Source organism: Acidovorax kalamii, assembly GCF_002245625.1.
Taxonomy (GTDB): Bacteria; Pseudomonadota; Gammaproteobacteria; order Burkholderiales; family Burkholderiaceae_C; genus Acidovorax; species Acidovorax kalamii.
Genome location: NZ_NOIG01000005.1, coordinates 107,729 through 162,329, shown reverse-complemented (window position 1 = coordinate 162,329; position 54,601 = coordinate 107,729). Strand labels below are relative to the sequence as shown.

60 protein-coding genes and 1 tRNA gene (2 of these 61 cut by a window edge) are annotated in these 54,601 nt (G+C 64.7%); 18 read left to right on the top strand and 43 right to left on the bottom strand.

Features of this window, described 5'->3' with window-relative positions; translation table 11 throughout:
* The 5 genes from CBY09_RS08465 to flhC form a co-directional block, all read left to right on the top strand.
* Nucleotides 1-509, top strand: the 3' portion of a protein-coding gene (locus CBY09_RS08465) for an aromatic ring-hydroxylating oxygenase subunit alpha (protein WP_094288431.1). It extends 646 nt beyond the left edge of the window; only the last 509 of its 1,155 coding nucleotides appear in the window; its start codon lies beyond the left edge, outside the window; it ends in the stop codon at nt 507-509.
* Nucleotides 510-649: 140 nt separating this feature from the next.
* Entirely contained in the window at nt 650-1,561 is a 912-nt protein-coding gene (locus CBY09_RS08460) for a DMT family transporter (protein WP_094288429.1), read from the top strand.
* A gap of 74 nt (nt 1,562-1,635) precedes the next feature.
* The gene (locus CBY09_RS08455; protein ID WP_094288427.1) at nt 1,636-2,535 is read left to right on the top strand and encodes a sulfurtransferase; all 900 of its coding nucleotides are present in this window, start codon (nt 1,636-1,638) and stop codon (nt 2,533-2,535) included.
* A 328-nt stretch (nt 2,536-2,863) separates the two neighbouring features.
* Nucleotides 2,864-3,190 (top strand): flagellar transcriptional regulator FlhD, encoded by a 327-nt coding sequence (flhD, locus tag CBY09_RS08450; RefSeq protein WP_008902803.1) that lies wholly within the window; start codon nt 2,864-2,866, stop codon nt 3,188-3,190.
* A gap of 35 nt (nt 3,191-3,225) precedes the next feature.
* Nucleotides 3,226-3,777: a flagellar transcriptional regulator FlhC gene (flhC, locus tag CBY09_RS08445; RefSeq protein WP_094288425.1), complete on the top strand. Its 552-nt coding sequence runs from the start codon at nt 3,226-3,228 to the stop codon at nt 3,775-3,777.
* Between the two features lie 134 nt (nt 3,778-3,911).
* Here flhC and CBY09_RS08440 read toward each other — a convergent pair whose 3' ends face one another.
* Nucleotides 3,912-4,478, bottom strand: coding sequence for a FlgO family outer membrane protein (locus CBY09_RS08440; RefSeq protein WP_165773885.1), 567 nt, complete (start codon nt 4,476-4,478; stop codon nt 3,912-3,914).
* Nucleotides 4,475-5,212: a hypothetical protein gene (locus CBY09_RS08435; protein WP_420807442.1), complete on the bottom strand. Its 738-nt coding sequence runs from the start codon at nt 5,210-5,212 to the stop codon at nt 4,475-4,477. The genes CBY09_RS08440 and CBY09_RS08435 overlap by 4 nt, the downstream gene beginning before the upstream one ends.
* A gap of 229 nt (nt 5,213-5,441) precedes the next feature.
* On the opposite strand from CBY09_RS08435, the gene CBY09_RS08430 reads away from it, so the two are divergent.
* Complete coding sequence (locus tag CBY09_RS08430) at nt 5,442-6,725, top strand: AI-2E family transporter (protein WP_094288420.1); 1,284 nt, start codon at nt 5,442-5,444, stop codon at nt 6,723-6,725.
* Here CBY09_RS08430 and CBY09_RS08425 read toward each other — a convergent pair.
* Both CBY09_RS08425 and ppc read right to left on the bottom strand, forming a co-directional pair.
* Nucleotides 6,694-8,823, bottom strand: a complete 2,130-nt coding sequence (locus CBY09_RS08425) for an EAL domain-containing protein (RefSeq protein ID WP_094288418.1) — start codon at nt 8,821-8,823, stop codon at nt 6,694-6,696. The genes CBY09_RS08430 and CBY09_RS08425 overlap by 32 nt on opposite strands.
* A 189-nt stretch (nt 8,824-9,012) precedes the next feature.
* Nucleotides 9,013-11,802: a phosphoenolpyruvate carboxylase gene (gene ppc / locus CBY09_RS08420; protein WP_094288416.1), complete on the bottom strand. Its 2,790-nt coding sequence runs from the start codon at nt 11,800-11,802 to the stop codon at nt 9,013-9,015.
* A 131-nt stretch (nt 11,803-11,933) separates the two neighbouring features.
* On the opposite strand from ppc, the gene hemC reads away from it, so the two are divergent.
* The 7 genes from hemC to CBY09_RS08385 all read left to right on the top strand — a co-directional run bounded on the left by hemC (nt 11,934) and on the right by CBY09_RS08385 (nt 18,357).
* Nucleotides 11,934-12,872 (top strand): hydroxymethylbilane synthase, encoded by a 939-nt coding sequence (gene hemC / locus CBY09_RS08415; protein ID WP_094288414.1) that lies wholly within the window; start codon nt 11,934-11,936, stop codon nt 12,870-12,872.
* A gap of 11 nt (nt 12,873-12,883) precedes the next feature.
* On the top strand, nt 12,884-13,690 hold the full coding sequence (locus CBY09_RS08410) for a uroporphyrinogen-III synthase (RefSeq protein ID WP_094288412.1): 807 nt from the start codon (nt 12,884-12,886) through the stop codon (nt 13,688-13,690).
* Entirely contained in the window at nt 13,687-14,823 is a 1,137-nt protein-coding gene (locus tag CBY09_RS08405) for a uroporphyrinogen-III C-methyltransferase (RefSeq protein WP_165773884.1), read from the top strand. Before CBY09_RS08410 ends, CBY09_RS08405 begins: the two co-directional genes overlap by 4 nt.
* 12 nt (nt 14,824-14,835) lie before the next feature.
* Entirely contained in the window at nt 14,836-16,113 is a 1,278-nt protein-coding gene (locus CBY09_RS08400; protein WP_094288410.1) for a heme biosynthesis protein HemY, read from the top strand.
* Between the two features lie 375 nt (nt 16,114-16,488).
* On the top strand, nt 16,489-17,058 hold the full coding sequence (locus CBY09_RS08395) for a cytochrome b (protein WP_094288408.1): 570 nt from the start codon (nt 16,489-16,491) through the stop codon (nt 17,056-17,058).
* A gap of 59 nt (nt 17,059-17,117) precedes the next feature.
* Nucleotides 17,118-17,693 (top strand): YceI family protein, encoded by a 576-nt coding sequence (locus tag CBY09_RS08390; protein WP_094288406.1) that lies wholly within the window; start codon nt 17,118-17,120, stop codon nt 17,691-17,693.
* Between the two features lie 85 nt (nt 17,694-17,778).
* Nucleotides 17,779-18,357, top strand: coding sequence for a YceI family protein (locus CBY09_RS08385; protein WP_094288404.1), 579 nt, complete (start codon nt 17,779-17,781; stop codon nt 18,355-18,357).
* Nucleotides 18,358-18,483: 126 nt separating this feature from the next.
* On the opposite strand, the gene CBY09_RS24230 is transcribed toward CBY09_RS08385, so the two are convergent.
* Nucleotides 18,484-20,244, bottom strand: coding sequence for an ABC-F family ATP-binding cassette domain-containing protein (locus CBY09_RS24230; RefSeq protein WP_094288402.1), 1,761 nt, complete (start codon nt 20,242-20,244; stop codon nt 18,484-18,486).
* A gap of 214 nt (nt 20,245-20,458) precedes the next feature.
* On the opposite strand from CBY09_RS24230, the gene CBY09_RS08375 reads away from it, so the two are divergent.
* Nucleotides 20,459-21,082, top strand: a complete 624-nt coding sequence (locus tag CBY09_RS08375) for a VOC family protein (protein ID WP_094288400.1) — start codon at nt 20,459-20,461, stop codon at nt 21,080-21,082.
* A 175-nt stretch (nt 21,083-21,257) separates the two neighbouring features.
* Here CBY09_RS08375 and CBY09_RS08370 read toward each other — a convergent pair whose 3' ends face one another.
* Nucleotides 21,258-23,120, bottom strand: coding sequence for a M48 family metallopeptidase (locus tag CBY09_RS08370; RefSeq protein WP_094288398.1), 1,863 nt, complete (start codon nt 23,118-23,120; stop codon nt 21,258-21,260).
* A gap of 290 nt (nt 23,121-23,410) precedes the next feature.
* On the opposite strand from CBY09_RS08370, the gene CBY09_RS08365 reads away from it, so the two are divergent.
* Together CBY09_RS08365 and galU are read left to right on the top strand one after the other, a co-directional pair.
* Nucleotides 23,411-26,308 (top strand): valine--tRNA ligase, encoded by a 2,898-nt coding sequence (locus CBY09_RS08365; protein ID WP_094288396.1) that lies wholly within the window; start codon nt 23,411-23,413, stop codon nt 26,306-26,308.
* 88 nt (nt 26,309-26,396) lie between these two features.
* Nucleotides 26,397-27,284 carry a UTP--glucose-1-phosphate uridylyltransferase GalU gene (gene galU / locus CBY09_RS08360; protein ID WP_094288394.1) on the top strand — a complete coding sequence of 296 codons (888 nt, stop codon included), beginning with the start codon at nt 26,397-26,399 and terminating at the stop codon, nt 27,282-27,284.
* A gap of 118 nt (nt 27,285-27,402) precedes the next feature.
* Here the strand turns inward: galU and CBY09_RS08355 are convergent, their stop codons facing one another.
* The 3 genes from CBY09_RS08355 to cysM all read right to left on the bottom strand — a co-directional run bounded on the left by CBY09_RS08355 (nt 27,403) and on the right by cysM (nt 29,217).
* Nucleotides 27,403-27,630, bottom strand: a complete 228-nt coding sequence (locus CBY09_RS08355; RefSeq protein WP_094288392.1) for a sulfurtransferase TusA family protein — start codon at nt 27,628-27,630, stop codon at nt 27,403-27,405.
* A gap of 14 nt (nt 27,631-27,644) precedes the next feature.
* Nucleotides 27,645-28,211: an NUDIX domain-containing protein gene (locus CBY09_RS08350; RefSeq protein ID WP_094288390.1), complete on the bottom strand. Its 567-nt coding sequence runs from the start codon at nt 28,209-28,211 to the stop codon at nt 27,645-27,647.
* A 103-nt stretch (nt 28,212-28,314) separates the two neighbouring features.
* Nucleotides 28,315-29,217, bottom strand: a complete 903-nt coding sequence (gene cysM / locus CBY09_RS08345; protein ID WP_094288388.1) for a cysteine synthase CysM — start codon at nt 29,215-29,217, stop codon at nt 28,315-28,317.
* Between the two features lie 40 nt (nt 29,218-29,257).
* Between cysM and CBY09_RS08340 the strand changes: the two genes are divergently transcribed.
* Both CBY09_RS08340 and CBY09_RS08335 read left to right on the top strand, forming a co-directional pair.
* Nucleotides 29,258-29,342 (top strand) — tRNA-Leu (locus tag CBY09_RS08340).
* 171 nt (nt 29,343-29,513) lie between these two features.
* Nucleotides 29,514-29,792 carry a hypothetical protein gene (locus CBY09_RS08335; RefSeq protein WP_094288386.1) on the top strand — a complete coding sequence of 93 codons (279 nt, stop codon included), beginning with the start codon at nt 29,514-29,516 and terminating at the stop codon, nt 29,790-29,792.
* A gap of 118 nt (nt 29,793-29,910) precedes the next feature.
* On the opposite strand, the gene CBY09_RS08330 is transcribed toward CBY09_RS08335, so the two are convergent.
* From CBY09_RS08330 to CBY09_RS08170, 34 genes are all read right to left on the bottom strand, one after another.
* Nucleotides 29,911-30,264 carry an ATP synthase subunit B family protein gene (locus CBY09_RS08330; protein ID WP_094288384.1) on the bottom strand — a complete coding sequence of 118 codons (354 nt, stop codon included), beginning with the start codon at nt 30,262-30,264 and terminating at the stop codon, nt 29,911-29,913.
* Entirely contained in the window at nt 30,264-30,470 is a 207-nt protein-coding gene (locus CBY09_RS08325; RefSeq protein ID WP_094288382.1) for a hypothetical protein, read from the bottom strand. Before CBY09_RS08325 ends, CBY09_RS08330 begins: the two co-directional genes overlap by 1 nt.
* Nucleotides 30,467-30,937, bottom strand: coding sequence for a lysozyme (locus tag CBY09_RS08320; protein ID WP_094288380.1), 471 nt, complete (start codon nt 30,935-30,937; stop codon nt 30,467-30,469). The genes CBY09_RS08325 and CBY09_RS08320 overlap by 4 nt, the downstream gene beginning before the upstream one ends.
* Nucleotides 30,934-31,254 carry a hypothetical protein gene (locus CBY09_RS08315; protein ID WP_094288378.1) on the bottom strand — a complete coding sequence of 107 codons (321 nt, stop codon included), beginning with the start codon at nt 31,252-31,254 and terminating at the stop codon, nt 30,934-30,936. Before CBY09_RS08315 ends, CBY09_RS08320 begins: the two co-directional genes overlap by 4 nt.
* Nucleotides 31,254-31,931, bottom strand: coding sequence for a hypothetical protein (locus CBY09_RS08310; RefSeq protein ID WP_094288376.1), 678 nt, complete (start codon nt 31,929-31,931; stop codon nt 31,254-31,256). Before CBY09_RS08310 ends, CBY09_RS08315 begins: the two co-directional genes overlap by 1 nt.
* Nucleotides 31,928-32,398, bottom strand: coding sequence for a hypothetical protein (locus tag CBY09_RS08305; protein ID WP_133066263.1), 471 nt, complete (start codon nt 32,396-32,398; stop codon nt 31,928-31,930). Before CBY09_RS08305 ends, CBY09_RS08310 begins: the two co-directional genes overlap by 4 nt.
* Entirely contained in the window at nt 32,395-32,772 is a 378-nt protein-coding gene (locus CBY09_RS08300) for a hypothetical protein (RefSeq protein ID WP_133066262.1), read from the bottom strand. The genes CBY09_RS08305 and CBY09_RS08300 overlap by 4 nt, the downstream gene beginning before the upstream one ends.
* 2 nt (nt 32,773-32,774) lie before the next feature.
* A complete protein-coding gene (locus CBY09_RS24225) occupies nt 32,775-33,017 on the bottom strand; it encodes a hypothetical protein (RefSeq protein ID WP_133066261.1) in 243 nt (80 codons plus the stop codon).
* Between the two features lie 662 nt (nt 33,018-33,679).
* Nucleotides 33,680-34,354 (bottom strand): hypothetical protein, encoded by a 675-nt coding sequence (locus CBY09_RS08295; protein WP_133066260.1) that lies wholly within the window; start codon nt 34,352-34,354, stop codon nt 33,680-33,682.
* Nucleotides 34,354-35,289 (bottom strand): hypothetical protein, encoded by a 936-nt coding sequence (locus CBY09_RS08290; protein WP_094288368.1) that lies wholly within the window; start codon nt 35,287-35,289, stop codon nt 34,354-34,356. Before CBY09_RS08290 ends, CBY09_RS08295 begins: the two co-directional genes overlap by 1 nt.
* Nucleotides 35,286-40,430, bottom strand: coding sequence for a phage tail length tape measure family protein (locus tag CBY09_RS08285; protein WP_094288366.1), 5,145 nt, complete (start codon nt 40,428-40,430; stop codon nt 35,286-35,288). Before CBY09_RS08285 ends, CBY09_RS08290 begins: the two co-directional genes overlap by 4 nt.
* Before the next feature lie 64 nt (nt 40,431-40,494).
* Nucleotides 40,495-40,779, bottom strand: coding sequence for a DUF1799 domain-containing protein (locus tag CBY09_RS08280; protein ID WP_094288364.1), 285 nt, complete (start codon nt 40,777-40,779; stop codon nt 40,495-40,497).
* Nucleotides 40,780-40,823: 44 nt separating this feature from the next.
* Nucleotides 40,824-41,234, bottom strand: a complete 411-nt coding sequence (locus tag CBY09_RS08275) for a phage tail assembly chaperone (RefSeq protein ID WP_094288362.1) — start codon at nt 41,232-41,234, stop codon at nt 40,824-40,826.
* Nucleotides 41,235-41,338: 104 nt separating this feature from the next.
* On the bottom strand, nt 41,339-41,992 hold the full coding sequence (locus CBY09_RS08270; protein WP_094288360.1) for a phage tail tube protein: 654 nt from the start codon (nt 41,990-41,992) through the stop codon (nt 41,339-41,341).
* A 133-nt stretch (nt 41,993-42,125) separates the two neighbouring features.
* Nucleotides 42,126-42,479: a tail completion protein gp17 gene (gene gp17, locus CBY09_RS08265; protein WP_094288358.1), complete on the bottom strand. Its 354-nt coding sequence runs from the start codon at nt 42,477-42,479 to the stop codon at nt 42,126-42,128.
* Entirely contained in the window at nt 42,476-42,889 is a 414-nt protein-coding gene (locus CBY09_RS08260; RefSeq protein WP_165773883.1) for an HK97-gp10 family putative phage morphogenesis protein, read from the bottom strand. Before CBY09_RS08260 ends, gp17 begins: the two co-directional genes overlap by 4 nt.
* A 19-nt stretch (nt 42,890-42,908) precedes the next feature.
* Nucleotides 42,909-43,226: a phage head closure protein gene (locus tag CBY09_RS08255; RefSeq protein ID WP_094288354.1), complete on the bottom strand. Its 318-nt coding sequence runs from the start codon at nt 43,224-43,226 to the stop codon at nt 42,909-42,911.
* Nucleotides 43,226-43,798: a head-tail connector protein gene (locus CBY09_RS08250; protein WP_094288352.1), complete on the bottom strand. Its 573-nt coding sequence runs from the start codon at nt 43,796-43,798 to the stop codon at nt 43,226-43,228. Before CBY09_RS08250 ends, CBY09_RS08255 begins: the two co-directional genes overlap by 1 nt.
* 49 nt (nt 43,799-43,847) lie before the next feature.
* Complete coding sequence (locus tag CBY09_RS08245) at nt 43,848-44,291, bottom strand: hypothetical protein (RefSeq protein WP_133066259.1); 444 nt, start codon at nt 44,289-44,291, stop codon at nt 43,848-43,850.
* 56 nt (nt 44,292-44,347) lie between these two features.
* On the bottom strand, nt 44,348-45,808 hold the full coding sequence (locus CBY09_RS08240) for a phage major capsid protein (protein WP_094288348.1): 1,461 nt from the start codon (nt 45,806-45,808) through the stop codon (nt 44,348-44,350).
* Between the two features lie 66 nt (nt 45,809-45,874).
* Nucleotides 45,875-46,525, bottom strand: coding sequence for an HK97 family phage prohead protease (locus tag CBY09_RS08235; RefSeq protein ID WP_094288346.1), 651 nt, complete (start codon nt 46,523-46,525; stop codon nt 45,875-45,877).
* A gap of 9 nt (nt 46,526-46,534) precedes the next feature.
* On the bottom strand, nt 46,535-47,755 hold the full coding sequence (locus tag CBY09_RS08230; protein WP_094288344.1) for a phage portal protein: 1,221 nt from the start codon (nt 47,753-47,755) through the stop codon (nt 46,535-46,537).
* A complete protein-coding gene (locus tag CBY09_RS08225; RefSeq protein WP_094288342.1) occupies nt 47,755-47,943 on the bottom strand; it encodes a hypothetical protein in 189 nt (62 codons plus the stop codon). The genes CBY09_RS08230 and CBY09_RS08225 overlap by 1 nt, the downstream gene beginning before the upstream one ends.
* On the bottom strand, nt 47,940-49,598 hold the full coding sequence (locus tag CBY09_RS08220) for a terminase large subunit (RefSeq protein ID WP_205734116.1): 1,659 nt from the start codon (nt 49,596-49,598) through the stop codon (nt 47,940-47,942). Before CBY09_RS08220 ends, CBY09_RS08225 begins: the two co-directional genes overlap by 4 nt.
* A complete protein-coding gene (locus CBY09_RS08215) occupies nt 49,598-49,813 on the bottom strand; it encodes a hypothetical protein (protein ID WP_094288338.1) in 216 nt (71 codons plus the stop codon). The genes CBY09_RS08220 and CBY09_RS08215 overlap by 1 nt, the downstream gene beginning before the upstream one ends.
* A 311-nt stretch (nt 49,814-50,124) precedes the next feature.
* A complete protein-coding gene (locus tag CBY09_RS08210) occupies nt 50,125-50,457 on the bottom strand; it encodes an HNH endonuclease (RefSeq protein WP_240515643.1) in 333 nt (110 codons plus the stop codon).
* 178 nt (nt 50,458-50,635) lie between these two features.
* The gene (locus CBY09_RS08205; RefSeq protein WP_133066258.1) at nt 50,636-50,968 is read right to left on the bottom strand and encodes a hypothetical protein; all 333 of its coding nucleotides are present in this window, start codon (nt 50,966-50,968) and stop codon (nt 50,636-50,638) included.
* Nucleotides 50,969-51,513: 545 nt separating this feature from the next.
* A complete protein-coding gene (locus CBY09_RS08200) occupies nt 51,514-52,185 on the bottom strand; it encodes a hypothetical protein (RefSeq protein ID WP_094288334.1) in 672 nt (223 codons plus the stop codon).
* Between the two features lie 10 nt (nt 52,186-52,195).
* Nucleotides 52,196-52,519, bottom strand: a complete 324-nt coding sequence (locus CBY09_RS08195) for a helix-turn-helix domain-containing protein (protein WP_094288332.1) — start codon at nt 52,517-52,519, stop codon at nt 52,196-52,198.
* The gene (locus tag CBY09_RS08190; RefSeq protein WP_094288330.1) at nt 52,516-52,860 is read right to left on the bottom strand and encodes a nuclease domain-containing protein; all 345 of its coding nucleotides are present in this window, start codon (nt 52,858-52,860) and stop codon (nt 52,516-52,518) included. The genes CBY09_RS08195 and CBY09_RS08190 overlap by 4 nt, the downstream gene beginning before the upstream one ends.
* Before the next feature lie 269 nt (nt 52,861-53,129).
* Nucleotides 53,130-53,651 carry a hypothetical protein gene (locus CBY09_RS08185; protein WP_094288328.1) on the bottom strand — a complete coding sequence of 174 codons (522 nt, stop codon included), beginning with the start codon at nt 53,649-53,651 and terminating at the stop codon, nt 53,130-53,132.
* The gene (locus CBY09_RS08180) at nt 53,644-53,994 is read right to left on the bottom strand and encodes a RusA family crossover junction endodeoxyribonuclease (RefSeq protein ID WP_205734115.1); all 351 of its coding nucleotides are present in this window, start codon (nt 53,992-53,994) and stop codon (nt 53,644-53,646) included. Before CBY09_RS08180 ends, CBY09_RS08185 begins: the two co-directional genes overlap by 8 nt.
* Before the next feature lie 285 nt (nt 53,995-54,279).
* The gene (locus CBY09_RS08175; protein WP_094288327.1) at nt 54,280-54,471 is read right to left on the bottom strand and encodes a hypothetical protein; all 192 of its coding nucleotides are present in this window, start codon (nt 54,469-54,471) and stop codon (nt 54,280-54,282) included.
* Between the two features lies 1 nt (nt 54,472).
* Nucleotides 54,473-54,601, bottom strand: the 3' portion of a protein-coding gene (locus CBY09_RS08170) for a DnaB-like helicase C-terminal domain-containing protein (protein WP_094288325.1). The gene runs 837 nt beyond the window's last position; the window shows 129 of its 966 coding nt (coding positions 838-966); its start codon lies beyond the right edge, outside the window; its stop codon occupies nt 54,473-54,475.

The window sequence follows — 54,601 nt, the reverse complement described above, 5'->3', positions numbered from 1 at the left end:
TGCGCTGGGAGTTTGGCAAGAATTATTCGGTGCAGACCGTGGGCGTAGCCAACCGCCTGGGCAAGGCGGGTAGTCCCGTGTACGAACGCTGGCACAAGGCGCTGCTGGACTACCGGAGCGGCAAACCCCCACAGTACGGCGCCATCTGGCTCACGCTGTACCCGCACATCATGGTGGAGTGGTACCCGCATGTGCTCACCGTGTCCACGCTGCACCCCGTCAGCCCCACCAAGACGCTGAACATGGTGGAGTTCTACTACCCCGAAGAGATAGCCGCCTTCGAGCGCGAATTCGTTGAGGCACAGAAAGCTGCCTATATGGAGACCTGCATCGAGGACGACGAGATCGGCGAGCGCATGGACGCCGGCCGCAAGGCCTTGCTGGCCCGTGGCGACAACGAGGTGGGCCCCTACCAAAGCCCCATGGAAGACGGCATGCAGCACTTCCATGAGTGGTACCGCGAAGCGATGGGCAGCGACGCGCTGGACGCCAGCACCCCAAAGCGCTGAATACAGCGGCAAATCCCAGCCAATCCGCAGGCCCGCCGTGGTCTGCTCTCATTACAATAGCTGCCAGTGCTTAAAAATTAAGCGCCAGCAGCTATTTTCATTTCTGCGCCCCGTGGCGCACTTCAAGAGACCACAACCCGATGCAAGCCCTTTGGATGGTGTTGGCCGCGTTCCTGTTTGCCAGCATGGGGGTGTGCGTCAAGATCGCATCGGACTTCTTCAACTCGGCCGAACTGGTGTGCTACCGGGGCCTCATCGGCATGGCCATCCTGTGGCTGCTGGCGCGCTCGCAAAAGGTGACGCTGGCCACGCAATACCCCGGCATGCACGCCTGGCGCAGCCTGGTGGGCGTGACCTCGCTGGGGGCCTGGTTCTTTGCCATTGCCCACCTGCCCCTGGCCACGGCCATGACGCTCAACTACATGAGCAGCGTGTGGATCGCCGCCTTCCTGATTGGTGGCACGCTGCTGGCCTGGCGCCCCTCGCCCGCCACCCCCCGCCCGGCGCTACAGGGCCCGCTGGTGCTGACGGTGCTGGTTGGTTTTATTGGCGTGGTGCTGATGCTGCGCCCCAGCCTCGACCAGAACCAGGCCTTTGCCGGACTGATCGGGCTGATGTCCGGCCTGACCGCCGCGTTTGCCTACATGCAGGTGGTGGCGCTGTCGCGCATTGGCGAGCCGGAATCGCGCACTGTGTTCTATTTTGCGGTGGGCTCGGCGGTAGCGGGCGGTGGCGCCCTGCTGTTCACCGGCACTTCACCCTGGCCGGGCTGGCAGGCGCTGTGGCTGCTGCCCATCGGCATTCTGGCCGCCGCAGGCCAGCTGTGCATGACCAAGGCCTATGCCAGCGCCAAGACCCAGCGCGGCACGCTGGTGGTGGCCAACCTGCAGTATTCGGGCATCGTGTTTGCGGGCCTGTACAGCGTACTGCTGTTTGGCGACAAGATTCCCCCCATCGGCTGGATCGGCATGGCCCTCATCGTGGGCAGCGGCATTGTGGCCACCATCCTGCGGGCCCGCGCGGCACCCGGAGCCCCTGCCGAAGAACATTGATACAACGTGGCTGCACGAGGCTGTAAGCAGTTGGACACAATGGAGCCCGTTTTTCCTTCGCACTGGCACACACCATGACCTACACGACCCTCATCTCTGCCACCGAACTGCAGGCCCAGATCGACAGCGGCGCACCGCTGATGGTGTTTGACTGCAGCTTTGACCTGATGCAGGCCTCGGCTGGCGCCCAGCAGTACAGAGAGGCCCACATCCCGGGCGCGGTGTACGCCGATCTCAACAATCACCTGAGCGCCAAACATGGCCTGCCGGGTGCGGGCGGCACCGTCACCGCGCAGGAGGCCGACAAGCCCGCATCCGGCGGTCGCCACCCGCTGCCCAGCCGCGAGCGCTTTGCGATGTGGCTGTCCAGCGTGGGCTTTGCCAACAACATGCAGGCCGTGGTGTACGACCGCCAGGGTGCCAACTACTGCGGGCGTCTGTGGTGGATGCTCAAGTGGGCGGGCCACAATGCCGTGGCCGTGCTCGATGGCGGCCTGCAGGCCTGGCAAGCCGCTGGCGGCGCGGTCAACAGCGGCGAGGAGCCCTCGCACTTCCAGTCCCACTTCCAACTGGCTGAGCCCCTGCGCCGACTGACCACGGCCAGCGATGTGCTTGCGCACCTGCAGCAACCCGGCCAGACCGTGATCGATGCCCGCGCTGGTGCCCGCTACCGGGGCGAAGTGGAGCCTCTGGACCCCGTAGCTGGCCATATTCCGGGCGCACTCAACCGCCCCTTTGCCGAGAACATCGGCGCCGACGGTCGTTTCAAGCCTGCGGCCCTGCTGCGTGCTGAGTTCGACGCCCTGCTGGCGGGCCGCAACCCCGCCACGGTGGTGCACCAATGCGGCAGCGGCGTGAGCGCTGTGCCCAATCTGCTGGCCATGGAAGTCGCGGGCCTGGGCACCACTGCACTGTTTGCCGGCAGCTGGAGCGAGTGGTGTTCCGACCCTTCGCGCCCCGTCGAAAAAGGCTAAGCAGCGCTCGCGTCAGCGGTTATCAGGCGCCAAGGGTTGCAAAAGCGCAAAAAAGAGGGGTTTGCGGGTGCTATCAAAACCATGAGCAGAACGCATGGGCCTGCGCCAGCCATTGCAGCAAGTGCGCCCCCATGAAAAGACAGTCGGCACCTGATTGGCGTGTAAGGTAAATTCCTACAGGCGCCACTGCAAAACCAGACACGCGGCACAGCCAAACCCCGACTTAATTTCTGATTGGGGCGGTTTCACAATCCATTTCAACGGATCACGCAAAACCTGCAACCAGCAGGCAACGCAGGGTCCGGGAACTGGAACAAAGGAAGCCGCCATGACCAACGAACAACTCCTCGCCGAAATCCGCGAAGCCAACCTCACCTACCTGATGCTGGCCCAGACCCTGATTCGCCAGGACAAGGCAGAAGCCGTGTTCCGCTTGGGCATGAATGAAGAGTCTGCCGATATTCTCGCGTCGCTGTCTGCAGCGCAAGTGATGAAGCTGGCCTCCCGCAACACGCTGCTGTGCAGCTTCCGCGTGGACGACAACCTGGTGTGGAGCTTGCTGACCAACCACTCGGCCAAGAAGGTAGGCAACGAAGCCACCAACACGCTGCACGCCAACATTTTGATGGCCAGCCGTGTGTCGGAAGTGCTCTGAGCCCGAACCTTCTTCATCCAGCCTGAAAGCCCGCCATGTCCACCTCCGCCAAAGCCCCAGTCAAGAGCGTCTTGAACGAATCCAAGCAGATCGAACGCGCCGCCATGCTGATCCAGATGGGCGCCCGCATGCAGGTGCTCGAATCGGAGACCACGCTGTCTTATGAACGCCTGATCCGTCTCTACAAGGAGATCGCGGGCAAGTCGCCATCGAAGGGGCAGCTCCCGTTCTCGACCGACTGGTTCCTGACCTGGCAGGAAAATATCCACAGCTCGCTGTTCCTGAACATCTACGAATACCTGTCCAAGGGCGTGGACCTGGATTCGGTGGAGTTGCTGACCAAGGCCTACCGTCTCTACAACGAACAGGTCACCACCGCCGAGATCGAGCCTCTGCTGTCCTTCACCCGCGCCTGGCGCCTGGTCAAGTTTGTGGATGCAGGCATGCTGACCCGCACCAAGTGCGCACAGTGCAGCGGCCAGTTTGTGACCGAGCTGTACGAGAACCGCCACTTCACCTGCGGCCTGTGCAACCCGCCAGCGCGCGCGGGCAAGAGCAAGACGGCGGGTGCGTTGATGTTGCATTGAATGGCAAGCACCTTTGACTGACTAACGGCAAATAGGCGGATTGCGCGATGCGCAAGCAAAAGGCCCTCAAGCGGCCTTTTTGCTTGAAATCTTCTTCCAGCCTTCACAGCACAACATGGCGTGCTGCGATGAGCCTACCGCCCAAACAGGAGTGCGCGCACGTTTTCGTCAATCGGCACGGCATAGTTGTGCGCCGCCACAACCAGGTTCCCGTCCGGCTTGACCAGCTTGATGCTGACGTACAGGACGGTGGCCGACACAGCATAGGTCCCCACCACCACCGCTTGCGCATCGTGCGCCCTGCTCACCTCGCGTAGTTCCCGCGACAGCAGCAACTCGCCTTGCTCGCGCTGCATCACAAGGTTTTCGCGCATCTTGAGTTCGGTGACAGGCAAACCTCTTTGCACAAGACGTCCGGCGATCTGCTCCGAAAAAATCCGGCCCATGCGGGAGGACTCCCCCAGCCGATCCACATTCACCAGCGTCGAGACCAGCACCGGGTGACGGGGGTCCAGCGACGCGTTCTGGACTAACATGTCTGCCGCGTGGTGATTCGCCGCGATGATGGACGTTCGGGGCATACCTGAACCCCCTCCTCCCGAGCCGTTGTCACCGTAGTAGTAGCTGGCACAACCCGACAGCGCAAATGCCGTCGCAGCTGCGGCAAACCCCAAGCCACTTCGTGCCAAACGCCACATCATGGGCTCACCACCCGCCAGGTTTTGATCGAGGTAGGCACGGCTCCCTGCATGCGAGGTTCTGCAGGCAGGTACAGCAAAGCATCGTCATGCACCAGGGAGTACACATTCGATGTACCCCCCAAAAAACGCCCGCCGCTCTCCAGTGATGCAGTCACCAGCAGCTCGGACCGCGCCGGAGCCCCCAAACGGGGATACACCACGGGTGTTTCGGGCTCTGCTGGGGTTTTGCGAATCTGCATTGCCGCCACGGCGGCCCCAAACGCGCTGCCAGAAGCCACCACCACATCGCCTTCTGCGCCAACTTTGCCGACCATTTTTTTGTCGCCTACGTCTTTCTCGTTGCCAGGTGGGTAGAAAGAGCTTGCACCATGGAAATGAACGCCATCGCGCGCCACACTCACCCCTGAGGCCAACGGTATCCAGTCCAACACACTCGATCCGGGTTGCATGTGCTGCACCACCTGCGTATCAACGACCAATTGCACCGTACCCGGCTCTGTGGTCACAGCAACTCCGCGATCTGCCAGCTTGTTCATCAACAGCCTGCGAAATGCCTGATTGAAGCGGGTGTCTGCTTTTGCCGAGACATAAATCGGATGCTCCCCCACAGGCCAATCGCGGACTTTTTCGGTAACGCGCACAGCAACATCGTCAGCAAGCACGTCCCAGTGGTGAACCGCCTGCAATGTCTTCTGCCCCGATACCGCATGCCGCTCTGGCTGCGGCACATCCAACCCCGCACAGCCCGTGACTAGCAAAGCCAGCCCCCAAAGAGGCCACCAGGGCCTACGCCCCCAACGCGAAGGCATTGAGCGAAGATGATGAGATTGCATAGTCGCGATGCTATGCCCGTACGCTAGGCCCTATTGGTCAAAAAAAGCTGGATTTGCGCGACACTTCGCCGACCACACTCCATGCGACCGGCTCCTGCCGCCCCCTTTTCCGCCGCATCAGAATCTGCCCATGACAGCATCTCCCACCGAACCGCCTCATGCGCCCGCAGCGCCAACATCGCACAACCCTGACGCTCCCGGCTGTACCCCTACACCTCCCGCCGCGGATCTACCAGGCAACAATCTTCATCTGCCCGTCACATCAGCCCCACCGCTGCAGCACACGGCAGACACTCCCGCCAACCCATCGACTCCCCTGACCCTCCACATGCCCGTGGACGTGCGCAACCTGTCGCTTGCCCTGCTGGCGCTGTTTGCAACGGTGGCGCTGCTGCACTGGGCCAGCGCGGTGTTCATTCCGATCATGCTCAGCCTGCTGCTGACCACCGCGCTGCGGCCGGCAGTGGACATCTTGTACCGCTGGCACATCCCGCGCTGGCTGGGGGCGGGCGCGCTGCTGATCGCCATGGTCTCGGGGCTGGCCAGCGCCGCCTGGTCGCTCAGCGACGGCGCGGCTCAGCTGGTGGACTCATTGCCGGTGGCCGCGAAGAAGGTACGCGACAACCTCAAGGCCCGTGCCGGGGGCAGCAGCCCGCTGGACACCATGCAGAAGGCGGCCACGCAGCTTGAACAGGCGGCCAACGAGAGCAGCGCCACGGCCGCGCCACGCCGGGGGGTGCAACGGGTCATTGTCGAGCGCCCGCCCTTCAACATCCGCGACTACCTCTGGAGTGGCACCGTGGGGCTTATGTCGGCCCTGGGGCAGCTCATGGTGGTCGTCTTCCTGACCTTCTTCGCCCTGGCTTCGGGCAACCTGCTGCGCGACAAGCTGCTGCGCATCGCGGGCACCAGCCTGGAGAGGCGCAAGGTCACCACCCATGTCCTCGATGACATCACCCGCCAGATCCAGCACTATCTGCTGCTGCAGGTGTTCACCAGCGTGCTGGTGGGCGTGGCCACCGGCCTGGCGTACTGGGCATTGGGCCTGCAAAACGCGGCGGTATGGGGCGTGGCAGCCGGTGTACTCAACCTCGCGCCCTACATCGGCTCGGCCCTGGTCACAGGGGCATCGGCGCTGGTGGCTTTCCTGCAGTTCGGCACGCTCGACATGGCCCTGGCCGTTGGTGGTGCATCGCTGGTGATCCACACCATCGTCGGCAATCTGCTCACACCTTGGCTCACCAGCCGAGCCAGCAGCATGAGCCCCGTGGCCGTTTTCGTGAGCGTGCTGGCCTGGGGCTGGCTCTGGGGCCTGTGGGGGTTGCTGCTAGGCATCCCGGTGATGATGGCCGTGAAAGCGGTGTGCGACCGCGTGGAAGACCTCAAACCGGTGGGCGAACTGCTGGGGCAGTAGGCACGACGGGTGCCACCTTGCCTGCCCCCCCCTGCGCGCACTGCTGCACAAACGCCGGCAGGTCGTCTGCCGCCAGGGCGCGGCTGTAATACCAGCCCTGCACGCGCAGGTCGATGGAGGCGGGCAGCACCTGCAGCTGTTCATCGGTCTCCACGCCCTCCACCACCATGCCCAGCCCCAGGCTCTGGCAAAAATGCAGCAGGCCCTCCAGCACGCGGGCACCCTGTGGCTCGGCACTGGTCACCACAAAGCTGCGGTCGATCTTGATGGTGTCTACCGCAAAGGCGTGCAGATAACTCAGTGACGAGTACCCGGTGCCAAAGTCGTCGATGGACACCTTCGCGCCCACGGCATGCACCCGGGCAATGGCATCGCGCATCTGCGCCACATCGGCCGCCAGAGCATCCTCCGTGATCTCGATGCTGATACACCCCGCCGCAGGCGTGATCAAAGCCACCAGGCGCTGGCAATGGGCGGGCGACATGAGGGTGGGCCCCGTGACGTTGATGGAAATCGGCAGCTCAAAGCCCGCATTGCGCCAGCGCCGGTACTGCCGCAGCGCCGCAGCCGCCACCCACAGGTCCACCTCCTTCATCAGCCCCGCCTCGGACAACCAGGCGAGGAACGCCCCTGGCGACTGGATCCGCCCCTGCGAGTCGCGGGCGCGCAGCAACGCCTCGCACCCCACACACAGGCCCGTGCGCGGCGACACCTGCGGCTGGTACTCCAGGAAGAACTCATAGTCCCCCATGCGGCGCACCCGGGCCACCAGGTCGTCCCTGCGGGCCTGGCCCTGCTGTGCCACCACGATGGGGTCGTGGGCGTAGAGGCTCCCCTCCTCCTGCAGCCGCGTGAACGTGGTGTCCAGCCCTGGCAGGTGCACGGTGGTGGCATGGTGGCGCTCCAGCGCACGCACAGCCGGTGCATAGATACAGGCCCCGAGCAGCACCAGGGCCAGTTGCAAGGCCACCGCGGACCAGGCCCCCTGGGTGCTGACGTAGGCATTGAACACCACCGGGGCGTTCAGGGGCATGGGCACGGTGGCCATGGGCACCCAGCCCGTCTGCACGGCCGCCAGCGCCAGGCAGGCGTTGACCGCAGGCACCAGGATGAAAGGAACGAGCAGGCGCGGGTTCAGGATCAACGGGATGCCGAACAGCAGCAGCTCGTTCACATTCAGCAAGGCCATGGGCAGGCTGGCCACCGCCAACAGGCGCAGCCCCGGGCTGCGCACCCGCCACAGCACGGCCACCACGAGCGACAAGGTGCCACCCGCGCCCCCGATAAAGGCAAACGCCCCCAGCAACCCCGCGTTCAGCGGGTACTGGGGCACCTGGTCGGTCAGCAGCTCGATGGCGTTCCAGCCCACGGCCTGCTCCAGCACCTGGAACAGGGGCTGGAGCGCGTGATAGCCGTGGATGCCAAAGAACCACAGCAGCGAGTTCATGCCGGTGAGCACGACGGCGTTGAAGTAGGGCCGGTCGGGATCGACCATGTCCATGGGCAGGCTCCACTGCGCCAGGCCCGACCATTGCTGCAACAGCGCCAGCACCGCCGCCAGCAGCGCAGCCGTGACGATGCCGGGCACCACCATGTTCACCGCGTCCTCGACGTTGTCGCTGACCAGCGCCCCCCGGGACACCTGCAGCCAGCGCAACCGCATCAGCCGGGCCATCAGCGGCACATTGATGAGCGGCGAGGCAATCGCGATGAACAGCACCAGTGTGGCAGCGGCGCGCGGCTGCCCGCTGAGCTGATATGACGCAAGCGCCACGTACACAAAACACAGAAAAGCCACCGGAAGGCGTGGCAACTGGTGGCGAATGGCCAGCATGTAGCCAATCGAAGCAGCAATCAGCAGCGGCAGGATGCGACTGATTTCGCCATGCAGCCCCGCCAGCATGTCGCCCACCGCAGGCGGCAGCCCCAGCACACCGGCCACCACCGACAGCACGAGGAACACGGCCGACACCATGAGGCAGGGCAACACCCACAGCAACCCCTCGCGGATGGCCCGCATCGAATCGGCGCGCGCCACGGCCTCCAGCCGGTGCGACAGCAACACCCTCCAGGCCGCCAGATCCCTGCCCAAAGCCATGCCTCCCGGCCCGTTAGCGACGAGCCACCACCATGACAACGCACCGCAGGGCCGCGCCACCACAGTGGCTACCCCGCGCCGGTAGCCGGGGCCTGCTGCCAAGCCCCCGCCAAGGGCACTACAGCGCCCCGGTGGCCATGCTAGCGCGCGCTGGCGCTGGTGGCAAAACGGATGAAGAAGCGCGGGCGATCAGCCCGTATTGCGCAGCCCGGCCGCAATCCCGTTGATGGAGATGTGGATACCCGTCTGCACCCGCTCGTCGCCCTGCCCGGCGCGCCAGCGGCGCACCAGCTCCACCTGCAAGTGGTGCAGCGGGTCGATGTACGGGAAACGGTGCTTGATGGAGCGCGCCAGCGCCGTGTTGTGCGTCAGGCGCTGCTTGTCGCCCGTGATGCGGGTCAGCGCCTCGGCCGTGCGTTGCCACTCGGCCTCGATGGCGGTGAACACCTTCTTGCGCAGGCGCGCGTCCGTCACGAGTTCGCTGTAACGCGAGGCCAGGGCCAGGTCGCTCTTGGCCAGCACCATGTCCATGTTGGACAGCAGGGTGCGGAAGAAGGGCCACTGGCGGTACATCTTCTGCAGCAGGGCCAGCTGGGCCTTGGGGTCCTTGCCTTCGGTGTTGATGAAGGCCTCCACCGCCGAGCCAAAACCGAACCAGCCCGGCAGTGTGAGGCGGCACTGGCCCCAGCTGAAGCCCCAGGGGATGGCGCGCAGGTCTTCGATCTTCTGGCTGGCCTTGCGGCTGGCGGGGCGCGAGCCGATGTTCAGCTCAGCGATCTCGCGGATGGGCGTGGAGTTGAAGAAGTAGTCGGTGAAGCCGGGCGTCTCGTACACCAGCGCGCGGTAGCTGCCCATGCTGGCCAGCGAGAGCTGGGCGGCGGCATCCAGAAAGGCCTTGGTCGCGGGCTTGGTGGGCTGTAGCAGCGTGGCTTCGAGCGTGGCAGCCACCAGGGTTTCGAGGTTGCGGCGGCCGATCTCGGGGTTGGCGTATTTGGAGGCAATCACCTCGCCCTGCTCCGTCAGGCGGATCTGGCCGCGCACGGTGCCGGGGGGCTGCGCCAGGATGGCCTGGTAGCTCGGGCCACCGCCACGGCCCACAGTGCCACCCCGGCCATGGAACATGCGCAGCTGGATGCCGTGGGTGGTGGCGAGTTCGTCGAAGAGTTCGACGAGGGCGATCTCGGCGCGGTACAGCTCCCAGTTGCTGGTGAAGATGCCGCCATCCTTGTTGCTGTCGCTGTAGCCGAGCATGATGTCCTGCTCGCCACCGCTGCGCTGCACCAGGGCCGCCACGCCGGGCAGGCTGTAGAACTCGCGCATGATGGGCGCGGCGTTGCGAAGGTCTTCGATGGTTTCGAACAGCGGCACCACGATGAGGTGGTTCTTGGATTCGGCATCGAGCGTGCCGCTCATCAGGCCCACTTCCTTTTGAAGCAGCAGCACTTCCAGCAAATCGCTCACCGTTTCGGTGTGGCTGATGATGTAGTGGCGGATGGCTTCATGGCCGAAGCGCTCGCGCATCACGCGGGCAGTTTCGAAAATGGCAAGCTCACCCTGCGTGTGGGCCGAGTACTCGGCGCCCACCACGCGCAACGGGCGCGCGTCGTTGAGCAACTTGATCAGCAGCGCACGCTTGGCGGCTTCCTGCAGGCCCGCATAGTTTGGCTCGATGCGCGCCTTGGCCAGCAGCTCGGCCACCACCTCCTCGTGTTTGTCGGAGCTTTGGCGCAGGTCCACCGTCGCCAGGTGGAAGCCAAACACCTGCACGGCGCGGATCAGCGGGTGCAGGCGCTCTGCGGCCAGGGCCTGGCCATGGTGCGACTGCAGCGATGCTTCGATCACCCGCAGGTCGGCCAGGAACTCTTCAGCGCTGGCGTAGGCGTTTTGTGGCGCCACGGCATGGCGCGCGGCCTCGCCACCGGTCAGCTCTTTCAGCGATGCGGCCAGACGTGCATAGATGCCCGTGAGTGCGCGGCGGTAGGGCTCGTCCACGCGGTGCTCGTTGGTGTCGGGCGAGCGCTGGGCCAGGGCCTCCATCTCGGCCGACACCTGCACCAGGCGGGCGGACAGTGACAGTTCACCGCCCAGGTAGTGCACCTCGGTCAGGTAGTGGCGCAGGGCCACTTCGGCCTGTCGGCTCAGCGCGTACTGCAGGGTCTGCGCGGTGACGTTGGGGTTGCCATCGCGGTCGCCACCGATCCACTGGCCCATGCGCAAGAAGCTGTGCACAGGGTACTGGCCGAGTTCGCTTTCGAGGTCGGCGTAGATCTTGGGGATCTCGCGCAGAAAGGTCGCTTCGTAATACGACAGCGCGTTCTCGATCTCGTCGGCCACGGTGAGCTTGCTGTAGCGCAGCAGGCGCGTTTGCCACAGCTGGGCCACGCGGGCGCGCAGCAGGGCTTCGTTGGCGGCCAGCTCGCGCGGGGTGAGCGCGTCCTTGGCACTGTTGTAGAGCTGCGCGCGCACCTGTATGTCGTCGCGCGTGGCCAGCAGTTGGGCGATGTCGCGTTCGGCATCCAAAATGCTCTTGCGCTGCACCTCGGTGGGGTGGGCGGTGAGCACGGGGGCTACGTAGCTGCCTGCCAGCGTCTGCGAGATGGTCTTGGGCGCAATGCCAGCCCAGCGCAGGCGCGAGAGGGCGACCTCGATGCTGCCCTCCTGCGTGTCACCTGCGCGCTCGTGCACGGCGCGGCGGCGGATGTGGTGGCGGTCTTCGGCGAGGTTGGCCAGGTGGCTGAAGTAGGTGAAGGCGCGGATCACGCTCACCGTCTGGTCGCCCGACAGGGACTTGAGCAGCTTCTTGAGCGCGCGGTCGGCTTCCTGATCGGCGTCGCGGCGGAAAGCGACGGAGAGCTTGCGCACCTGCTCCACCAGCTCATACGCGGCCACGCCCTCCTGTTCTCGGATCACGTCGCCCAGAATGCGCCCGAGCAGGCGGATGTCGTCGATCAGGGGCTGGTCCTTGTCGGATCGTTTCATGGTGCGTGAGTCTCCGGAGGTGGGTGGTGGCCAGGAGCCGCCTGCCCCCGTGTCCCCCGGGGTGCACCAGCCCCAGTGCGGGCGCATGCTAGCATCGCCCGCCCCTGAAAGATTACAAACAGGTTACGAACTTGAGCCTCCAGAACGCCCCTCTTTCCATCGTGATCGCCACGCGCGAGAGCCGCCTGGCGCTGTGGCAGGCCGAGCATGTGCAGTCCCTGTTGCGCGCGCGCGGCCACCAGGTGGAGCTGCTGGGCATGACCACCAAGGGCGACCAGATCCTGGACCGCTCGCTGTCCAAGGTGGGCGGCAAGGGCCTGTTTGTGAAAGAACTGGAAGTGGCACTGGAAGAAGGTCGCGCGCACATCGCCGTGCATTCGCTCAAGGACGTGCCCATGGAGCTGCCCGAGGGGTTTGCGCTGGCCTGCGTGATGGAACGCGAAGACCCGCGCGATGCGTTTGTCTCGCCCCACTACCCCAACATAGATGCCCTGCCCCAGGGTGCGGTGGTCGGCACTTCGAGCCTGCGCCGCCAGGTGTTGCTGCAGGCCCTGCGGCCCGACCTGAAGATTGAGCCGCTGCGCGGCAACCTCGACACCCGCCTGCGCAAGCTGGACGAAGGCCAGTACGACGCCATCGTGCTGGCAGCTGCGGGCCTGAAGCGCCTGGGCCTGGAATCGCGCATCCGCGCCACCTTCGCGCCCGCCGCCATGTTGCCCGCCGCAGGCCAGGGTGCCCTGGGCATTGAAGTGCGCAGCAACCGGCAAGACCTCATCGACGCGCTGGCGCCGCTGGCCCACCAGCCCACCTGGCTCACCGTGGCCGCCGAACGCGCCGTGAGCCGCGCCATGGGCGGCAGCTGCTCGATGCCGCTGGCCGCGCACGGCACCTTCACGGGTGGCGTGCTGCAGCTCGACGCCGCCTGGGGCGATGTGGATGCGCAGGCCCCCCTGGTGCGCGCAGCGGCTAGCGCCCCCGTCACCACGCTGGCGCAGGCCGAAGCGCTGGGCGACGCGATTGCACAGCGCCTGCGTGCCGGTGGCGCGCGGGGCGCCGAACCCCTGAATTGATCGGCCCAGCCATGCCCCGGGTGATCGTCACGCGGCCCGCCCGCGAGGCTGCGCACTGGGTCGGGCTGCTGGCGGCACGCGGCATCCCGGCCGTGGCCCTGCCGTTGATTGACATCGGGCCATGCACCGACACGGCAGCGCAGCAGGCGCTGGCCCAGGCCCACGCCCGGCTGGCGCAGTACCGGGCGCTGATGTTTGTCAGTGGCAATGCGGTGGTTCATTTTTTTGAGCAAAAACCGGCCTCTGCGCTCGATCCTCTTGCCCCAACAGCTATAAAAATGAGAGCATGGGCACCAGGCCCCGCCACGGCGCGTGCGCTGGAGCAGGCCGGGGTGCCACTGGGCCACATCGACGGCCCGGCGCCCGACGCCCCGCAGTTCGACTCGGAAGCGCTGTGGCAGCAGGTGGCCGGGCAAATCCGGCCTGGCGACCGGGTGCTCATCGTGCGTGGGCGCTCGGGGGGCGTGCACGACACCGCCCAGGGCAGTGGCCGCGACTGGCTGGCACGGCAGATCGAGGCCGCAGGCGGCCTGGTGGATTTTGTGGTGGCATACCAACGCGGCGCGCCCCGGCTGGCCCCCGCCGAGGTGGCTCTGGCGCAACAGGCGGCGCAGGACGGATCGGTCTGGCTGCTGAGCAGCTCCGAAGCCGTGGCCCACCTGTCAGAGGCGCTGCCCGGTCAGCACTGGGGCGCAGCGCGTGCGCTGGCCACCCACCCGCGCATTGCCGAAGCGGCGCGTGCAGCGGGCTTTGGCACCGTGGGGGAATGCCGTCCGGCGCTGGAAGACGTGGTGGCCTCGATAGAATCGGCCGCATGAGTTCCGCGCCGCCCAACGACCTGCCTCCAGCCCCCACCGCCGCCCCTGTGGCCGCACCCGTGGGCGCGCCTGCAGCAGGCCCTGCACCTGTGGCTCCGGCCGCCGTGGCGCCCACGCCGGGCCGGGGTGGTGCCGTTACCCTGCTGCTGGGCGCCGTGGCCGCTGCCGCGCTGGTCAGCAGCGGCATGCTGTGGCAAAAGCTCAGCGCCATCCAGGAACAGCTCGCCCGGCAGACTGCCGACTCGGGCGCGCAGGCCATCGAGGCCCGCACCATGGCCCGCCAGGCCGAAGAGCTGGTGCGCGAGACCGCCGCCCGCCTGTCGGTGGCCGAAGCCCGGGTGAGCGAAGTGGCGCTGCAGCGCAGCCAGCTCGAAGAATTGATGCAAAGCCTGTCGCGCTCGCGCGACGAAAACCTGGTGGTGGACATCGAATCCGCCATCCGCCTGGCCCAGCAACAGGCCCAGCTCACCGGCAGCCTGGAGCCGCTGGTGGCTGCGCTCAAAAGCGCCAACCAGCGCATCGAACGCGCAGCACAGCCCCGCCTGGCGCCCGTGCAACGCGCCATTGGCCGCGACCTGGACCGCCTGACCCGCGCCACCGTGACCGACACCGCGGGCCTGCTGGGCCGTCTTGACGACCTGGTGCGCCAGGTGGACGAGCTGCCCGTGCTCAACGCCGTGGCCCAGGCTGCATCCACCAAACGCCTGTCCACCGGCCCCGCTACCCCTGGCAGCACCCCCGCCCCCACCGAAGGCCTGGCCTGGTGGCAGGCAGCCCTGCAGCGCAGCTGGGAAGTGGTGCGCGACGAGGCCCGGGGCCTGGTGCGCGTGAGCCGCATCGACCAGCCCGAGGCCATCCTGCTGGCGCCCGAGCAGACCTTTTTTCTGCGCGAGAACCTCAAGCTCAAGCTGCTCAACGCGCGCCTGGCCGTGCTGGCACGCCAGTTCGACTCGGCCCGCGCCGACCTGGGCGCCGCCACGGTGGCGCTCAACAAATACTTTGACCCGGCCGCACGGCGCACCCAGATCGCGGCCAGCACGCTGCAGACGGCCCAGGCCAGCCTGAAGGCGGCCGAGCAGCCCCGCCTGGATGAAACCCTGTCTGCGCTGGCCACGGCCGCCGCAGGCCGGTAAAGGGCTGAACGCATGCGCGCTGCACTCTGGCTCCTGGCGTTGTTTGGCGTGGCCGTGGCCACGGCTTTGTTTGCGGGCAACAACCAGGGCACCATCACCCTGTACTGGCCGCCCTACCGCATCGACCTGTCGCTCAACATGGTGTTGCTGCTGCTGGTGGGCGGGTTTGTCACACTCTATGCCGCCCTGCGCGCCCTGGCTGCGCTGCTCGAACTGCCCCACCAGGCCCGCCGCTGGCGCGTGCAGCAGAAGGAGCGTGCCATGCACGCGGCCTTGCTCGACGCGCTCACCCACATGCTGGGCGGCCGCTTCATCCGCTCGCGCAAGGCGGCCGTGGCAGCGCTGTCGCAGGAACACGCCCTGGAGGCCAGCGGCGAGGCCGTACCCCACGGCAAACAGCTGCGTGCACTGGCCCACATGATTGCGGCCGAGGCATCGCACGCGCTGCAAGACCGGGCTACCCGCGAAAGCCACCTGCAGGATGCCCTGCAGGAAGCCCCGATGCGCGGCACGGTGAACGAACAGGAAATGCACGAAGGCGCCCAGATGCGCGCCGCCCGCTGGTCGCTGGACGACCGCGATGCCAGCGCCGCCCTGGAACGCCTGGCCGCCCTGCCCCAGGGCGCAGCCCGCCGCACACTGGCCCTGCGCATCAGGCTGAAGGCCACGCGCCTGGACCGCCAGACCCAGGAGGCGCTGGACACCGCCCGCCTGCTGGGCAAACACCGCGCCTTCTCGCCCGCCGCAGCGCAGAGCATCGTGCGGGGCCTGGCCACCGAGCTCATCAACAGCGCCCACGACACCGCCCAGCTGCAGCAGATCTGGCAGTCGCTGGAAACGGCCGAGCGCAACATGCCTGAGCTGGCCATCCATGCGGCGCAGCGCCTGGCCGCCCTGGGCGGCGAGGCCACCCAGGTGCGCGCCTGGCTGCTGCCGGTGTGGGAGCGCATGGTGGACCTGCCCGATGCCCTGGCCGACCACCACGCGCTGAAGCTGGTGCGTGCACTCGAAGCCGGGCTGGACGAACTCGACGGCCCCTGGCTGGCCCGCATCGAATCGGCCCACCAGGCCAACCCGCGCGACGCGCGCCTGCAGTACCTGGCGGGCATGGCCTGCCTCAAGCGCCAGCTGTGGGGCAAGGCGCAGCAACTGCTGACCCAGGCAGCGCAGCAACTGGCCGACCCCTACCTGCGCACCAGCGCCTGGCGCCGCCTGGCCGAACTGGCCGAGCAGCGCGGCGACGACAGTGCTGCTGCCAGCGCCTGGAGGCAGGCCGCGCTGAACCGCTGAACCGCTGGGCCAGAGCGGCTTGGCCATAGCTGCCCAGCCGATACATCGCCTGCCGCCCCCCCAACCACCCCCTGGGGGGCCCGGTGTACGCCACCGGCACCACTCCTCCCGCCGCAGCCCCAGGGCTTGACGCCCCCCGCCATACAGGGCTGGCTCCGGCACGCCTGGCATCGCCGCACCGGCCGATGCGCAGGCAAAAAAGCGCAAAGCATTGGGGAACTTTGATTGCTAAGCCCCCCTCAATTCATTTTTTTTGAAATGAAGCGTCAATCTGCCTGAAGCCGAACCCGGCAGGCGCTTCCTACACTGCCTCCACGCCTGCATGCCCCAGGGCTGCCAGCGACCAGGCCCCGCCCTTCACTGCCCACGCTTTTGATGACCACTTCTGCCACCCCCACGGCCACCGCCCCGCGCCGCTACACCCGCACCGCCATGCTGCTGCACTGGGTGCTGGGATTTGCACTGATCGGACTGTTTGGCATGGGCATCTACATGACGGGCCTGCCCTTTTCGCCGCAGCGGCTCAAGCTCTACAACTGGCACAAGTGGGCGGGGGTCACCATCCTCGTGCTGTCGGCGCTGCGCCTGCTGTGGCGCGCCACCCACCGCCCACCCGCGTTGCCCCCGGCCATGGCAGACGCCATGCCCGGCTGGCAAAAGCTGGCCCACCACGGCACCCATGGGCTGCTCTACACCCTGTTTTTCGCCGTGCCGCTGATCGGCTGGGCCTACAGCTCGGCGGCCGGTTTCCCCATCGTGTTCCTGGGCCTGTGGCAACTGCCCGACTTTGTGCCCGTGAGCAAGGAACTGGCCGAGGCCATCAAGCCCTGGCACCAGATCACCGCGTTTGCGATGGCGGGCCTGGTGCTGCTGCATGTGGCGGCAGCGCTCAAGCACCACCTCATCGATCGCGACGGCCTGCTTGCGCGCATGCGGCCCTGGTAGACGCCCCACCTCGGCCGGGCCACGCCTTCTCTTTGCTGTGTTTTGAACGGAGTTTCTGCATGAATCTGTCCTCTCCCCTGTCCCGCGTCGTGCTCGGCGCCGCCCTGGTGGCCAGCGCCCAGGCCGCCCTGGCCCAGCAGCAACTGGTGCCTGCCCAGAGCGAGGTGCAGTTCACCGCGCGCCAGATGGGCGTGCCTCTGGATGGCCACTTCAAGAAGTTCAGCGCCCAGGTGGCGTTTGACCCGGCCAAGCTGGCCACGAGCAAGATCGCCTTCACCGTAGACACCGGCAGCGCCACACTGGGCTCGCGCGAGACCGATGCCGAGCTGCCCAAGCCCACTTGGTTCAACGTGGCCAAGTTCCCGCAGGCGCAATTCGAGTCCACGGCCATCAAGGCGCTGGGGGGTGGCAAGTTTGAAGTGGCAGGCAAGCTCACTATCAAGGGCAACGCACAGAACGTGGTGGTGCCCGTGGCACTCGCGCAAAGCGGCCCCACCACCACAGCCACCGGCACGCTGCCCATCAAGCGCCTGGCTTTCAAGATTGGCGAGAACGAGTGGGCCGACACCTCGATGGTGGCCGACGACGTGACCGTGAAATTCAAGCTCGCGCTGACCGGCGTCGGCAAGCTTTGACCGGTTGCCGACGGTAGCCCCACCTCTTTCGCCCCCACTTTCCCCTGGTTCGTTTCGTAGTTCCTCTTTTTTAGGAGTCTTTTCCATGCGCAAGTCCCTGTTCTCTTTGCTCGCCGTGGCCGCTGCCACTGCCATGACCGCTGGCACCGCCCAGGCCGCCAACTACGGCATCGACCCCACGCACACCTTTGTGACGTTCGAGATCAGCCACTTTGGCGCCACCACCAACCGCGCCCGCTTCGACAAGAAGCAAGGCACGGTGGAGTTCGACCGCGCCGCCAAGACCGGCAAGGTGGACATCTCCATCGACACGACCTCGGTGAACTCGGGCACGCCTGCGTTCGACAAGCACCTGCAAAGCGCCGACCTGTTCGACGCCGCCAAGCACCCCAGCATCAAGTTCGTGTCCGACAAGTTCAGCTTCAACGGCGACAAGGTCAGCGAAGTGAGCGGCCAGCTCACACTGCTGGGCAAGACGGCACCCGTCACGCTCAAGGCCACGCAGTTCAACTGCTACGACAGCCCCATGCTCAAGCGCGAAGTGTGCGGCGGCGACTTCGAGACCACCATTGACCGCACCCAGTGGGGCATGAACTACGGCGTGGAATGGGGCTTCCCCAAGAACGTGCGCCTGGTGGTGCAGATCGAAGCTGTGAAGCAGTAAGCCACCATCTGCAGGCACGCGGGCTGCTCGCCCCGGAAGGGCGGCTGCTGCGCGTCGAACCCACAGGCCACCCCTGCGTTCATGCAGCGGGTGGCTTTTTCATGCACGCGCACTTCGCCGGGAGTGTCAGGCAGCGTCCAGCGTGGCATCCAGGTTCCAGCCTTGCGGCTGCCAGGCCCACACCACATGAGGCCGAAGCGCACGCAGGAAGGTAACGTCGTGCGACACCACGACCAGCGCGCCCGTGAAGGCTTGCAAGGCAGACTGCAGCGCTTCGATGGCTTCCACATCCAGGTGGTTGGTGGGCTCGTCGAGCAGCAGCATTTGCGCGGGCTCGCCCGACCACAGGGCGCAGGCCAGGGCGGCCTTGATGCGCTCTCCGCCGCTGAGTACGCCCGCAGGCCGCTGCACTTTGTCCGCACCCAGGCCAAGCTGCGCCAGGTGCGTGCGCAGCGCCGCTTCGGGCAGGGGCGTGCCGAGCGCCTGCAGGCGAGCGAACACACCGTGCTGGGGTGGAGGCAGGTCGGCGTTGTGCTGGTCCAGCCAGGCGGCCCGCACACCCCGCAACACCCGCCCCGCAGTGGCCAACGCAGGGTTGGCAATGGTGCGCAGCAGGCTGCTTTTGCCGCAGCCGTTGGGCCCGATGATGGCGATGCGGATGGGCCCATTCCAGACTCCATGGAGCGGAGGAAAGCCGGGCGGCGCATGCGGCACATGCACCTGCTCGAACGCCAGCACCTGCTTGCCCGCAGGCACGGCGCTTTGGGGCAGCACCAGCGCCGTATCGCCCCCCGCAGGAACACGCTGAGCGGCCTCGCGCACCGCATCGTTCAGCCGCAGGCGCTCCCGCTGCTGGCGCTCATGCTCCCGGCCCGCATGGACCTGGGCATTGTTCTTCTTGCGGTCCAGCAGGACGGGCGCCTGGTTGGCCGTGCGGCCGGCTTCGCGCCCCCGCGCGGCGCGGCTCTGCTGGGCATCGTGCTCGCGCTGCAGCGCCCGCAGGCCCCGCTCGCGCTCAGTGCGTGCGTGGTCCAGCGCGGCCTGGGCGGCAGCGGTCTCGGCCTGGCGCTGTGCCTGGTACAAGGTCCAGTCCCCGCCGTAACGCTGCAGCCCCGCTGCCGACAACGCAGCGATGTGGTGCGCCATGCCCAACAATTCACGGTCGTGGCTGGCCACCAGCACGGCGCCGGGCCACTGCGCCAGCGCCTCCATCAACCAGCGCCTGCCAGGGCGGTCCAGGTGGTTGGTCGGCTCGTCCAGCACCAGCAGATCGGCGCCCGACAGAAATGCCCCTGCCAGCGCCACGCGCATGCGCTCGCCGCCGCTGAGCCGTTGCGCTGCATGACCCTGGGGCAGGTGGCCCAACCCCAGCGCAACCAGCGCCTGCTGCCAACGCAACGGCACATCCCACCGTCCGTCGGCAAGCACCAGGTCATCGGGCGTGCCCAATCCCGCCTCCAGCCGCACCAAAGCCCCCAGCACCGGCCCCAGGCCCGCGATGTCGGCCACCGTGGCCGAGGGCGCTGCATTCACTTCCTGCGCCACCGCGTGCAGGGCCGGGTGGCCCCTCACCGCTCCGCTTGCGGGGATCAGCGTGCGCTGCGCAAGTTGCAAGAAAACACTTTTGCCGCTGCCATTGGCGCCCACCAGACCGGTCATCCCCGGCCCCACAGCCATGTTCAGCGGCTGCGCCCACAGCGCATCACCGCTGGGCAGGTTCCAGGTCACATCGTGGAACTGGAGAACAGACGGGCCCACAACGGGCGCAGCGCCGCAGAGAGCAGGCCCTGAAGGCCGGGAAGAATGAAAAGGAAAGGCAGCCGCCGAAGCGGCAGCAGCGCTGCGGCTGCCATGGGCGTAGTCGCCCCAGGATGAAGATTTCGCCATGCAAAGCACTCCAGACAAGACATACAACCGCCTGACCTGGCACAGGGCCAGCAGGAAGGAAAGGCTTGGGGGCTTACAGGCGCATCGGACGAATACCTCAGGGCAAAGAAGGACGAGTGCGGAATTTACCGCAATCACACCCTTATGAAAATTAACTTAACGTAAATCAATTACGAATAGTAGAATTGCAGACACCAATTTGAGGAGACTCCGCATGAACGCTGCCCTGAAGAAGCCTGACCTGGCCACCCTGCCCCCGCCCGCGCCCATCCAGCAGCTGCATCACTACGCCTACAAGGCGCGTGATGCCGAGGAGACGCGCCAGTTCTACGAGGACATCCTGGGCCTGCCGCTGTACCACATCATCCAGAGCGACTACGTGCCCAGCACGGGCGAATACTGCCCCTACACGCACTTCTTCTTCCGCCTGAAGGACGGCTCGTTCATCGCCTTCTTTGACCTGGGCGACGACGTGAAGGCTGAGCCCTCGCCCAACACGCCGCTGTGGGTCAACCACATTGCCTTCCGTGTGGACACGGTGCAGGAGCTGGAGAACACCAAGCGGCGCCTGGAAGCCCACGGCATCGAGGTGCTGGGCGTGACCGACCACCACATCTTCCACAGCATCTACTTCTTCGACCCGAACGGCATCCGCCTGGAGCTGTCGGCCCAGCTGGCCAACGAAGAGCAGATGGCCAAGGACAGCACCGTGGCCCACGCCCGCCTGGCTGAGTGGACGGCCCGCAAGGAGCAATGGCGCAAGGAACGCGCCGAAGGCAAGGTGGCCGCGCCGCTGAAGCCGCAACAGAACGACCGTCCAGAGTTCGTCAAGGGCTGACTGGCCCTGACCCCACCACGTTCCACCACCCTCGCGCAGGGTGGAACATGACGCCAGCCCCAGAAAAATGGGAAAAAATGGCCGCTACCGCTCGGCTATCAAGCGTCTTTAGCTATACATTTAATAGCAACCGCTGTTGGCGCTGCGACGCTGCCGCTGAATGCGGCGGCTGTTGTTACTGCTGTTGCGGCTGTTGCTGCGCCCGCATGATCTGGTGCCGCTGCCAGTACGCTCCCACCACGGCGTTGAACTGGTCTTTTTCCTTGGTGAGGCCGGACAGCTTGATCTTGCTGGTCTTGGCGCCCAGCCCCAGCGCGTTCTTCTCGGGGTGCGTCACGACCAGCGCATTGCCAAGGCTGCTTTCCTTGAATTCCAGCGCCTTGATGGCGTCCCAGAACACCGTGGTCTCGTCGGCCGAGGTGCGTATGCCATCGATGCTGACCTCCACCGTGTTCTGCCCCTTGAGTGCAAACACCACGGGCGGAAAGTAGCGCAGCACCAGGGCGCGCTCTTCGTCAGTGGCGGGCTCGTAGCGATAGGCCAGGCTGCGCTCGTGGTCCTGCGCAAACTGCTGTTCGTAGTCGCTCCACAGGCGCTGCTCGATCGCGTCGGCCGTCAAAATCTCCTGCACCCAGGTGGCAGCGGGCGCGCGCACGGCGATGGCGCCGTAGTCGCGCTCCTTCAGCGCCATGCCTACATTGCGCAGGCGCTCGGGCATGGCGGGGTGCGTGTCAAACGGGTGGGGCACGTTGGCCGTCTTCATCGCCTCCAGAAAATCGTCAGACGCCGCGTAGGGCGCCAACCCCTGGGCCACATAGCGGGCGATGCCCAGCGTGGTGGTGTCGTGCCGCTCGTTGCGGCCAAACAATTCGGCCTCGATCTTGAAACGGTACTGCGCGTAGGCCGCGATCTTGACCAGCGACTGCGCAATGGCGGCGGGCGAGATGAGCTTGGCGGCAATGCGGTCGGCCTTGAACTCGCGCTCGCGGCTGTCGCGCGCCAGGGCAAATTCGAAGATGGTGCGGAACAAGTCCAGCACTGGCGACACCACGGCCGACAGCCCGCCCGTGCGGATCGCGTGGCGGTAGTGGTCAAACTGCACCAGCTTCGGGCCCAGCCGGGCGCTGCTCTGGGTGTCGCCGCCGCGCAGGTGGGCCAGCTCGTGGCCAAACACCGCGTCGGCCTCGGCCTGGTCGAGGATGCGCAGCAGCGGCAGGCTGACAAACAGCGTGCGGCCCGTGAGCGTCTGCTGGCCCACGGTGAGCGGTGCCTCGGTCACAAAAAAATTGGCGTCGATGCCCGCCACGATGTGCTGCGGCGGGTCGGTCTTGAGGCGGCGGGCCATGTGGCGGATGCGCTTCCAGAGCAGGGGCGCGTCGTCTTCGGACACCAGCTCTCCCACGGCATGGTTGTCAGACTGCACACGCTTGAAGATCCCCGCCACCGCCACAAACACGCCCGCCGCCACGGCCAGCCCCACGATGATGATGAGCTTGGGCGAATACTTGTGAAAGAAGAACGCCGTGACCCAGAACGACAGCCACACGGCCATCGTCCCCTGCACCACCAGCGCGGCGGCACTGGCCCAGGTGGTCAGGCGCCAGCCCGCCACAAAGCTGCTGTACTGCAGCGTGCGGTCGGCAAAGGCCAGCGCACCCAGGCTCAGCACCACCACCAGCAGCACGCCGCTGGCCACCAGGGTCCAGAACGACACCTTGTGCGCCATGTGGAACTGCCACACGTCAGAAAACCGCTCGCACAGCGCCTCGCGGTACTCCTGCGCCTCGGCCGAGTGGTTGTCGCAAATGGTGGACGGCGGGTTGCTGCGGAAGTAGTCCTTGCGCGCCTGCTTCTCGGCCAGCGGCATGGCCTTTTCGGCGTCGATGCGCTGGACCACGTCGGCCACAAAATCGGCGTCCTGATCGCGCTGTGCGTAGACGCTGAACCCCAAGGTCAACGCCGGGATAAGAAAAAGTGCGAGCAGCGCGTAAACAAAGACCTTGGCAAGGCCCGCGCGAAGTGCGGAGGAAAGATGCATGGGTGGGACCGATTGGTTATATGTTTTTGACCCGGGCGAAGCATGGAGCCAGGCCTCCCTCTCCGAAGGCCCTCTTGCTCCACCGGGCGGGATTATCAAGACGCCCCGGCGGCCCGGTCGAGCGACAAGGTAACAATTGGCGAGAAATGCCCGACAGGCGGAACGCCGGAGGGCCCTGGACGAGGAGAAAAGGCCGCCGGGCACCCGCCGACACTCCCGTAAAATGCCCGGTCCACCCTCTTGACCGTTGAGGCGCGCCCTGTGCCCGCCTCTTCCTTCTGCCAAACCCCATGAGCACGCCCCAAGCACAACCCGGCCTCGACAGCCTGTCCAAGTCCTTTGAACCTGCCGCACTGGAAGCCCACTGGGGCCCCGAATGGGAAAAGCGCGGATATGGCACCGCAGGCCACCGTGGCACGGGCGCGCCGCAAGCGGGCGAGCCCGCGTTCTCCATCCAGCTGCCGCCCCCCAACGTGACGGGCACGCTGCACATGGGCCATGCGTTCAACCAGACGATCATGGACAGCCTCACGCGTTACCACCGCATGCGCGGCTTCAACACCGTCTGGGTGCCCGGCACCGACCACGCGGGCATCGCCACGCAGATCGTGGTGGAGCGCCAGCTGCAAGAGCAAGGCATCAGCCGCTACGACATGGGCCCCACCCCGCCCGAGGCGCGCAGGAACTTTGTGAGCAAGGTGTGGGAGTGGAAGGAAAAGTCCGGCAACACCATCACCACGCAGATGCGCCGCATGGGCGACAGCGTGGACTGGAGCCGCGAATACTTCACCATGGACGACAAGCTCAGCGCCGTAGTGACCGACACCTTCGTGAAGCTGTACGAGCAGGGCCTGATCTACCGCGGCAAGCGCCTGGTGAACTGGGACCCCAAGCTGCAGTCCGCCGTGTCCGACCTGGAAGTCGAAAACGAGGAAAAAGACGGCTCGCTCTGGCACATCGCCTACCCGCTGGCCGATGGATCGGGCAGCCTGACGGTGGCCACCACCCGGCCTGAAACCATGCTGGGCGACGTGGCGCTGATGGTGCACCCGGAGGATGCACGCTACACCCACCTCATCGGCAAGATGGTCAACCTGCCGCTGTGCGACCGCCAGATCCCGGTGATCGCCGACGAGTACGTGGACAAGGAATTCGGCACGGGCGTGGTGAAGGTGACGCCTGCGCACGACCAGAACGACTACGCCGTGGGCCAGCGCCACAAGCTGCCCATGATCGTGGTGCTGACGCTGCAGGCCACCATCAACGAGAACGCCCCCGCCAAGTACCAAGGCATGGACCGCTTCGTGGCCCGCAAGGCCGTGGTGGCCGACCTGGAAGCCATCGGCGCACTGGTGGAGGTGAAGAAGCACAAGCTCATGGTGCCCATCTGCACCCGCACCGGCCAGGTGGTCGAGCCCATGTTGACCGACCAGTGGTTCGTGGCCATGAGCAAGGTGTCCGACCAGGACCCCACCGGCAAGAGCATTGCGCAAAAGGCCATCGACGCCGTGGCCAGCGGCGAGGTGACCTTTGTGCCCGAGAACTGGGTGAACACCTACAACCAGTGGATGAACAACATCCAGGACTGGTGCATCAGCCGCCAGCTGTGGTGGGGCCACCAGATTCCGGCCTGGTACGACGAAGACGGCAACGTGATCGTGGCCCGCAACGAGGCCGAGGCCCAAGCCAAGGCCCCAGGCAAGACGCTGCGCCGCGACGAAGACGTGCTCGACACCTGGTACTCCTCCGCCCTCGTGCCCTTCAGCACCATGGGCTGGCCGAACCAAGGCACCACCGAAACCGACGACTTCAACCTGTACCTGCCCAGCACCGTGCTGGTCACGGGCTACGACATCATCTTCTTCTGGGTCGCCCGGATGATCATGATGACCACGCACTTCACGGGCCGCGTGCCGTTCAAGCATGTGTACATCCACGGCCTGGTGCGCGACGCGCAGGGCAAGAAGATGTCCAAGTCCGAAGGCAACGTGCTCGACCCGGTGGACCTGATCGACGGCATTGCGCTGGAGCCGCTGCTGGACAAGCGCACCACCGGCCTGCGCAAGCCCGAGACCGCGCCCACCGTGCGCAAGAACACGCAAAAGGAATTCCCCGAGGGCATTCCGGCCTACGGTGCCGATGCGCTGCGCTTCACGTTTGCCGCGCTCGCATCGCTGGGCCGCAGCATCAACTTCGACAGCAAACGCTGCGAGGGCTACCGCAACTTCTGCAACAAGCTCTGGAACGCCAGCCGCTTTGTGCTGATGAACTGCGAAGGCCAGGACTGCGGCCTGAAAGAGCACACCAAGGAAGAATGCCAGCCCGGCGGCAGCGCCCACGGGTACATGCAGTTCAGCCAGGCCGACCGCTGGATCACCTCGCTGCTGCAAAAGACCGAGGCCGAGGTGGCCAAGGGCTTTGAAGAGTACCGCCTGGACAACGTAGCCAACACGATCTACGACTTTGTCTGGAACGAGTACTGCGACTGGTACCTGGAGATCGCCAAGGTGCAGATCCAGAACGGCACCGAGGCGCAGCAACGTGCCACCCGCCGCACGCTGATCCGCACGCTGGAAGCCATCCTGCGCCTGGCCCACCCCATCATCCCGTTCATCACCGAAGCCCTGTGGCAGGTGGTGGCACCCGTGGCGGGCATCCCCGGCGAGTCGGTCAGCATCGCCCGCTATCCGCAGGCCCAGCTGGAAAAGATCGACGAAGCCGCGATTGCCCACATGGGCCGCGTGAAGGGGCTGGTGGACGCTTGCCGCGCACTGCGTGGCGAGATGAACGTGTCCCCCTCCACCCGCCTGCCCCTGTACACCGTGGGCGACACCGACTTCATGCGCGGCGTGGCTCCGGTGCTGCAGGCGCTGGCCAAGCTGAGCGAGGTCAAGGTGTTTGACGACGAGGCCGCCTGGGCCGCCGCCGCACAGGCCGCGCCCGTGGCCGTGGTGGGCGAGGCCCGCCTGGCGCTGTACATGGAGATCGACGTGGCCGCCGAGAAGGCCCGTCTGTCCAAGGAAATCGCCCGCATCGAGGGCGAAATCACCAAGGCCAACAACAAGCTCTCGAACGAAGCCTTTGTGGCCAAGGCGCCACCGGCCGTGATCGACCAGGAGAAGAAGCGCATCGCCGACTTTGGCGCCACGCTGACCCGCCTGCGCGACCAGCTGGGCCGCCTGGGCTGAAAAAGGACACGGGCCAGTCATCCCCTGGCCTGACACTTGCATAACCGCGACGACAACAACACACCACACCCCGCCATCAAGGAGACCCATGACTGTTGCCACCACCGTCCGCAAGGCCGTTTTCCCCGTTGCCGGCCTGGGCACGCGCTTTTTGCCCGCCACCAAGGCATCGCCCAAGGAGATGCTGCCCGTGGTGGACAAGCCGCTGATCCAGTACGCCGTGGAAGAAGCCTATGCCGCTGGCATCCGCCACATGATCTTCGTGACCGGCCGCAGCAAGCGCGCCATCGAAGACCATTTCGACACGGCGTATGAGCTGGAGGCCGAGCTGGAAGCCGCCAACAAGAAGGAACTGCTGACCCTGGTGCGCTCCATCCAGCCCGACGACATGGACTGCGCCTTTGTGCGCCAGCCCCGCTCGCTGGGCCTGGGCCACGCCGTGCTGTGCGCCGAGCCCCTGGTGGGCAAGGAACCCTTTGCCGTGCTGCTGGCCGATGACCTGATGGTCGGCCCCCCCGGCGGCCAGCCCGTGCTGGCCCAGATGGCCACCGCCTTCCGCCAGCAAGGCCGCTCGGTCATCGCGGTGCAGGAAGTGCCGGAAGACCAGGTGCACAAGTACGGCATCGTGGCCGGCGAGCCCGCAGGCGGCCCGCTGATCCGCATTGAACGCATTGTGGAAAAGCCCAAGGCCGATGTCGCCCCCTCGCGCATGGGCGTGGCAGGCCGCTACATCCTCACGCCTGGCGTGTTCGACGAGATCCGCAACCAGCCACGCGGCGTGGGCGGGGAGATCCAGCTCACCGACGGCATCGCCCGCCTGATGCAGCACGAAGCCGTGTACGCCTTCCAGTACCAGGGCAAGCGCTACGACTGCGGCAGCAAGGAAGGTTTTTTGGAAGCGACCGTGGAGCTGGCCTTGCAGCACCCGCAGGTGGGCGCGCACTTCCGGGAATATCTGAAGGCCCTGGCGCTGTAAGCCACAGCCCCAACCTACGATGGGAGCGCGTCAAGCGCTTCTAAATCAATAGCTGCCAGCGCTTGCCCAGTGCGCGCTGGCAGCTATTTTTTGGCCAACTTTTTGTTTATCTTATGGACTAGCGCCGACGCAGGACGTGGATGAACTCCTCACCCACCGTCTGCTGCTCCACCAGCTCATTGCCCGTCTGCTTGGCAAACGCCTGGAAGTCGCGCAGCGAGCCGCCATCGGTGGCCACCACTTTCAGCAGCTGGCCGCTGGCCATGTCGGACAGCGCCTTCTTGGCCTTGAGGATGGGCAGGGGGCAGTTCAGGCCCCGGGTGTCGATTTCTTTGTGGATGTCCATGGTGTGGTTCTCTTCTAGTCCTTGGGCGGCAGGTTCAGGCCTCGGCGGCGCTCCTCATTTTCCTCTGCCGTGAAGAACACGGGCTCGTGCCCCCGCGTGCGCAGCCAGTCGGCCAGCGCGTAGCCCGTGCCAGCGGGCCAGCATTTGAGTTCATGCAGGTCGTAAAACCGGTAGTCCACCAGCTCGGGCGACAGCTTGACTTGCCCCGTGGCCACCACGTGGTAGGCAATGATGATCTGGTTCATGCGCAGGAACTCATACGCGCCCACCAGCGTGGTGGCCTGCACATCAAGGTTGGTTTCTTCCTTCACCTCGCGCGCAATGCCCTCCTGGGGCGACTCGCCCGCCTCCATGAAGCCGGTGATCAGCGCAAACATCTTGACGGGCCAGGCCGCGTTGCGCGCCAGCAGCACCTTGCCGTCCACCTCCACAATCGCGGCCAGCACGGGTGTGGGATTGTTCCAGTGGGTCCAGCCGCAGGCGGGGCAGCGCAGGCGCTCCTTGTCGCCACCGTCTTCGGCCAGGGTGATGGGCTGCAGCGCGGTGCCGCAGTGGGTGCAGTGGCGAACTTCGTAGTGCATGAATTACTATTATTTTGATAGCTACCAGCGCTTATTCATCGAGCGCAAGCAGCCATTTTCGTTCATATTCTCAGCCCCGGCGGCGTGTGGCCAGGGCCTTGCTTCACGCCGGGAACACGCCGGTGGACAGATACCGGTCGCCCCGGTCACACACCACAAACACGATGGTGGCGTTGCTCTCGCGCGCGGCAATCTGCTGCGCCACCCAGCACGCACCGGCGGCCGAGATGCCAGCAAAGATGCCCTCTTCGCGCGCCAGGCGGCGGCACATGTCTTCGGCGTTGTCCTGGCTCACATACACCAGCTCGTCCACGGTGCTGGCGTCGTAAATCTTGGGCAGATACTCCTGCGGCCACTTGCGGATGCCCGGAATGCGCGAGCCTTCTTCAGGCTGCGCACCAATGATCTGGATGCCGGGGTTCTTCTCTTTGAGCAACCGCGACACGCCCGTGATCGTGCCCGTGGTGCCCATCGCGCTCACAAAGTGGGTGATGCGCCCACCGGTCTGCTCCCAGATCTCGGGGCCCGTGGTTTCGTAATGGATGCGCGGGTTGTCGGGGTTGGCAAACTGGTCCAGCACCTTGCCCTCGCCACGCTTTTGCATGGCCTCGGCCAGGTCGCGGGCGTGTTCCATGCCACCGCTCTTGGGCGTGAGCACCAGCTCCGCGCCAAAGGCCTTCATGGTCTGCGCACGCTCGATGGACAAATCCTCGGGCATCACCAGCACCATGCGGTAGCCCTTGATCGCCGCCGCCATCGCCAGCGCAATGCCGGTGTTGCCCGACGTGGCCTCGATCAGCGTGTCGCCGGGCCGGATGTCGCCCCGCTCCTCGGCGCGGCGGATCATCGACAGCGCGGGCCTGTCCTTGACCGACCCCGCCGGGTTGTTGCCCTCCAGCTTGCCCAACACCACATTGCCACGCGCCGCGTTGTCCTGCGCCCCAATGCGCTGCAGCGCCACCAGCGGCGTGTTGCCCACCGCGTCTTCAATCGTCGGATATTTCATGCGCCCTACTGTGCCATAATTTGGGGCTTCACGAATTCCAGCCCGGGTGGTGAAATTGGTAGACGCAGGGGACTCAAAATCCCCCGCCGCAAGGCGTGCCGGTTCGATTCCGGCCCCGGGCACCATCGCTTTCTAGCTATGGTTTTTGAGTCAATAGGCGCATGTTTGGCGCAGCCGTTGGCGCAAACCGCACAATCAAGGCCCTGCCGCTTCACGCGTCGGGGCTTTTTTTATGCCCACAATCTCCCGCCATGGCAGCTCCAAACACCGTTGACTTCCCCCCTCACCACCCAGGCATGGCGGAACTCCACCGCCGGGTGATGAATGCCTTCCGCGTGCACTGGGCCAAGTTCCCCAAGGCCACACCTCAAAAGCTGGTCCTGACCCAGAAGCAGGCAGACGATCTGCAGCTGACTCGGCTCTATGGCAGCGTCTCAATCGCTGGCTACTCGCCCCCGAAAGGCACGTTCAACGACCGCCCAGTGGAGGTGTCAGCAACGACGGCCGGTGTCCTGGTGGCCAATGACGGCACGGAAATGCCGCTGGCCGACTACGACAAGATGCCTACGGCGTAAGGGCTACCTCGGCCAAGCCTCGCGCAGCGCATCAACCTTGGCCTGGCAGTCGGCGTAGAGCCGGATCGTGTGCGTGGCCCATGCAATCACCTCCCGCCCGGTCACGCCCGTCAGCCGCTCAAGACCCGGGCAGCTTGAGTCCAGATTTGCCGGGATTGGGATCGCCGGAGATTTGGGCATTGATGAGGCGCAGCCCATCAAGATCCATGCACTGCTGCAAATACACAGGGCGCTCAACGATCTTTTCCAGCATGACCGTGACTGTGCGGTGTTTGGTTTCATTGGTGGTCCTCTTTTCTTCGAAGGCGCCGCTTGACGCGTGGGCGCGCTCCAGTTGCTTCTGGCGCTCTTTGGCCTCTTGCTCGATGCGCTGCTTGTCGGCTGCGTCCCAGCGCCAGCCCTGCGTCTTCCACCCGCTGCCGAAGCCGACGGCAAGGGCCACAAGGGCTGTGGCGGCGTAGGTGTAGAGCATCAGATCGCCCCCTTCTCGCGCTGGATGCCAGCCTTCACGCCCAGCCCAAAGAAGTGCCGCGCCATCTGCTCAAGCTGCCGTTCACTCCACGGCGTACACCCGACAGCGGCACATTCAGCGGCGTCCTCTGGGGAAACTTCCAAGCCTTTGGTGGTGGCGCAGCCAGCAAGGATTACGGCGGCCAGGATCAGGGTGAAGCGGTTCATGGTGTTTTCCCTTCGCACATTGCACGCTCAGCGGCGCGGCGCCGCACCAGGCCGGGCAATTCCTTGCCGCCAGCCAGGGTCCAGCGCGACAACTCGGCACAGGCCCCGGGCATGTCCCCGGCGTTTGCCTTGCGCACAAGCGTGGACTTGCAGAAATTGCCGTTGCCCACATTGAAGGCGAACGACAGGAAGGCGGCACGCTGGCCGTTTGTCATGGGGCGCTGCACGCAATCCAGGGCTGGGGCGTGCTTCATCAGGTCGCCGTACAGCTGCTGGTCGCACTGTTCCTGGGTCCACGTCTGCCCCATCATCAACTCGGGGCCCGTGTGCCCCGTGCAGCTGGTGAGGATGCCTATGGGATCGCGGTAGGTGCGGAACACCGTGCCCTCAAAGTGCGCAATCAGCGGCACGGCCAGGGCCAAAGCCCCGGCGCCGATTTTGGTGGCCAGCCTTTGGCGCGGGGTCATTTAGGACTCACGCCGCCCTTGAGGGCTGCCCAGAATGCGGCCATGGACGCCCCAAGGCCAACGAGGTAGCCGAGGGGCTTGGCCGCCTTGCCGATCCATGTGAGCACCTTCATGGCGCCCTTCCAGCTCTCGAACACATCCAGCATTTCAGCCGTGTTGGCCTCAATGCGCTTTGTGGCGTTGGTGTTCTCGGCCAGCTCCACTCGAAACTGGGCCTGCTCCAATTTGATGGCGGTTACTTCGTCTGTGAGGGAGTCCATGCGCTTGTCTCCTTCGGCCAGTTCGTTGTGGATCTGTTGCAGGTTCTCATCGTTCATCAGGCCCTCCCAGGCAAAACAGACCAAGTCACCGGCGCCCGCAGGTCTGCGCCTGGAATCGGGAGCCACAGTTGCGCACCGTCCGACTCGCGCCAGAGGTTGCTGATTTCATAGCCGACACGGACCACAACAGGGATGAGTAGGAACTTGTCCTGCGCGATGACCTGCCATGCGTCGCCGCAGCGGTACACGGTGGAACCGTTGCCGCGCCACACCTGCACGCCAGTAGACAGGTCAACCGGGACGCCGAGGCTCCAGGCGCGGTACTCCCCGGCGTTGCGCCTATACCATGCCTTGCGGCTCTCGGTGGATCGAGGGTGTGTGCCTGGCAGCCAGTAGTTGGCCGCCACAGCCTGCGCGTCTACAGGGTCCAGCCACTGGCCCGGCGCGGGGCGCCCGCCCTCGGGTGTCTCCACCCATGGCACGTTGTCGCCGTGCGCGGTGATGTTGACCATGGGCGCTATGTCCCAGTCGGCCAGGTCGGGGCGCACGTCCACCAGGCGCTCGGCCGCCCAGGGCAGCAGCCGGGCGATCTTGCCCGCCTTGAATAGGCGCACGCGCCACTTTGCCCAGGTGAGGCCCCGTGCGCGGTCGCGTGCGCCCTCCAGCGCGGCGATGGCGGCCGGGTGGTAGTGATCTGGCACACCGGCCGCCCGCAGGTGCTTGATGTAGTTCATGGGTTTCCTTCAGGCGTAAAAAAACCCGCCGAAGCGGGTTGCTGTGGGTACATGCTGAGCAGCAGCGCCGCCAGCCCATTGGGGCCCAATCGCCAGGGCTCCAGGATGCCGAGCGCTGCGCCCTCGGCCTCGCTGCAGAACCAGCCCTCGGGCGCCTCGCGCACCAGCCAGCACACGAAGCGCAGGTTGCCGGGCAGGTCGTAGGGCTCGCCCTCGTGCGCCTCAAACCAGGCGCGTGCAGCGGCCTCCAGGTGGTCGGGCAGTTCAATGAAGTCCCAGTGGTCCGGGTCGTAGGCGATGCGCTTGAAGCGCACACCGCCATCGACCCAGCTGGCGCTGGCGCTCACGCCATCGGAAAACACCAGCTCGCAGTGGCTGTAGGGGCCACGGTCCACCCACTGCACGGCATGGCTGTAGAGGCCTTGCACACCGGGGCGTGTGGCCTTGTAGAAGGCAGCGCGCATCAAGGCAAGGCCCCGGCCTGGATGAACAACTGATCCAGACCTGCAGAGTCAAGGCCCAGAGCGGCGCCGAGAGTCACCAACAGCGGGCGGCGGCGCTCGAACACCTGTGACTCATCCCACTCGATCTGCGCCATGCGCCTCTGGATCGGGTCTGGGATTGCGTCGATGGCGGGTTGCACATTGTCAAGCACCCCAGCCAACAGCAAGGCCTGGAGGGCTTGCCGACGCGTTACCCGGTCTGGAACTGTCGGGCCGGGGGGCATGCCCTGGTCTGCGGCCACTTGCCAAGCGCCGGGGTAGTTGGCTTCGGCAAAGTCCTTATCGGCAAGGATCGTATTGATGACATCGCCTTGTTCGTTGAGGATTTCGATACGCATGATCAATCCCCCTTGAATTCGAGCGTAACGAAACCTGCACCACCCTGCCCGCCGGTAGCGCCCGCACCGCCGCCACCGCCGCGCCCACCGCGCCCGCCGTTGCTGCCGCCGCCACCGCCGCCACCAAAACCGCCCTTACCTCCCGGCCCCCCCAGGCCGCCGCCACCACCGCCCCCTCGCTTGCCGTCGAACCCGGTTCCGCCATCAATCGTCGCGCCGCCCTCTTCTGATACGTTGACGAGCAAGCGACAGTGGTTTTCGTCCGTGAGAGCTGGCGCCGTTACGCCGAAGTCGCCCGCAACGTTAGGGCCGGGCTCAGTCCCTGTGCCAGGCCCCCCAGACCCGCCGCCACCGCCACTACGGCTAGAGCTTGCGGGGGCACCTCCTACACCATCCACACCTGCCCCACCAGCTCCGACGTTTGCGAAGCCACTTTGCCCGCCTTGTTTACCCTTCGGCACGCCGTTAAGAAGAGGAGCGCTACCGCCGCCGCCAGGCCCCGTGCCAGACGGACCACCTAGCCCGCCGAGCCAATACTCATCAGCTCCGGTAGGTGGGCTGTTGTCCGCAGGAGTGCCCGAGGCGACCCCTGCTTTACCGCCTGGGATGCTCAAATTGAGGCCGTTGGGGCCAGTAACTGTCAGGGTTCCGCCGTCCGTATTGGCCGCTGGTGGGGCCGGGACGGTCACTACCACCGGATCGCCCTTGGTGACTTGAACCTCTTTGAACGCCACGGTGGCGCCATTTGCGCCGGAGCCTGTAGCAGACGACCTCCCGCCGCCTGCGGCCCCCATGCCCCGAACCAGCATCGTGCCGGTGAAAGGGGCAAGCACAGTGCGGCTACTGGGACAGTACACGCGTTCGTAGTTCCCACCGCCGATGTGGTCAAGTGAATTGAGTGTGGTCATTAAATTAGCCCTCGCGTTGCGTCCTCAAAGGTGCGATCAAGCTGGCGATAGCCCGCCGTGATCAGGACCACACCGCGTGTCTGCGTGCGGTCCTTGGTTGCACCGAAGTCAATGGTGTAGGTCCCCACCCCGATGGCCTCGCGGATGCCGAAGTAATCCCCCTTGGCCCAGCTGACGCCAGTCATGTTGAGCGTGATGCCAGCGGCGCCGATGATGTAGCGCACGCCCGGCACCACGGTGGTGTTGCTGGTGATGTACTGGGTGGGGGCAATGCCCGCGTCCAGCGCAGTCCACGACGCAGACACGCCAGGGACGGCTGCTGTTACGTCGGCAAGGTCATCCAGAAGCAGCCAGAACCGCCCGTTGTCCTTGACGGTTGCGGGCTTTGCCAGGGGGCCCGAGAGGCTAGACCAGAGGCCCTTGAAGTTGGCCGCGCCCAGCACTACGGCCTGCACGTCGGCAGCTGATGCCGCAGCAGATGCCGCAGCGCTTGCCAGCGATTGCGTTTCTGTCGCATTGTTGTTGACGTTGTCAGCGAGCGCGTTCATCTGCGTGCGGTAGGCGCCACTGAGTGCCTGCTGGAACGGATACGCCCTGGAATCGAAGGTCGCGCGGTCGTTTGGGTCTGGCGCCGTTGGCAGCGCATCGACCGGGGTTGGGGCAACGATTGCCATTAGATGAGTCCTTTCACATTGACCTGCAGGGTGGCGATGCCGAAGCTGTCGTAGCTCATGGAGCAGCTGCCAATGCCGAAGACGTTGAGGCCATCGAACCCCTGGGAATTAGTAGCGATCCACGACACGGGCACATCGAGCACTTGCTGCACCGTGGCCAGTGCGGCGTCTGCCTTCTGGCGCGGAATGACCACCGTTGCGCGGAGGTTTGTGGACTTGCCGCGTCGTTTGATAGTGGTGGTGCCGTCGTCGTTGGTCTTGATATAGCTGTAGCTGGTGGGCTCTGCCGATGCGCCGCCAGTCACCCCGCCCCATTCCGCATCTCCAAGGAGCGGAGTGAGGTCGCCCACATTGATCATTCCGATGCCAACAGCGACACCTGTGGCCGCAGTGACGGTGATGGTCAGTTCTGCCGTTGGACGGATGGGCAGATTGCTCAGCACCAGTTTCTGGATGGGGCGGCGCTTGCCGAACATGTAGTCGTACCAGCCGGTGGGTGGCTCGGTAAGGCTGGCGGCACCGGAAGCCGGGTAACGGTATATCTCCGTGCCGCCCGGAACGTCCTTCACCGACACCACGATTTGCGCGCCGGTGAGGCCGTACAAACTGATGGCGTTGAAATAGCCCGGGCTCAGCACGTAGGTGATGCTGGCTGTAGCTGTGGCCGCCGTGCTTGTGTAGGTGTCGAACGGCGCGTAGCGCTGCGTTGGGCCAGCGTCAAGCCAGTAGGCCGTATCAACCTCCGGCAGAGCCGTGCGGCCGGTGTGCGGCTGCACGCATTCGTAGACGCGGTGCGTGGTCGCGCGGATGCGACGGTCGCCCAGCACATAGTTGCCTGCTGATACCCACGCAGTTTCACCAGCCGCAGGCTCCGCAATGGTGGTTCCCGCGCCGACCATGGCATCGGTGATGGTGATGGGGACGAGGATGTTCATACGGTTTCGTCCTCAACCAGAGCCACTGGCACCGGGGAAATCGGGTTTCCATTGGTAGCGCGGCTGGTGTCCTGGGCATGACCCTCAATTGCGGCCAACCTGGTTTCGATCCGCGCGTTCTGCTCCAGCAACGCAGTCAAGAGCGCTTCCGTCTGCCCACTGCCACTCATGCCAGGATTTGCCGCCGGGTTGTAGGCCTTGGGAACGATGGCCTCGCCTTCATGGATCTGGGCCAACATGTCGCGCGGCACGTAGTTGGTGCCCACGGCGAAAGCCGGAATGTTGTTGGCCTTGTACCAACGCTCCCAGTCAGATTCGTACAGGCCAGACAGGCCCGCAAGGTCTTCAGGCGTGAGCTTGTTGTCGGCAATCCACTTGTTCAGGCCCGCTGCGTCACCCGTGCCGTCAAAGGCGTGATACCCAGCTGCGTATTTGTCGAGGCGCTGTTCTTGCTCCAGGCTCACCCCTTGGTAGAAGGTGCCGCCCGTGTAAGAGCCGGGTGTGAAGTACTTGTCCGAAACGTTGGAGCTGCCGCCCCAGGTAATTCCACCAACACTTCCCGCCGCTGAGCCCTTGCCCTTATCACTGGAAGCCGTCTTGGGGAACATCAACGCCTCAAGATTCTTGATCGCGTCCACCACGCTGAGCGTGGCTTCATACGTGCCGCTTGCGATCTCGATCTGCTCTTTCCAGTAGTCGAGCGTCTGATTCAGCTGCTCGCTTTGGGCCTCCAGCTCTTTTACCGTGCGCTCGGCGCTGGTGAGCTGCTTGCCGGTCAGTCCTTCCAGTTCCGAGAGCTTGCCCGCAAGCACCAGGCGGTCGCGATCCATCTCGAACTGGCTGGCGTAGCCGCTGGAGTCCAGCCCACCGCGCGCCGCGCTGATGGCGTCGGCCAGTTGGGTTTCGTCGGGCAGGTAGCCGGTCGTGCGGGCAGTTGCCAGCGCTTGCGTGATGAAGTCGTTGCCCTGCACGGCCAGCATGGCGCGGGTGGAGTCCACTTCGCCATACAGCTCGCGCACATTGGACTTGAGCAGGTCGAACAGGCCGCCCATGGTGCTGGCCACGTCCTGCGCCACGTCGATCTGCGTCTGCAGCGCCTCTTTCTCCTTGGCGATGGCACGCTCCAGGCCGCGCAGGGCCTTGTCGCGGGCGTCGGCCTGCTCCTTGGCGATGCGGGCCGCAGCGTCGTCGGCCGACTCGTTCAGCTCTGCAAACGTGCCCGAGAGAGCCAGGAGGGCTGCTGCTGTTTGCGACGCATCCTTGCCGATGCCGAGCACCTCGGAGTTCACGGCAATCAAGCCGCTCAACCCCTCCTGAAATGCAGCCGGGTCGAGACCCTTGCCCGCCAAGTCGCTGACACCACTCAGGAACCCATCAAGCTTTCCAGCGAGCGCGGGGTCTGCCTCAGCATTGCCAAGCAGTGCCGGGTTGATGCCCGACACGATGCTGCGCGCACCGGCGTCGGCCAGCGTGAAGCCGTCTTTGCCAGCGCCCGCGATGGCGTCGTTGATCTGCTTGGACAGCGCAGCGCGGGTTTTGTCCTGCACCTCTGCCTGCTCCAGCGTGCTCTCCACCAGACGGCTGAACTCCTCGCGGTTCTTGGGCACATCGATGCCCAGCGCGGCGAACTGCTTGTCCAGTTGCTTTTGCAGATTGGCCCGCTTCTGATCTTCTGTCGTGAAGTTGTCGTAGTAGGTGTTGAGGTTGCTCTGCAGCTTGTCGAAACCGCCCGATGCTGCAGCCAGGCCTGCTGCGGCGTCGAAGCCCATGTCGGCCAGCTTGTCCAGGCCCATGGCCTCGAACGCGCTGGTGAGGTTCTGCACCCCCACGATCTGGGCGTTGATGGACTCCAGCAGCGCGTTGGCAGCCTCTTCGCCCAGACCCTCGGCGTCCACGCCCTTGAGCATCTTCTTGACCGTCTCCGGGATGTCGGTGACGGACTGCAGCGCCTGGATGGTGGACTGCTTCAGATCGAGCGTGAAGTTCTCCAGCGCGGTCTTGAAATCGGGGCTGTTGGTGCTGAATTTCTCGTACAGCGTGCCCGCGTAGTTATCGCCCTTGCCGCTCTCGCCAAAGGCCGTGCCATCGGACAAGATGCCGCCCGCGAACACACCGCCCCGGCCCTTGCCGGAGGTTTCCAGGCCCGCAGAGAAGCCCGTCAGCGTGGCCTTGCTGCCCAGCGCCTTCAGGAAAGCATTGATGCCGCTGGCCGTGCCCGACACCGCATCGCGGATGGCTTGCTCGTTCTGCACCGGGTCGCCTTCCAGGCGGTAGGCCTGGCCCGCGATCAGCGCGTTGCGCTGGCCGTTGGAGAAATCGCGGTCGAACTGCTGGCCCTGGTAGGTGTAGGTTTCACCACGGCGCTGGTTGGTCACAGTGCCGTCGAACGACACGCCGAACTGGCCGCCGGTGCGGGTTTCGCCCTTGGTGTCCTTGAGCAAGGAATTGAGCACCAGTAAACCACCGCCGACCAAGGCAAGCGGACCCGCCAGCGTGCCAAGGCCGCCAGCGATGTTGCCAGCACCGATAGCGGTTGTGCCTGCGCTGATCGTGCCTGCCAGCCCAGCCTCTCCGAACAAGCCGGACAGGCCAGCACGCAGGCCCATGCCGAACGTTCCGGTCAGAGCCGACAGGCCGCTGGCAGCGTTGCCAATGGTGCCCAGCGCAGAGCCGCCAGACGCAGCCCCTGCCACTGCCTGTGCCGCACCGCCTCCAACCAGGCCCAGCAGGTTCCCGACGATGTTCACCACGAATGGCTGGGCGAACATCTTGTAAATCTGGTCAGCTACGCTGGTCTTGAACGTTGTCACCAGCGAGCGAGTGAAGCTCTTCCAGCCGTCTTTGCCGTTGTTCAGCATGTCGGCAAAGCCGCGACGGAAGATGTCTTCATACGCAGAGACGGAGTCTTTCCAGTCGCTGATGAACTTCTTGTTCGCTTCGTTGCTACGGATCAGGACTAGCAGCTCTTTGCGCGCGTCAATTTCCCGCTGGATGTTCAGGTAGCCCTCGGAGCCTTCGACAAACTGCGCTTGCTTTTCGAGCAGGCGCGCTTGTGCGACGCGCTCCACCGCCTCGGCAAGGCTGATGTTTGCGGAGGTGGACAGGGCGAGAGCCCGGCCTTCGTCCTGCAGACCAGTAGTGCGCTCACGGGCAGAAGCCAGAGCGGCAGAGGCGGCGGCATCTTGCGCAGCCAGCCAGGCGGAGATGCTGTCCGTTTCTTTCTCGCGCAATGCTTGCCGAGTCTGCGCCACTTTGAGGGCGTCTTTTGCGGCTAGCGCGAGCTTCTCTTGGACCGATAAAGACTCCAGGTCGAGCAATACCTCAGCTTTGCGGACGGCCGTTAGTTTGAGCCGACCCGCAGCCAAATCCTCGTCCAGCTTGATGCGGATCTTCTGACTGTCTGTGAGCGCGCGATTGCCGGCCAGCTCCTGCTTGTTCTCTTCGATCTTGGCGCGGATGGAGGAGATCAAGGTTTCATAGGCGTTCTGTTCCGCCTTGACATCGCCCTGCCCCTTCTTGGCCATCTCAGCCAGCTTTTCATTGACGCCAGTGATGCGCTCGCGCAGCTCCTTGGCCTCTACGCTATTGCCTCGGTTCTGGGCTTCAAGCTCTTTCAGCGCGTCCTTGGCCACCTTTGCGACGCCGCGCAGCTTCTCCATGGCGGCCGATTGGGACTCATACGATTTGGTGAGGTCTAGCGCTGCCTTGACCTGGCTTTCCATCTCTTGGGATGTGGGGCCCCACGAACCGGTGGCACCTCCTTCAACCGTGCCAACCTTCCCGGATACAGATCGGCTTCCTCCGCTGCTTGCCTCTGGACCAGCGAACAGTGATGCAGCACCAATCGCCGGGCCAATCCCCGGCATGTACTTCAGCCACGTAGGGGGTTGCATCTGTGACAAGCGCACAGTCAGTTCGGCTGTCTTCTCGATCAGCTTGGCCAGCCAGTCGTTGGCGGTGCGAAATGCGCTGGAGTTGCCCACAGACGTGGTGAGCCTGTCCCACGCGTTGCTCATCTTGTCGGTAGCTTCGCCAAGGGGCGTCATGCCCTGCTTTGCGAGCCCTTCGGTCGCCTGCTTGAGCGCATCCAGCAGCGCAGCCTGCGCGCCGGACTTGTCGCCCATCTCGGCCATCTTGGTGATGGTGAGGATCTGCGCGGCCGTGAGCGTGCCGAGCGTTTCCTCCAGAGCCTTCGCACCCTTCGCTGGATCTGCAAATGCCTCTGCCAGCTTCTTGGCTGCGGTCGGAAGATCGGTGCCAGTAGCGGCGGCGAAGTCTGCGACGGACGACCCGAGGCCCTTGAACAGGCTGGAACCCAGCCCGCTAACCTTGGCGAACTCGCCAATGATGGCCGTAGCCGCCGCCTTGCTGACGCCGGGCACGGTGTTCAGCTCGTTGACCAGGGCCTTGATGTCGCCAACAGCAGCAGCCGACGCGCGGCCGGTGCCGATCAGCTGGGCCGACAGGTCGCGCAGCGCTGCGTCCTTGCCGTTCAGCGAGTACATCGCAAAGCCAAGGCCAGCAACTGCAGCTGCAGCAACGGTGAGAGGGTTGACCAGGCCGACGATGTACGTGCCGAGAGCCCTTGCGGCATTCCCTGCGCCGCCGAACATGCCCGACAGTTGCGATCCCTGTTGCAGCAGCACGGTCATTGGTGCCTGGCCACCCTGCAGCGACACGATGATGTCTTGGAACTGCGCAGGAACGCCACGCATCGCCGCTGCAGTGGCCCTGGCGGACATGCCCATGTTGTTCAGTGAGCCGGTGGCTGCAGCTTCTGCATCGCGGGCCCGCTGCTCCACCTCGCGCAGCCGCTGCAGCATGGGCTCGAACTTCTTGGGGTCCAGCCCCTTGTCGCTGATGTTGAATTCCAGGCGCTGGCTTGCCGTTTTGCCCAGCAGCTCCAGCTCGTTCGTGGCGCGCTTGATCGATGCGGAGATGCGGCTTTCCGCCCGGGTGAACTTCTCTGCACTGGCGCCCGCGCCGTCGCCGATCTTGTCAACGGCCTGGCCTGCCTTTGTCGCAGACGTGGCTACCTCATTGGCCATCTGCTGGGCCTTGTCGCCAACACGGTTGAAGGCGCTTTCGGCCTGTTCCGAGTTGACGACTACCTCGCCCTGAATTCGCAGGTCAGATGTCATGGGTGCCCAAATGAAAAAGGCCCGCCGAGGCGAGCCAGGAAATGAAAAAGCCACCCGGAGGTGGCTATTTGCCTGAGCGGTTCTCGCTCATCTGGTCGAGCGCCGTGCGCTCCAGTAGCTGGATGTCTTCAAAGAGTTCTAGCCACTCTGCGGTGCTTGACGCGATGCGGTCCAGCAAGGGGTAAATGGCGCCGTAGTCAAGGCCCGAAGGGGTGCTTACCGATCCGCCCATGAACGACTGCATGCGCATGCGCCACTGGGTGGAAACCTGGCAGAACAGAACCCATGCCTGCCAGTTCTCAGGCCATACCTCCACCGCGTCGAGGCCGTAGTCGGCGGCGGTGAACATCGCCCCTTCCTCTTCCTCGAAATAGGCCGCGCGGGCGGCCTCGGTCAGTTTCCCAGGCGGCCTTCAGTGACTGCGGTGCGGTATGTCTCGATGATGGCCGCTGCTGCGCCGGGGTACTCGTTCGCCAGGTCTTCGACGGATTCCTTGGACAGCTCAACATCCAGGTTCCAGCCTTCGAGGATCTGCAGGATGTAGTCGGCGCCAGCGTCCACCGACTTCTCCAGGTACTCGGCCAGGCTGAACGGCTTCACCTCGGCCTCTTCGACCTTGGTGGTTTCCTTTGCCTTTTCCGAGGCGCGGGCGGCTTCTGTGATGCCGTCGATGAACTCGCCGTACTCCTTCTTGGTGCGGTACTTGAACACGCATTCCACGGTGCCCGTGGTGCCGTCCAGCATCTGCACGGAGATGGTCTTCTTGAAGTTCTTGGGGCGCTTGCCCAGAGTGATCTTGGCCATGAATGTCTTTCTTCGCAGGGTTGAAAATGCCCGTGCGCACCCACGCCGTCCCTGCGAAGGAACGAACGTGGATGCGTCGGTGCTGGGGTGGCTTTCGCCGGGGATCAGGAGGCGTAGCGCGTGGTGCGGTTGTTGCCGGTGATGGCGGCCGTCACGGTGTTGATCTGGCCGTCATTCATCTGCACGGACTCGTTCAGCGCCACGGTGCCGGGGATCAGCTGGATCTGGCCCGAACGGGTGACCACACGCAGGATGGTGTTGGTTTGCACGTCGGTCAGGTTCTTCAGGGCCGTGTAGCCAGCGGTGCTGATGGCATCGGCGTCCAGGGTCAGGGTGTAGTCGGTGCCGTTGAACCCGTCGTTCATCTTGTAGCGAACATCGGAGGCCAGGTACTTGTAGTCCACCGTGATAGGGTCGCCGCCGTTGCTGGAAACAGCCGTCACCAGCGTGATTTCCTGCCAGGTAGAAACCTTGCGCACGGTGCCGACGCCAGAGCCAGGCGGGAAGAAGTTCGTGGACGTAGTGTCGATGCCCTCCAGCGTGATGCTGGTGTTCAGGACCACGGACTTGATGCGAGCTGCGCGCAGGTTCAGACGGCCCCACCCACTGGAGACTTCAACGAAGTCGCCGTTGGCCAGGCCGGTGGTGCTGGCCATGGTGAGAACGCACTCGGTGGCGTTGCTGGCGGCGCTGAAAGACAGTGCCGATGCGAAAACAGAAGCCACGAAGATCGTGGTGCCGGTTGGTACTTGTGCCATGGTGAGGCCCTTTCGTTTGGACGAAAAAAAACCGCCTTGCAGCGGTGGTTGACGCCCGTGATGGGCATGAAAAAAGCCCCGCCCGGTTTCCCAGGAGGGGCTTGCTTGGTTGGCTTTCGCCTAATTCAGTGGGCTATCGCGCGGCCCAGATCGAAAATCGCTGTATGGCGCCGTAGAGCTTGGTGTCTGGCTCATAGGTGGCCAGCGGCTCACCCATGGGGGTGCAGGTGAATGCATGACTTGCGCACATCGCCTCTTCCGCCGCTCGGATCTTGGCCAGCGACTCCGCGCGGGTCAGGCTGTAAACGGACACCTGCACATAGCTGTTTCGCTTGTCGAGGGCGGTGTTGTCCAGTGCTCTGAGAGATTCACCACCCAGCAGCTGCCAGGCGATGAACGGCGGTGCCGTTCCGATGTCCGCAACGTCCGGGAACGTGCGCGGGCACACCGTCTTGAGCAGCGTCGAGAGGTCCGATTCCATGCTCATTTGTTGACCTCTTCCAGATAGCGCGCCTTGATGGCTGTACGAACTTCAGCGCGTGTTTCGACCACTGCTTTGCTAATGAATGGGTCTGCAGGCGTCTTGCTGGTGCCGTTGTGCACAATGAACCCGTACGGCGCTTCGGTCTTGTTGAAGCTGATGTGGTACGTACTCACGTCCTTGAAGCTGTTCTCTTTGCTGTAGACCTGGTAGATTGAGTCCCGTAAGTTCCCTGGTGGATAGGGACCGTACTTCTGGCCGCGTATGTAGAAAAAGTGGCTCTCGTCCGAAACCGGCGCATTGAGGCGCGCGCGCTCGTAGATGATCTGTGCGCCAGCCTGGGCCGCCGGGCGATTGGCTGCGTGCAGCTTGTCCACCTCGGCGCGCAGCCCTTCTTTGAAGGCAGCGACGTTCATGCGTACGCCCATGCCCATATCAGTTCACCACCTCACAGGCCAGATCAAGAAACTTCCGCCCCGACACATCCGGCATGACTGCCTTGATTTCGTAGGCGACCAGGTTGTGCACCACGCGCATGCCCGCATTCACGTCCTCGCGGTATCGGATGCGGATCGACGCGGCCACCACCGACACCGGGGCGCCCGCCTTGATGGCTTCCAGGCCGGACTTCATGCGGATGTCGGCCCAGACCGTGGCAACGTCTGTCCAGCCGGGGATGGGCTGGCCCAGTTCGTCCTGGGCCGTGCCTGGCGCCTGGATGACGCATCTGCGATTGAGCCGCCCGGCTTGCATCAGTACACCTTGAACCGGTCGAGCAGCGAGTCGGCAAAACGATCAGGCAGCGCTGCCACAGACACGCCCGTTTGCACGCTCTCGCGGTTGGCATAGAGGGTGCCCACCGCCAGCAACAGCCACGCCTTAACGCCTCGGGGAACGGCGGCCTGCTGGGCAGCCTCATCGCCCGCGCCGTAGCCTGCGGTGTAGTTGATCGACACAGAGCCAGTGCCGCCGCGCACGGCGGGCCACTCCTGGCCGGGAACCAGGCAAACCTTGTTTCCGACAAGCTCGTACACCGTGCTGGCCAGGGTCTGCGTTGCGCCGTCTGCGTCCTTGTACTGCACCGACTGCACGGCCTGCACTTGGGGCCATGGCAGCTTGATTTCGTCGGCGAAGTCATCAACCGTCAGCTTCCACGCCTGGGCCATGAGGCTGCGACCGGTGATCTGCTGGCAGGTGTCCACGGCTGCACCGATGAACGCCGTGATCAGCGTGTCCTCTGCCGTTTCTGTCTCGCGCAGGTGCAGCTTTGCCTCCGCGAGCGTCAACGGCAGGTAGGCCGGTGGGGTGGTTTGGGTGACGATCATGGTGTCCTTGTGATCTGCAAAGCGCCCGCGTGGGCAGGCGCTTCACGCATCAGGCAGCGACGCCGGGGCCCATGGCCGATGCGATGACAGTGGCGGCCTGGGTGGTTGGGCGGTACTCGGCCTTGTACTGGATGGCGATGATCCCGTTCACCACTGCGTTGGCCACGGTGCGGGTCAGGCTGGCGAACACGTAGCGGAGTGCTGGGTCGTACACATCCACCACCAGGGCCTTGTCGTCGCCGCTCGTGGCGTCAGCGGTGAAGGCGGCGGTGGCTACCTGCGTCACCGGAGTGGGCGAGCTGGTGGAACTGGCGGTGTTGCCCTTGGCGGTCAGCGTGAGGACGCTGGTTGCGGTCACATCACCCAGCAGGGCGATGAACATCACACCGTCGTAGCCCTGCATGTCGAGGACACTGGTCAGAACTTCGGTCTGCGCTGCCACTGCGGCTGCAGCAACTGGCGTGACCTTCACGTTTTTGAGCATGGAAGTCATGGTGTTTCTTTCAAGAAGGTTGGTTGGAGCCCGCCAATTGGCGGGCCCTGGGCATATCAAGCGGAGAAGCTCAGGAACTTCAGCGCTTCGGTGTTCTGCGCGCCGCCGCCGGTGCGCTTGGTGCTGTAGAACAGAACCCATGGCTTGGCGGTGTAGGGGTCGCGCAGCGTGCGGATGCCCATGCGATCCACGATCAGGTAGGCCTGCTTGAAGTCACCGAGAGCCAGCGACAGCGAGCCAGTGCCAAGGGCGGGCATGTACTGATCGATGCGGGTGGGGTAGCCCAGCAGGCGGTCTGGCTGACCGGCTTGCAGGGATGGTTCCCACAGGTAGCGGTCACTGGTGGCTTCCTTCATCTTGCGGATCTTGGTCCGCACCTCGCGGCGCATCACGAACGATGCGTTTTGCAGGTACTGGTCCTTGAACGCGCCGATCAGGTCTTGCAGCGGGTCGGCCTTGGTGGTGTGGAAGTCACCGTTGGCGCCAGTCTTAACGTGCTCGAACGTGCCCCATGCGCGGGTGTCGTCGCCCGTGGCAGCGGTGGCATATGCGGCCAGGCCCTTCGGCTTGCCCACACCGTCGCCAGTCCAGAACGCTGCGCCTTCGACGCGGGCGAACTTGTCGGCAATCTTGCCAGCCAGCCAGGCTTCAACATTGGTAGCGGCGTCGTCCAGGATGCGCTGCGATGCCTTTGGCATTGCGTACATCTCGTGGGCTTCGATGCGCCACTTGCCGACCGTGGGAGTGTTCGTCTCAGGACGGGAGCCCAGCTCAGACACCCAGCCTGCGCTGGCTTCGTCGTTGTCGAGGATGCCTTCGATGTCGTTCGAGCTGATCGTCTGCACCTCGGCCAGCTGGCGCATGGTGGACTGCTCGTAGATCTTGCCCAGCATGCGGCCAGCGGTGGCGTGAGGCAGCAGGTAGCCGCCGTCTGGGTCGGAACCGGCAGACATGGCCTTGCGCTCGTCGGCGGTCAGGCTTTCGAGCGTGGCACCCACGGCCAGCTTGAAGAAGGCCGACTTGTACTGCGTGTACGCTTCCACGGACAGATCGCCTGGGTGGCTCTTGCCCTTCATCTGGAAGTCGGCGCGCAGTGCGATGTTGAAGTTCTTGGTTTCCTCTGCCAGGTCGGCGGCGGACTTGGCTTCGATATCGTTTTGAGGGCGATTTGCCTTCTTCTGCAGGTCGTCAATGACAGCCTTCAGCTCATCGAACTTGTCCAGTTCGTCGCTGAGCTTGGCCACTTTGGCTTCCAGGTCGCCAACGGCTTTACCGTCTGCTTTGGCCTTGATCAGCTCGTCGTTCGCCTTCTTGAATTCGTCGAAGGCCTTGCCCTGGCCTTCAAGAATGCTCTTGACCTCCAGCAGCGTGACTTCGCCGCTCATGGCGACGGGAATCATGCCCAAGCCAGCGATGGCCTCGGGCGAGATCAAGGGATGACCGGCGACTGCGAACAGCGCCAGCACGGCGACAACAAGCAAGAAGCCGGTCGTCAGATTTTTTCGAGTGAATTGCATGATGTTTTGCCTTTCGGAAATGAAAAAACCGCCTCAATGGGCGGCTGTTACGGGGATTGCGCTTGGTCAGAAGACGGCGCGGGCTTTCAGGGAAGCCGCAAAATCTGCGGCCAGCGGTTCGCGATCCCCGGAATCACTCCGGCTGACGCTCTTAATGCGGGAAACCATGGCGGTTGCCTCGCTCTTCGACAAGCCACAAACATCACGCAGGTGGCGCTCGATTTCGGACAGGCTGTCAAGCTCTTCGATGGTCTTGACGGCCGAGACGCGCGAAGCGTCATTCATGGGCATGGTGACCAGCGAAAGTTCGTGCAGGTCAGCCTTTTTGATGGTGCGAACGCCGGTAACACGGTCCCAGCTGTCATCGCGCACGCGGTAGCCGATAGAGAGGCCGCTGATTGCCCCCATCTTCATCAGCTCGTAGGCCTCGGCGCCGCGCGCCGTCTTCAATGCCAGCTTTCCCTTGACCTTCAGGCCAATGGCGTCTTCTTCCATTTCTGTATAGACACCGATGGGCTCTGCCTGGCGGTGTTGCCACAGCATGGCTGGCAGGCGGCCTGCCGCTTTTGCTGCTGCCAGGGTTTCAGCGAAAGCCCCTGCCGCAACGATGTCGCCGCCACGGTCTGTGATGTTGAAAACTGAGCCGTAGCCTTCGAAGGTCCCAGTGTCGCCCGTGGCTTTGAGCTCGCAGTCAAAGTCGAGTGTCTTGGTTGTCATGGTTTCCTTTCAGGCCGTAGGCGCTGCGGGTGGTTGAGCGCTGCTGCCAGGCGGCAGTTTTGCGGCTTCGCCACCCATGGGGTTCATTTCTTCCAGTTCGCGCACCTGGTCGGGGGTCATCCAGCCAGGATGCCCGCCGGAACCAAGGGCTTTGGCGTAGTAGTCCGCCCGGTCCTTTGCGGACGCACGCATGAGGGCATTGGCGACGTGCTTGCAATACACCCCTTTTCGGCGCTCCGCGCGGGTCAGCAGGTGCAGGTCAGCAGATTGCTCAATCCGCATGTACCAAGGGGCTAAGGTATCTTCGCGGTGCGCATTGGAGAACTCTTCGGCACTGGCGTAGGTGCTGGTTTTGTCGCTGTGGAACACCTTCTGCGGGTGAACGCCCATGAACCGGCAAACTTCTTCGATCTGGTGCTTGCGCGTCTCAAGGTGCTGGGCATCAACGCCAGAAAGCGCGCCGGAGATCCACTTCGCGCCGTTGTCGAGGATCATCGGCACGCCTGCGTTATCTGCGCCTGCGTTCTCGGCCAAGATCCAGGCTTTCAGGGCCGCGTACTGCTCCTTGTTGAGCTTGCCCTCCACCGAATACGTGCCAGATGTGCGCACACCCTTTGCGTGCAGCTTTGCATGAGACTCTTCGGTAGCGATGGCCAGACCCAGGGCCTCACGCGCCAGGCTCAGAACGTCCAAACCGAGCAATCCGTCCCACGATGGGCCGCGAACGTGCCAAATTGCCTCGGCTGGGAACTCTTGCACGGCCCCAGTTTCGCCTGTGACCTCGAAAACCACCCTGTAATCGGGCTTCTGCGTCTTCTTCACCCGTCCAGGGTTGAGCAAAATCAGCTCAGAAATGCCGCCTACAGTGCGGTTGATGAAGGCGTAGGAGTTCCCCAGCGCAGCGTGAATCGTTTGCGTTTCGCGAAACTCGAATGAAGTGGTCCAGTCGTTGGGCGCAAAGGCCAGAAGGTCGTACAGGCGGTGGTCTTTGGCGGCCTCGATCTTCTTCAGACCGCCCTGCTCCACCTCGCGAAACACCTTCAGGGGCACCTGGGCCACGCCCTGCGACAAAACACGCAGGCAGGCGAACATGGTCGCCACCTTGAGCGCGTTTTCCAGCGTGATCGTCGGTCCAGCCATGGAAGACCGGCCTGCGCGCAGCATCTCCGCCCATACGGCCAGCGGGTCCGTGGATTTCTGCTCGGCCACCGCGCGCGCCAGGAACCCCATTACTTGGCACCTCGCGCCAGCACCACGCCAGCAGCCAGGGCGAACAAGCCGCCCACCACGTACCCTGCGGGCACGTACACCAGCCAGGCACCATAAGAGATGCCACCCGCACCGGCCAGCATGAGCGCATCAGGCAAAAGGCCTGCCGCCGCGCTCGCAGCGGTCTGCAATTTGTCTTTGATGGTCATGCGGTTTCCCAGAAGGATTTTTCAGACGCTGGGTTCAGCGACATGAGGGTGACAGCGTTGAAAAGCGCCATCAGCGGGTCGATCTTGGCGGACCCTGCCGCCTGTTTCGTGATGATCACGGCGTTGCCTCGCGGCTCCACCTTTGCATTGCCCACGCACCAGGCCATGAGGGGCTGGCCACCGTGCACCATGACGCCTTCGGCCAGCTTGCGCTCTGCCGTCTTGATGGCGCCCGTGAGCTTCCAGCCCTGGGACACGCCGATCAGCTTCTCTTCGGGGATCCCGGCCTCTGCCAGGGCGTCCACGATGCCTCCTAGCCCGGCCGGGTCGCATCCGATCTTGTCCAGCAGGCCCCGCGCCTCGATCAGGGCGCAGATCCCGGCCACGTCTTCCACGTCCTCGCCGATGTTCTGTACCAGCGTCAGGTTGCCTTCTTTGGCGAAGTCATGAAACCGGGCGGCCTCTTGCTTGCGTCGCTCCAGCACGGAGGGATGCGCCCATGCATGGGTCCAGGTCAGCCACTCGCGCGTGTCTTTGTCCCGGCCCACTACGGCCAGGCCCAACAAGTCGTCCAGGCCGCCGCCGTCAATCCCGACATCGACCACTTCGGAGCGGTCGAGCAGCTGGTCGAGCGTCAACCCTGGAGCCTTGGCCTGGGCCTCCCAGAAGTCGGCACCAGCCCAGCGGTCGCTGCGCAGGTTCAGGCCGATTTCGACGTTGGCGTGCTTCGCCATGAAGCCTCGGAACGAGTCACCACCAGCCAATTCGGCCTTCTTGAACTCGCGCTCAAGAAATGCCTGGTCCACCGAGAACCCCATGTTGGGGTTCACCATGGCCATGTTTTCCAGCTTCAGGCAGTCGCCGTTCGCCACCATCTCGGGCGGGTGCTCGAAGATCACCGGCACGAAGCCGGGGTCGATGATCTTTCCGTCCCGCACGTCGCGGGCGTAGTCCAGCTTCTGCTTGAACACGCCTGCAGGAGGCTCGTCCGACTGCGTGGTCAGCCAGATCACGAATCCCTCGGGCCGCGATGCCAAGCCGCCCAGGGCTTCCCGGAACATGTTCTCGGCGCTGGCCATCTTGCCGAACAGATGGAGCTCGTCCACCAGGGTGCCGACCGACTTCTTCCCGCCGACCGTGTTCTGGTCCGCAGCCAGCACCTTCAAGGCCGCCCCGCTCTCGCGGTGGGTGATGGTCTTGATGTGCGTCTGCACATGCATCAGGACTTCGAGGTCTTCATCCTTCTGCACCATGTCACGAGCCGGGGCGAATGCGTTGTTCGCAACCTCCACCGTGGGGGCCAGGACGGAGAACTCGGCCGACTGGCGCCAGTTCAGAATGACCGCCGTCATCATGATCCCGGCTGCGATGGTGCTCTTGCTGTTCTTCTTCGGGATGAGGATGAACCACTCGGTGATCAGCCGCCGCCCGCTATCCGCGTCGTAGGCCCCGAAGATCGAGCGCACCAGGTCGAACACCCATTCGGCGCACGACTCGCCAAAGGTCGGGCTTCCCGGGGCGTCCACGATCTTCAGCTGCTTGAAAATCCCCAGCGCCTGCTTTGCCTGCTCCGGGAAGATCGGCGGCGGGATGATCGATTCGCCCGCGCGAAGCCGCGCCGCCCAGTCAGGGCAGCTTGTTGACCACTCGGGCATCAGACCTTCTTACCGCCAGCCGCAACCAGCTTTGGAGGCGTGGCCGTAGCGAACTTGCTGGCCACCGTCTTTGCAGCGGCTGCCTTTTCTTCCTTCTTGCCGCCCTCACCCTTCTTGGCGTGGCAGTAAGGCGCGGCCAAGGTCGCCGCCTGCATACGCCGTCCCTTGTCCTCGTCCTGGTCCCGCATGATCTGCAGCAGGAAGTCCAGTGGCATCAGGCCAGACAGATCCGGCTCTGGTGGCGGCGGGGCGACAGGCGCTTTCCCGAACGGCCAGTTCTCTGGCGCGGCTGCAGTCTTGAAGCCTTGCGCATCGACTACCGGAGCACTTGCTGGAGCCTCAGCGGTGGTTTTCCGCTTCCGGCCAGCACCGGGACGGCTACCACCACGGGGCATTTGATTCCTTTGATTTTTTGATTTCCCCTGTCGATGGATTCATACAGGGCGGTTTTTTGTCCGCGTGGGAAACGGCGGGGTTTCGGCCGACCTCATCCTCCAGAGATTCGACACCCCCCCTCCCCTTCGTCTCAGCCCGCCCGATCCTTGGCCTCGGCCTTGGTCTTCGCCGCGTGGCAGCCCTGCTTGACGCCGTTTGCGTCGAACCAGGCACACAACAGCTGAAGATTCTCCAGGTCGTTCGTTCCGCCTTGCTCCAATGGCACGCGGTGGTCGACTTCGTGATCCATGCGGACGATGCCGCATCCTGCGCAGGTGTACTTGTCACGCTGCATTACTTGGCGGCGGGTTGCCATCCAGGCATCGCCACGGATGCGCGGGGTTGCGCCTGCCTTGATCTGCAGAGTGGGCAGTCGCGTGGTGACTACCGATGCCAGCCTGTTGGGGATGCGCTGGAGCTTCATGGTTTGTCAACCTCTCTGAGCGCTGCAGCTATTGACTCCGGCCAGTTGCATGCTTTCAGGCTATATGTGTGCTTCGCCCTGAGCCTTGCTCTCGCGGCCTTCATAAACCAGCGCACAGCATTCCCATCGGACACCTTCTTCTGTGCGCGCTTGCGGATGGTTCGTGTGGATGCCATGGTCAGGACCATGCCTTCACACACCACCCAACGCCCAGCATCAGGCCCGCGATGAATGGAGGCGCCGCCAGGGCCTTGGCCATCGCCAGACCGAAGCCGTCACCATTCTTTTCCACCTTGTAGCGCTGCAGTGCGCGCACGATCAAGGCCAGCCCGTAGGCTTGCCACACAGTCAGCACAGGCAGACCGAACAGCGGCACAGCGAACCAGCCCCACAGCACGGACAGGGTGAGGCCCACCCAGAAGCCGCCCCACACAATGGATAGGGCCACAACGGCGAACACGCCTACTACTGCAGCCAAAGCTACAGCGCCTTCATATTCCTTGCTCTTCATGCACTTCTCCAGATAGGAGCCCCTTCGGACTCCCACCATGGGAGGGGCTGTGCCGTTCGCTTCCCAGCACCGAGCTTTCGGCGGAGACCCCGCGCCCGCATATGCCCGGCGCTGGTTGCCAGTGAGCGGAGGGGTAGAGATAGGTTGATCAGCGCAGGACGATCCAGGGCAATCGAGGATGTGTCTGGCGGGGCCTGGCTGAGCGAACGCAAAAAAGCCCCGGAGCATTGCTGCTGCAGGGCTTTGTGCTCGTCTTTCCGAGCCGTCATCTGTTTGCCCTGGATTTCACGCCAGGGCCTCAACCCATCCTAACGGCGGGTCACGGGAGGTCATAAGCTTCCACCTTCCCTATGGGGCGCCCAACAGAAACCCACGCCTAGAACACACAGGATGCGCTCTAGGCGTGGGTATCAAAAATTCAGGGCGAGTTGTGCCATCAGCATCTACCGCAGTCGCTACAGGCGATGGCCAGGCTGTGGCTGCGGGCATCCGGCAGAACTTCGAGGTGCGAGAGAATCAGCATTCTCTGCGGCCCTCTACCGCAATCATACACGGACAGCGGCTGGGTGCAAGCGTTTCTTGATCGATTGGCGCGCGCGGTGGACGCAATCGTCCATAAAATTTGCCAGCCTGCGCCCCGCCTCCCCGTGCGGAATCCGTAACTTTCCCGTCGCACCGCAGGGCTTGCATTGCTTGCTCGACAGGCGGCCGGTGTCAGGGATCACCTCGAACTTGCGGCCGTGGCAGGCGTGGCAGTTCGGCGCCAGCCACCAGCGCAGCAGGGCTCCGGCCACCTGCTCGGCGTCTTCCACCTTCCACTTCAGCAGCTGCAGGGTCAGCTGCTCGCGGACTACAGGCATGGTCTTCAGGTGCGACATCAACAGCTTGGCCTGCTGCTGGTTGTGCTCGGCCGCCAGCTTCTCAGCCTGGGCCCGGGCGGCGGACGGTGTCTGCGGCGGTTTCTGGGTGTCGGCTGGGCGCTGCTGGGCTGCACGGCTGAAATCCGCCCCGGCTGCTGGCCGCAGGTGCTCGGCTCCGTCCCACTCGGTGTGCAGGCGCAGCAGCGCGGCACCAATGCGGCTTGGTGACCAGCCAGCGGCGATCAGCAGGTCCGTGTCAGAGCGCGGTGCACCCTCGCGGGTGTCGCAGCGCAAGTCCGAGCTGGCAGTGGCCGATGCGTAGCTCTCCTCAATGGTGCGGCGGTCGTCTTGGTACATGGTCTCCCTTTCAGTTCATCCAAATCGTGTGCAGAGCTGGCGCGCGGGCGATGGCCCTGGCCACCGTGGTTTCGGTCGTTGGTCTGGTTTTGCCCGGGCGCTGCTTCGGCTCCAGGCGCTCGCGCCATGCGGGTTTCACCGCGTAGGTGGGATACCGGTGATCCCGGTCAACGACGATCAGCCCACGCAGGGCCCAGCGGCGCAGCGCCTGGTGCACGGAGTTGTAGGTAAGGCCTGTTGCCTCCGTGACCTTGCGGGCGGTGGCCGGGCCAATGGCTTCCAGAGCCGTGAAGACGGCGACGGTTTGGTCGCCCAGGTTGTTGCGAGTGGTCATGGCTGCAGGGCTCCTAGAGTGGCGTTCAGCCGGTCAAGCGCCCACGCAGCTGCAGCCCGGTCGCGCGGCGCGCTGCTCCCGTCGAAGGCGATGGCGCGCCACTCCAGCACCTGGGCCAGATGGGCGGCCATGAATGCGGCAGCCTTCTGCGCGCACGGCGCTGGTCCCTGATCCAGCCAGCGGTGGCACGCAGCGCAGCCCCACACGCTGTATTGATCATCTGCCTTGCGGGCCCCTGCCTTGCCGTGGATGCTCAGATTGCTGTGGCAGCACACCACTGTGGCGCGGTCCTGGGTGCAGATGCCGGGCACGCGCAGCAGGCAGGGCATGCCTCGGGCCATGTCGCGGAGGTGCCCATTGCGCTGGGCTTTGGACTTCGGCTGCGGGCGCGCAGCGGGGGTGCTGGTGCAAGCTACAATTTTTATAGCTGCATAGGCAATTGCAGCATGCGCCGCGCCCTGTTTTTTCTCATTTTTCAGTGGTACGCTTTTAGCTGCGTTTTTCATAGCACGCTGCGCACGCTCCTCAAGGCGCTGTGCGCGATTTCTCTCTGATTCTGCGGTGGTGCTGGCGACGCGCAGCCAGGCCGTGCGCTTCATGGCGGTCCGCTTCATTCGTTGAACCCCTGCAAGATCGTCTCGATCATCGTGATGCGGTCCACCGGTGACAGGTGGCGCCACAGCGTCTTGCCCGCATGCTCAGTGCGCAGGAACTCCACCGCGTCATGGTGGAACTGCTCCATGGCGCCCTGCTCCAGCTTGGCGTAGCTAGTGGAGTCGGGCACGGGGAACACGCCGCCCTTGGGGCCGGGATACCACTGGCAGTGCCCTGCCCCGACCTTGAGCCAGTCGCGGAAGCCCGCGAAGTTCTCGAAGCGCTCCTGGCTCTCGAAGACCGCCTGCTCCATGGCCATGTGCTTGCGGTGATACCAGCCCACCCGGGCCTGGTGGGTTTTCAGCTCCACCATCTCGCCGGGCTCCAGGCGCAGGATGTTGTTCCAGAGGCGGCGCCACTGCTTCTTCCCGCGCTCGCCCAGGCCATCCACGATGCCGAAGATGACGCGGCGGGCCACGGCCTTGTCGGCCTCGGTGATCTGCACGGGCTCCTGGCGCACCAGGGTGATTTCAGCCATGGCGCACCTCCACCCGGACCATGCCGCCAACCTCATCCGCCTTGGCGATGGTGAGGGCCCAGTGCTTGTCATCTACCCCCAGCACGTCGGCCAGGCCATCCAGGCCAGACTTCATGCGGGCCAGCAGGTTGTCCAGGTCGTAGGCCCTCCGCGTTGGAGGCACGAACACCAGGGAGACGTGCAGCTTCTTGGCCTCGGAGCGGGCCGCGCCCTGCTGGCGGGCGGTGATGGCGCAGGCGTGGCGGTAGGCCTTCTTGGCGCGCGAGTGTGCGGACCAGTGCTGGCGGGTGTTTGGGCTCAGGGCCGTTGGCGGCCATGGGAGGGTGAGGTGCAAGGAGGTCACTTCAACCACTCCTTGGCCGTGAAGCCGGTTGTTTGACCGGAGCCAGCTGCCACTCGGCCAGCTTCGCCATGGATCTGATTTCCGCCTCTGGCAATCCAAGCTCTAAGGCCTGTGCCAGAGCGGAACGACAGCGTTCCGCCTTCTGGCTTGGGGCAAGAGGCAAACGGCGTTGGATGTACTGGATTCGCCTCGCAGCACAGTGCAAGCAGCCGTCTGCGAAAAGGCGGTATGCCGCCGGGTCCGGGCGGGCGTCGTTGCAGCATTCGCAGGTTGATGGGGAGGCCGTCATGCATTGATTCCTCCAAACAGATCCAGGGTCCGGGTATCCCGGCAGGCCTCAGACGCCCGGCCCCGGCGCTTGGGCTCAACCAGCCCAGCCTTGCGCGCGCACACGCGGCCAAATGGCTGGGCGCCGATGACCACGACGGGGTGCAGGGTGATGCGGCCGCAGCGGGCGCAGTGGAGCTTCTGCGGCATGTCAGAAGTCCTCCGGGTGGCGGTACATGATCAGAGGCTCGTCGCCGGGGCCGCCCACGTACTGCATTGACTGGCGGTCGAACCAGAGGCCAATGGAGCCCTCCCACTCGCCGTTGCGCTGCTTGTCGCA

Bases quoted from the DNA above. Each gene is read 5' to 3' on its own strand.
- CBY09_RS08460 (WP_094288429.1), top strand. From the start codon at position 650: ATGCAAGCCCTTTGGATGGTGTTGGCCGCGTTCCTGTTTGCCAGCATG.
- CBY09_RS08455 (WP_094288427.1), top strand. From the start codon at position 1,636: ATGACCTACACGACCCTCATCTCTGCCACCGAACTGCAGGCCCAGATC.
- flhD (WP_008902803.1), top strand. From the start codon at position 2,864: ATGACCAACGAACAACTCCTCGCCGAAATCCGCGAAGCCAACCTCACC.
- flhC (WP_094288425.1), top strand. From the start codon at position 3,226: ATGTCCACCTCCGCCAAAGCCCCAGTCAAGAGCGTCTTGAACGAATCC.
- CBY09_RS08440 (WP_165773885.1), bottom strand. From the start codon at position 4,478: ATGATGTGGCGTTTGGCACGAAGTGGCTTGGGGTTTGCCGCAGCTGCG.
- CBY09_RS08430 (WP_094288420.1), top strand. From the start codon at position 5,442: ATGACAGCATCTCCCACCGAACCGCCTCATGCGCCCGCAGCGCCAACA.
- CBY09_RS08425 (WP_094288418.1), bottom strand. From the start codon at position 8,823: ATGGCTTTGGGCAGGGATCTGGCGGCCTGGAGGGTGTTGCTGTCGCAC.
- ppc (WP_094288416.1), bottom strand. From the start codon at position 11,802: ATGAAACGATCCGACAAGGACCAGCCCCTGATCGACGACATCCGCCTG.
- CBY09_RS08410 (WP_094288412.1), top strand. From the start codon at position 12,884: ATGCCCCGGGTGATCGTCACGCGGCCCGCCCGCGAGGCTGCGCACTGG.
- CBY09_RS08405 (WP_165773884.1), top strand. From the start codon at position 13,687: ATGAGTTCCGCGCCGCCCAACGACCTGCCTCCAGCCCCCACCGCCGCC.
- CBY09_RS08400 (WP_094288410.1), top strand. From the start codon at position 14,836: ATGCGCGCTGCACTCTGGCTCCTGGCGTTGTTTGGCGTGGCCGTGGCC.
- CBY09_RS08395 (WP_094288408.1), top strand. From the start codon at position 16,489: ATGACCACTTCTGCCACCCCCACGGCCACCGCCCCGCGCCGCTACACC.
- CBY09_RS08390 (WP_094288406.1), top strand. From the start codon at position 17,118: ATGAATCTGTCCTCTCCCCTGTCCCGCGTCGTGCTCGGCGCCGCCCTG.
- CBY09_RS08385 (WP_094288404.1), top strand. From the start codon at position 17,779: ATGCGCAAGTCCCTGTTCTCTTTGCTCGCCGTGGCCGCTGCCACTGCC.
- CBY09_RS24230 (WP_094288402.1), bottom strand. From the start codon at position 20,244: ATGGCGAAATCTTCATCCTGGGGCGACTACGCCCATGGCAGCCGCAGC.
- CBY09_RS08375 (WP_094288400.1), top strand. From the start codon at position 20,459: ATGAACGCTGCCCTGAAGAAGCCTGACCTGGCCACCCTGCCCCCGCCC.
- CBY09_RS08370 (WP_094288398.1), bottom strand. From the start codon at position 23,120: ATGCATCTTTCCTCCGCACTTCGCGCGGGCCTTGCCAAGGTCTTTGTT.
- CBY09_RS08365 (WP_094288396.1), top strand. From the start codon at position 23,411: ATGAGCACGCCCCAAGCACAACCCGGCCTCGACAGCCTGTCCAAGTCC.
- galU (WP_094288394.1), top strand. From the start codon at position 26,397: ATGACTGTTGCCACCACCGTCCGCAAGGCCGTTTTCCCCGTTGCCGGC.
- CBY09_RS08355 (WP_094288392.1), bottom strand. From the start codon at position 27,630: ATGGACATCCACAAAGAAATCGACACCCGGGGCCTGAACTGCCCCCTG.
- CBY09_RS08350 (WP_094288390.1), bottom strand. From the start codon at position 28,211: ATGCACTACGAAGTTCGCCACTGCACCCACTGCGGCACCGCGCTGCAG.
- cysM (WP_094288388.1), bottom strand. From the start codon at position 29,217: ATGAAATATCCGACGATTGAAGACGCGGTGGGCAACACGCCGCTGGTG.
- CBY09_RS08335 (WP_094288386.1), top strand. From the start codon at position 29,514: ATGGCGGAACTCCACCGCCGGGTGATGAATGCCTTCCGCGTGCACTGG.
- CBY09_RS08330 (WP_094288384.1), bottom strand. From the start codon at position 30,264: ATGCTCTACACCTACGCCGCCACAGCCCTTGTGGCCCTTGCCGTCGGC.
- CBY09_RS08325 (WP_094288382.1), bottom strand. From the start codon at position 30,470: ATGAACCGCTTCACCCTGATCCTGGCCGCCGTAATCCTTGCTGGCTGC.
- CBY09_RS08320 (WP_094288380.1), bottom strand. From the start codon at position 30,937: ATGACCCCGCGCCAAAGGCTGGCCACCAAAATCGGCGCCGGGGCTTTG.
- CBY09_RS08315 (WP_094288378.1), bottom strand. From the start codon at position 31,254: ATGAACGATGAGAACCTGCAACAGATCCACAACGAACTGGCCGAAGGA.
- CBY09_RS08310 (WP_094288376.1), bottom strand. From the start codon at position 31,931: ATGAACTACATCAAGCACCTGCGGGCGGCCGGTGTGCCAGATCACTAC.
- CBY09_RS08300 (WP_133066262.1), bottom strand. From the start codon at position 32,772: ATGCGTATCGAAATCCTCAACGAACAAGGCGATGTCATCAATACGATC.
- CBY09_RS08295 (WP_133066260.1), bottom strand. From the start codon at position 34,354: ATGGCAATCGTTGCCCCAACCCCGGTCGATGCGCTGCCAACGGCGCCA.
- CBY09_RS08290 (WP_094288368.1), bottom strand. From the start codon at position 35,289: ATGAACATCCTCGTCCCCATCACCATCACCGATGCCATGGTCGGCGCG.
- CBY09_RS08285 (WP_094288366.1), bottom strand. From the start codon at position 40,430: ATGACATCTGACCTGCGAATTCAGGGCGAGGTAGTCGTCAACTCGGAA.
- CBY09_RS08280 (WP_094288364.1), bottom strand. From the start codon at position 40,779: ATGTTCACCGCCGCCGACTACGGCCTCGACGCGGTGGAGGTATGGCCT.
- CBY09_RS08275 (WP_094288362.1), bottom strand. From the start codon at position 41,234: ATGGCCAAGATCACTCTGGGCAAGCGCCCCAAGAACTTCAAGAAGACC.
- CBY09_RS08270 (WP_094288360.1), bottom strand. From the start codon at position 41,992: ATGGCACAAGTACCAACCGGCACCACGATCTTCGTGGCTTCTGTTTTC.
- gp17 (WP_094288358.1), bottom strand. From the start codon at position 42,479: ATGAGCATGGAATCGGACCTCTCGACGCTGCTCAAGACGGTGTGCCCG.
- CBY09_RS08260 (WP_165773883.1), bottom strand. From the start codon at position 42,889: ATGAACGTCGCTGCCTTCAAAGAAGGGCTGCGCGCCGAGGTGGACAAG.
- CBY09_RS08255 (WP_094288354.1), bottom strand. From the start codon at position 43,226: ATGCAAGCCGGGCGGCTCAATCGCAGATGCGTCATCCAGGCGCCAGGC.
- CBY09_RS08250 (WP_094288352.1), bottom strand. From the start codon at position 43,798: ATGATCGTCACCCAAACCACCCCACCGGCCTACCTGCCGTTGACGCTC.
- CBY09_RS08245 (WP_133066259.1), bottom strand. From the start codon at position 44,291: ATGACTTCCATGCTCAAAAACGTGAAGGTCACGCCAGTTGCTGCAGCC.
- CBY09_RS08240 (WP_094288348.1), bottom strand. From the start codon at position 45,808: ATGCAATTCACTCGAAAAAATCTGACGACCGGCTTCTTGCTTGTTGTC.
- CBY09_RS08235 (WP_094288346.1), bottom strand. From the start codon at position 46,525: ATGACAACCAAGACACTCGACTTTGACTGCGAGCTCAAAGCCACGGGC.
- CBY09_RS08230 (WP_094288344.1), bottom strand. From the start codon at position 47,755: ATGGGGTTCCTGGCGCGCGCGGTGGCCGAGCAGAAATCCACGGACCCG.
- CBY09_RS08225 (WP_094288342.1), bottom strand. From the start codon at position 47,943: ATGACCATCAAAGACAAATTGCAGACCGCTGCGAGCGCGGCGGCAGGC.
- CBY09_RS08220 (WP_205734116.1), bottom strand. From the start codon at position 49,598: ATGCCCGAGTGGTCAACAAGCTGCCCTGACTGGGCGGCGCGGCTTCGC.
- CBY09_RS08215 (WP_094288338.1), bottom strand. From the start codon at position 49,813: ATGCCACTGGACTTCCTGCTGCAGATCATGCGGGACCAGGACGAGGAC.
- CBY09_RS08210 (WP_240515643.1), bottom strand. From the start codon at position 50,457: ATGAAGCTCCAGCGCATCCCCAACAGGCTGGCATCGGTAGTCACCACG.
- CBY09_RS08205 (WP_133066258.1), bottom strand. From the start codon at position 50,968: ATGAAGAGCAAGGAATATGAAGGCGCTGTAGCTTTGGCTGCAGTAGTA.
- CBY09_RS08200 (WP_094288334.1), bottom strand. From the start codon at position 52,185: ATGTACCAAGACGACCGCCGCACCATTGAGGAGAGCTACGCATCGGCC.
- CBY09_RS08195 (WP_094288332.1), bottom strand. From the start codon at position 52,519: ATGACCACTCGCAACAACCTGGGCGACCAAACCGTCGCCGTCTTCACG.
- CBY09_RS08190 (WP_094288330.1), bottom strand. From the start codon at position 52,860: ATGGCCCGAGGCATGCCCTGCCTGCTGCGCGTGCCCGGCATCTGCACC.
- CBY09_RS08185 (WP_094288328.1), bottom strand. From the start codon at position 53,651: ATGGCTGAAATCACCCTGGTGCGCCAGGAGCCCGTGCAGATCACCGAG.
- CBY09_RS08175 (WP_094288327.1), bottom strand. From the start codon at position 54,471: ATGCCGCAGAAGCTCCACTGCGCCCGCTGCGGCCGCATCACCCTGCAC.